The sequence below is a fragment of the Acinetobacter sp. WC-743 genome, assembly GCF_000335555.1.
Lineage (GTDB): Bacteria > Pseudomonadota > Gammaproteobacteria > Pseudomonadales > Moraxellaceae > Acinetobacter > Acinetobacter bereziniae.
This window is the reverse complement of the sequence record NZ_AMFQ01000090.1, coordinates 115,344-173,014: the sequence shown is the minus strand read 5'-3', so window position 1 is coordinate 173,014 and position 57,671 is coordinate 115,344. Positions and strand designations below refer to the sequence as shown.

Genomic DNA, 57,671 nt, shown 5'->3' with positions numbered 1-57,671 from the left:
TGAAGTATTTCAACGCATGTTTTAATATCGATGCAGTCCATGCTGATCATCAACAATAGGATTCTACAGACTATTTGTTGAGATTGAATATTCTTTAAGAGGAACGATACGTCGAGATTGTATGCTGCATTGATGATGGGGTTTGAACATTCAATCAGCAGGCTGATCATGATAATAACGCTTCAATTTTGATACAAATTTTGATTGAGGATTGAGACAGAGAAGAATAGGCTATCTTCTATAGAGATAGAAAAATCTTGGCTTGGATCGTTGGATAGGTTTGTGAAATGTTGAATCAAAAAAATACCTTAGCACTTTCAATTTTGTTAATCACCTTGGGATTAACAGCGTGTCAAAAACCAGACTCTAAAAAAGTAGAGTCAGCTGTCGATCAAACTGCTGCGTCTCAAGTTCTAGATACGTCACTGTTATTGCAAGGCGATCGAGCCAAATTAAAATTAAACTTACCTGAGTGTGATGGAAATACATGCCCTGAATTTTCAATTGAACGATTGCAAAGTAACCAGCCCTTTGTAGATAAAGTGATTGATCAAGCGATTTTGGATAATCTCGATAAAATGTTGGATATTGCACAGTTGAGTAAAAAAGTTGCGGATCAACAGCAAGCCAGTTCACAAGCTTCAGCCAGTGAAGTCAACACAGACAAGACTCCAACGCAACAATTACAGGATCGTGTTCAACCTTATACAAATTCATTCTTGGCATTGGATAAAGAACTTAAGACATTGGGTGCAAGTGGTCAGATCACAATTAGTTTAAGCCCTAAAATATTAAATTCTGACAAGCCTTTAGCCACTGTTGTATTAAATAGCAGTAGCTACTTAGGTGGTGCGCATGGATCATCTGCACAAACTTATTTTAATTTTGATTTGGTCAGTAAAAAGCAAGTCAACTTGAATCAAATCATAGAAGCAAATCAAAAAGCAAAATTTGAAAAACTCGCTCATGATGCTTTTAAAGTTTGGGTTATCGATTCAAAACTTGCTGATAATGTGAATGAGTATGAACAAGCGTGGAAATTTCAATTATCTGATAATTTCTATCTAGGTAAACAAGGTCTAATTTTGCAATATGGTGAATATGACATTGGACCATATGTGGTGGGCTTGCCACGCTTAACCATTCCTTATGATCAATTAAAAGGAATTTTAAAACCGCAATATTTTCCTGCAGAAATGCAAGTCGATCAACCGAATAGTTCTGCGCCAGTGGCAGACAACAAAATGAAATCATAATGTCTTTGAGACTGTTTGATACCCATACCCATTTCGATGTTCCTGATTTTGATCAGGATCGAGAGGCGTTGGCGTACCAAGCAAAACTGGCTGGGGTTGAACATCTGGTTTTAATTGGTTTTTTACAGTCTCGTTTTCAAGATTTGATCCAAACTCAACATGCGCTAAACCATTTAAAGAATGCACCCCGTAGCCATCTAGCGCCCGGGTTGCATCCTTTTTATATTGAGCAACATGATTTAACTCATCTCAATGCACTCGAACAGATTCTTCAAACAGAACAGTGTATTGCTGTTGGAGAGATTGGTTTAGACACCTTTCTCAAACAGCATAAACAGCCTGAAATTATGGACAAGCAAAAAGCATTCTTTTCAGCACAGATTGAACTGGCTCAACAATTTGATTTACCGATTCTTTTACATATTCGTAAATCACATGCGGATGTACTTACGATGTTGAAGCAACACCAGTTTCAAAATGGCGGAATTGCTCATGCTTTCAGTGGCGGGGTAGAAGAAGCCAAGGCATTGATCAAATTAGGATTTAAAATTGGGGTTACAGGGCAAATTACTCAGCCAAATGCCAAAAAGCTCCATGCTGTGGTACAGGCAGTAGGAGCTGAGCACCTCGTTTTAGAAACAGACTGTCCAGATATGACGCCTTTGTGTTGTCAGACATCTACAGAGCATCGAACCCGCAATACACCCGTCAATTTACCCTATGTTTTGGCAGGCTTAGCTGAGTCTTTAGCGATAGAGCCTGGACCATTGGCAGATATTTTGTGGAACAACACTTTGACATGCTTGAGGATGGAAAAGGTTTGATCATAAGTTAAATTTGCCAAGGCTCGGTCTATATCCACTCAAAATATCTTGAGTATATGGGGAGAGATCACTGGTCAATCGTTGTTGCATTTGATCGCATAAATTGAATAAAAATAACCAATTCACAACACCTAAAATAAATATTTGTCTTAGATTGAAAGAAGTACTCCAAGTAGCTCAATAAGAAATTAACGCCAAGCTGGAGGTTCACTCAATGGCAAAGTATGGTCGTATAAATAGTTTGAATTCGCTACAGAACTTAAATGTCGGGAATTCAACATATAAAATTTTTAGTTTGAAACAAGCCCAATCTGAATTAGGTGATCTTTCAAAACTACCGAAATCACTCAAAGTACTGTTGGAAAATTTACTGAGATTTGAAGATGATCTCACCGTAAAGCGAAGTGATATTCAGGCAATTGTAGATTGGCAGAAAGCGAAAACATCAGATCAAGAAATTCAGTATCGACCAGCACGGGTATTAATGCAGGATTTCACTGGTGTTCCTGCTGTTGTCGATTTAGCTGCAATGCGTGCTGCTGTTCAGGCGGCGCATAAAGATCCAAATATAATTAATCCTTTATCTCCTGTAGATTTGGTGATTGACCATTCGGTAATGGTGGATCATTTTGGAACAGACCAAGCCTTTGATGAGAATGTTGAAATTGAAATGCAACGTAATGGTGAGCGTTATCAATTTTTACGTTGGGGGCAGTCATCCTTTGATAATTTTAGTGTTGTTCCACCGGGCACTGGGATCTGCCATCAAGTTAATCTAGAGTATTTGGCGCAGGCTGTTTGGTTAGGTGACAGTGATGGTGAAAGCTATGCTTTTCCAGACACTTTGGTCGGGACTGACTCACATACCACCATGATCAATGGTTTAGGTGTATTGGGCTGGGGTGTTGGAGGCATCGAAGCTGAAGCAGCAATGTTGGGGCAACCGATTTCGATGCTGATTCCTGAAGTGATTGGTTTTAAATTAACAGGCAAGTTAAGAGAGGGAATCACAGCAACCGATTTGGTATTAACCATTACTCAAATGCTACGCAAAAAAGGCGTGGTTGGTAAATTTGTCGAATTTTACGGTGACGGTCTTGCAGATCTACCGCTTGCTGATCGAGCAACCATTGCCAATATGGCACCTGAATATGGAGCAACTTGTGGCTTTTTCCCCATTGATGAAATCACACTTGGCTATTTAAGATTAACAGGCCGACAAGATGATCGGATTGCACTGGTAGAAGCTTACTGTAAAGAACAAGGATTGTGGCGTAATACTGGAGATGAACCTGTATTTACCGATACTTTGGCATTGGACATGAATACAGTTGAAGCCAGTGTTGCAGGACCAAAACGTCCGCAGGATCGTGTCGTATTACCTGATATTCCAAAAACCTTTAGTGCATTGATGGAATTAGACCTTAAACCTGCCAAAATTGAGAAAGAACGCTTGGTGAATGAGGGTGGTGCTGGCACAGCCATTGATTCAAAACAATCTGCATTACAAAATGAAGAGCCGCATTGTGTCATTGATGGTAAACGTTATCCATTGACCGATGGTGATGTGGTGATTTCTGCAATTACGTCATGTACCAATACATCTAACCCAAGTGTAATGTTAGCAGCAGGCTTATTAGCCAAAAAGGCTATAGAGAAAGGCTTGCAACGTAAGCCGTGGGTTAAAAGTTCTTTAGCACCAGGCTCTAAAGTCGTGACGGATTATTTAGAGGCGGCAGGATTGCTGTCATATTTAGACCAGTTGGGCTATAACCTTGTGGGTTATGGTTGTACCACCTGTATTGGTAACTCAGGACCATTGCCTCAGCCGATCGAAGATGCAATTCAGTGTTATGACCTCAATGTGGCATCCGTGCTTTCAGGCAACCGAAACTTTGAAGGACGTGTGCATCCATTGGTGAAAACCAACTGGTTGGCTTCTCCACCATTGGTTGTAGCGTTTGGGCTATTGGGCACGATACGCAGTGATATTACCAGCACAGCATTAGGGCACGATCAACAAGGTCAACCAGTATATCTCAAAGATATTTGGCCGAGTCAAATCGAGATTGATGAGGTGCTGCAAAAAGTGAATACGCAGATGTTCCATAAAGAATATGCGGCAGTTTTTGATGGTGATGAAAAATGGCAAGCAATTCAAATCCCTGATTCTGAAACCTATGAATGGGATGAACAATCGACCTATATCCGTCATCCTCCATTCTTTGAAGGCATTGATCAACCCGCGAAACCAATTCAAGATATTCTCAATGCCAATATCTTGGCCGTTCTTGGTGACTCAGTCACTACAGACCATATTTCTCCTGCGGGGAATATCAAGAAAGAAAGCCCAGCGGGGCGTTACCTAGAAGCGCAAGGTGTGGATCAAAAAGACTTCAATTCATATGGCTCACGTCGTGGTAATCATGAAGTTATGATGCGGGGAACATTCGCCAATATTCGTATTAAAAATGAAATGTTGAATGGTGAGGAAGGCGGCAACACACTGTATATCCCAACAGGTGAAAAATTGGCGATCTATGATGCTGCAATGAAATACCAACAGGATTCGACACCTTTGGTGATTATTGCAGGTAAGGAATATGGTACAGGTTCTTCACGAGACTGGGCAGCCAAAGGAACCAACCTTTTGGGGGTGAAAGCGGTAATTACCGAGAGTTTTGAACGGATTCATCGTTCAAATTTAGTCGGTATGGGGGTACTTCCTTTACAGTTTGTGGATGGGCAAACCCGTCAGTCGTTAAATTTAACAGGTCATGAGCAACTGTCGATTTATGGCTTATCGGATGATATACAACCGCATCAAAGCTTAGATGTGGAAGTTAAACGTGCAGATGGTTCACAAGATCGTTTCAAAGTGTTATGCCGTATTGATACCTTGAATGAAGTGGAATACTTTAAAGCAGGTGGTATCTTGCATTATGTATTACGAAACTTAATTGCTTCCTAGTTGAACGCTTCCACATAATTTTTCAGTTCTCCAAGCCCTGTATACGGTACAGGGCTTTTTTTATTGCATCTAGGCAAGACACATTGTCGAGAAATGAGTAAAATAATGCGGTATTTTTGAGTTGATGCTGAACATGACTGACCATTCTACTGATGATGAATATGAACGCCGTTTTGCTGGTGTTGCCAAGATTTATGGAGACGATGCGTTTAGTCATTATGAAAAAAGTCATGTGATGGTGATTGGCATAGGTGGGGTTGGTTCATGGGCTGTGGAAGCCTTAGCCAGAACGGGTGTTGGAGAGCTAACACTGGTCGATATGGATTCAGTCGCTGCTTCAAATATCAACCGCCAATTGCCCGCGATGAGTTCAACTTTAGGGATGGAAAAGATTGAAGTCATGGCTGAACGTTGCCGTTCGATCAATCCACGAATCAAGATTAATTTGATAGATGATTATCTCAGCCCTGAAAATGTCAAAGATATTTTAGAAAAGACTCCTGATATTATTTTAGACTGCATCGATGATGTAAAAGCAAAATTTGCGCTGATGTTGCATTGTCGTTTTAATAAAATTCCCCTGATTGTTTCAGGTGGGGCAGGTGGTAAGTTAGACCCTTTAAAAATCCGTGTTGCTGACTTATCTAAAACAGAACAAGATCCTATGCTTGCAAAATTACGTAGTCAGTTACGTGCCAAAGGTATTTGTAAAAAGCCAAAAGAAAAGTTCGGTATTACATGTGTTTATTCGATTGATAATCCATTTTCCAGTGCAGATGTATGTGCAAGTGCAGGTTTGCGCTGTGGTGGTTATGGCTCGGCTGTAGTGGTAACTTCTAGTTTTGCGATGGTTGCTGTTGCAGAAGTATTAAAAAAATTGGATCGTATTCGACCCACAAAGTAATTACGTGAGTTTGATAAAAATTCTTGATGAAAGATTATATTGTTAAACTGGCTGATTATTCATACGAGTGATTTCGATGATTCATTTATTTCGCCCTTTTGAATCATAGATGGTCTTGCTATCGAGAGGCGACATGGATGTCGCCGTTGGGTGGAGGTTCAGGACGTACCTCTCACCCAACGAAAGATTTTTGTCACTTTTCATCTCTGAAAAGTGAGGCATTGCCTACGCAAAAGAATTTAAACTTTAGAAGTAAAGCATGGAAGTGCAAGCTTTAGATCATCAAACAATCTATTGATTGCTTTCATTTTATTGATCAAGAGAAATGAAATGCTCTTGATAGTTGCGCTTGCGGAGCTCTGCTCCTCATCCTAAAATTGCATGAAAACTCAGCAAAACTCCGCAGATATTTATGATTTTTCAATTGTTTGAAGATTTGATTGCATCGAACTCAGGTTAATTGTTAATTTTGCTTGATTATTACTTGAGCACATTTAAAAACGAGATGAATTGAGTTAAATTAACCTGATTCATAAGCAATAATAGAGAATAATCAAAATGAGCTTTTTTAAGAAACTATTTGGCAATAAACAACAAGCGATACAAAATAATCAAAACCGTTATGCTGAATTTTGGCAATGGTTTCAGCAACATCAACAGCATTTTCATCGAATTGTCGATGAGATGAATCGAGACACGATTGAACAAGATTTTTTTGATCGATTATCGCCTGAATTAGCCAAAGTACATGCTGGGATTTTTTTTCTTACCGGAATGTCTGATCCAGAAACTGCTGAATTGATACTGACGCCAGATGGAGTGATTGCTAATATTATATTTGTTGAGGAACTGGTGGCTGCTGCACCAGAAATTGCGGGCTGGAAATTTACTGCATTGAAACCCGCAAGTGACATTCATCAAACCAGTATCGCGATGCATGGACATGAATTTAGTCAAGACACCTTATCTTTTTATTTAAGAGATCATGCAGAATATCCAGATGAAATTGATTTAGTCGTTGTGCATGATCAATATAATGAAGCGCAAAAAGGTGAATTTTTACAAGCAGTTTATATTTTCTTAGATAATTATTTGGGTGAATACGATGCAATCACCAAACTGGATCAGGTGTCTGTCCAGTCGAAACAAGATGCTGAAAAAGAATTAATGCCTATTGGCAATTTAAAAAATATTTTAATTTTAAAAAATAGTGAAATCTCGCGTTTAGATAAAGTCACACGTTCCAATACAGATGAGGATGAATACATCAGTTTGGAGGGGGAAAATAACCAAGGTCTACCACTTATTGCGATTTTAAACCGTACTTTATTAACATGGGAACAAAAAGCTTCTCATCCGTGGATGATGATCGTAGAGATACCTTATGATGGTCAAAATTCGAATGGTATGCCACTAGCCCAAGTCTATGAGCAACTTGAAAATATAGAACAAGCACTATTGGCTGAGCTAAAAGATGTCGATGGTTATTTAAATATTGGTCGTGAAACAGGTGATCATTTAAGAAGCATGTATTTCGCTTGTAAGGATTTTAGAAAACCGTCCAAAGTGATTGATCAAATTATTGAAAAGTATCACAAAGACTTCGACATCGATGTGAGTATTTTTAAAGATAAGTATTGGCGTAGTCTGAATAAATTTGGTCGATAAATTAAATATTTATGCCCTGAAATACTGATGACAGCGGTTTTAGGGTTAATCTATAAAATATGGATGTTGAATAACCATGTTTAGATGGGTAAATCATTTACAATTTAATCTTGGTCAGATCATACTGTTCATCTTGGTGATCGTGGGTATAGGGTACGGTTGTTATACAACTGTTCTCCACTTTCAAGCAGCCAGCCAGTTGAATGAAGCGCGAAAAGCATTGGATGATATAAGACTGGTGCTGATTTGGTCAGTCAAGCAGCAGCCGAATGCTGTGGTAAAAACATGTAATTTTAACAATATACAACATGTGATCAAGCAAGTTGAATTGAAGAGAATGAATCAACTACTCAATTGGAATCTAAATATTGTGCAGCAAACACAATATGTTGAGCATATAAAAGTGTATGCAATGAATGATTTACACACATGTATGATCAAAGCCTATTTTAAAAATAATCATTTTGTGAGTGAACACCTTGCTGGCAAGTATATAGCCTATCAATATGATCTAAAAAATAATAAAACAGAATGTTTGACTGATATAGAAAAGTATTCTTTAGTGAAATCCTGTACACGTTTATAGGATAACATGCCCAGTACTATTGATATGAATACATATCGAAGTTGTTTGTAAATCTAAATCAAATCATGTCTGTTCTGATGGATGGTCTACTCATCGATGGTTGAATTTGAACAAGGATTTATCAGTATTCACAAACGATAAGCACTTGAGTTGCTACTTTAATAACGAGGGTCAGTTTAGTCTTGTAAATAAATAAAGGCTGATGGTTCGACTGCTTGCTCTGTTTGTGCAGAAATAAAACGATCAAAGCAACTCAATAAAAGAAAAATGCCAACGATACTGATAAAAATCAGAATTTGCTTAGAAATACTCATCGTTTTCTACCTAAATACTTTACTTAAATTCAGTCTAGTGATGTTTTAAAATCTAATCTAATATAGAAAAAAGCATGATTGATCTAATTTTGAGATGAATATGACCACACTCAAGCAATTTAATTATTTGATTAGAATCGTTGAAGAAGGCGGGTTTATTGCGGCAGCTGAAAAATTATTTATTGCTCAGTCAGCATTAAGTCGGCAGATCAAACTATTAGAAGAGGAAATTGGATTTGAAATTTTTGATCGCAGTGACAAGAAAATAAAATTGACCAAAGCTGGGCAGTTTTTCTATCTGCAAGTGAAAAACAATTTGTTAAACCTCAATCATATTATTGAAAATGCAAGAGAAATCTCAAGTGGTCTACACCGTTTAATTAAAGTCGCACACTCAAGCACCATCAGCATGAGTTTAGAAAAAGTTCAGTTGTTTGATCAAGTCGCTAAACAACAAAGTATTAATTTTGAAATCAATAATTTATCTTCTGAGGATCAGGTCCTTGAATTATTGAAAGGCAATATTGATATTGGGTTTTTTCGCCCACCGATTCTAAATAGTATGGATGGATTAAGCGCTGTTCAATTATATGATGAACCTCTATATGTTGCTGTTCATCAAGATCATCATTTAGCAAAAGCAACTACGGTCAAAATTCAACAATTAGAAGATGAAGACTTTGTGTCAACACCTCATGCAGAACGTGGTGGGCTGAGTTATTTGGTGTCTAATATTTGTTTAAGTGCTGGTTTTGCACCTAAAAAAGCCCGAGTTCAATCTCGAAAAGTTTCGCAATTGCAATTGGTTGCTGCAAATATAGGGATTTGTATCGTTCCTGCTGAATTCAAAAATATAGTGCCTGAGCAAGTCAGGTTGATTGCTTTGGATATTGAACAGGCTTCCTCTGATGTTTTTATGGCATGGAACAGTCATGCTGATGATGCAGTGGTGAAATGCGCCAAAGAATTAGTCAAATGCTTTCAACAGTGAGCATTGATAAACGATGTACTTGAACAGCACATCGTTTAATATGGACTTAATTTTTGATGATTGTGATCAGTTGAATTATACGGATTGCTCTCGAATATAGTCTTCAGTCCGTTTCATTGCTTCTTTAATATTGACAATGGCATGTTCAACATCAGCAAATGTTTTGGCATTTCCACCACTTAGGGCTTGACGCCATTTACGAGCACCTGGCAGGTTTTGAAATAACCCGAGAATGTGACGGGTAATAATTGACAGCGGTGCACCTTCTTGCATCCGTTTGGCAATATAAGGCAACATTTGATCCATAATTTCAAAGCGATCAGGTAAATCTAAATTCCAAAGCTGTCCCAACTCTGCCAATAGATATGGATTATGATAAGCCTCACGACCAATCATGACCCCATCGACATGTTTTAAATGTTCTTGAGTTTCAGCAAAGGTTTTAACCCCACCATTGATTTCGATCAGCAACTCAGGACGATCTTGTTTTAAGCGATATACATCTTCATAACGGAGTGGGGGAATGTCTCGATTTTCTTTTGGTGACAAGCCTTGAAGTAATGCAATACGTGCATGCACAATAAAGTTATTGCATCCAGTTTTTGCTACAGTATCGACAAAATTTAGCATTTCCTCATAAGATTGCATGTCATCAATCCCGATTCGATGTTTTACCGTGACGGGTATATCAACTGCATTACGCATTTCAGCGATACACTCAGCGACTAAATCTGGTTCAGCCATCAGGCAGGCGCCAATTTTGTTATTTTGCACGCGGTCGCTTGGACAGCCCACATTTAAATTGATTTCATTATAGCCCCAGTCTTGCGCCATTTTGCTACAGGTGGCAAGTTCTTTTGGGTTTGAGCCACCGAGTTGTAGAACAATTGGATGTTCTTCATGGTTATAGTCCAAATGACGATTTGCCCCACCATATATAATGGCACCTGTGGTGACCATTTCTGTATACAGAATGATGTTTGGATTAAACAAACGTGCAAAAAAACGATAGTCACGAGTTGTCCAATCCATCATGGGTGCAACACTGATGCGAGGTTCTTTAGTGTTATCAATGGTTTTTTCAGTAATCATATTAAAAAACATACCTTTACAGTGTTGCTGATTTTGATCTATTTCGATTTTTTACGCCTCATTTAGCACTATTATTTTTGATATTTACGCCAAATTACGCCATTATAGCCTTAAGAAAACAATAAGGCGTAAATCATGGGGACAATTTCACAGCGTAAATTAGCCGATGGAACCATACGCTTTCGGGCCGAAATTAGAATAAGCCGTAAAGGGTTTGCAAATTTCAAGGAAAGTAAGACGTTTAGTTCTATGCGACTCGCTCAAAAATGGCTTGCAATGCGTGAAGAGGAAGTCGAAGAAAATCCAGATATTTTATTAGGTAGATCGGATGTGACGAATATCACTTTAGCCAATGCCATAGACAAATATCTTGATGAAGTTGGCAGTGAATATGGTCGTACTAAAACCTATTGTCTTCGCCTAATTCAGAAATTTCCAATAGCGCAATATATTATCACAAAAATTAAGCCAGCCGATATTTCAGAACATGTCGCTTTGCGTAAGGCTGGATATGCTAAATTAGATTTAAAGCCGATAGCGACAAGTACGTTGCAACATGAGTTATTGCATATTCGTGGCGTATTGTCTCATGCTTCAGTCATGTGGGATGTAAATGTTGATTTGGCAGGATTTGATAAAGCAACAGCACAATTGCGAAAGACTCGACAAATATCTTCTAGTGGTAAACGTGATCGCTTGCCGACAACGGCAGAGTTAAAAAAACTGACAGAATACTTTTATCGAAAATGGCAAAAGCCTGTTTACAGCTATCCCATGCATTTGATTATGTGGTTTGCAATATTTTCATGTCGTCGTGAGTCAGAAATTACTGAAATGTTATTGGCTGATTATGACGAGGATAATGAAGTGTGGAAAGTACGGGATTTAAAAAATCCGAATGGCTCAAAGGGTAATCATAAAGAATTTAATGTATTAGAACCTTGCCGAAAAATGATTGAACTTTTACAGGTGAAGAGTACGCGAAAACGTATGTTGAATCGAGGATATGACAAGGATTTGCTCATTCCTCTAAGTCCTAAAACGATTGGAGGTGAATTTAGAAATGCTTGTAAAATCTTGGGAATTGATGATTTACGTTTTCATGATTTAAGGCATGAGGGTTGTACTCGTCTTGCTGAGCAAGGTTTTACAATTCCTCAAATTCAGCAAGTGAGTCTACATGATTCATGGGGGAGTCTGGAAAGATATGTGTCAGTGAAAAAAAGGAAAAAGACAATAGAGTTGGATGAAGTGTTACCCTTCATTGGTGAAGAGTAACATGGTCTTGATTAGCATATTTATATTGTAGATCTAGGACGCGAGCTAGATCTTTGACATGGACAAAGTACGGAGCTTTTTGGCTATTATCTAGTCGGAAGCAAGAAAATGGAAAATCTTGATTTCTTGCTTTTTCTAACATTTTTACTTTACTGAGATGAGGGTAGTAATCCTTGACTACATCCTCTAGTTTAACTGTTGTGCTGCGGTAGCGCATAAATAAGTAATCAGATGTGGAGAGTTGTAGAGCAGCGCCATTCATGATTTTATTCCTATCATTTTGGTTGATGTGCTCACTGTAAATTTAATGGAATTTAAAAAGTAGAGTGATGCTTAATTAGTAAATAATTAGCGTATCATGCTATTTAATACATTGTTATTTAAGGGGATTTGAAGTAGTGAATTTAGACATCATTTCTGATTTGAATGATTTAGAGCAAGAAATACTTTTCACATTTAAGTATTGGTATGACTGTGATTTTGAGGCTGATATTACGCATCCCTCATATCTATTAGCTAGAGATAAAATCATACTGAGAATGCAACAAAATGATTTCTTAAAGAACCCACTTAGAGTGACAGTACTTCCACAGTTTTCAAATGATCCTAGTTTTAAACCAAATCAAATATATGATTTTTTTATAAAAATAGATTTACTAAGAAGTGAAAGAAGTAATTTATCTTCAAGAACTTGTAAACAACGGTTCTCCGAAATTTTAATGGGATATGTAGATACAATGGGGGCTTACTATTATTGTTATAACATTGGATTAGCTAGAAAAGTAAGTGCGATTCGTGCAGTTAAGGCGCGCTATGATAAAAAATTATTACCTAGGCGTGAAATTTTATACAGTGTTTTACGTGAGCAATGTGCTTTAAATGGGTGTAAGTGGAAGAGCTTGAATCAGGCTGTAACTTCAATAATTCCGACATTGATAAAAGAATTCGAAAAATTTGATGTTGATTGGGTGAAAGCCTTAATTAAGGAAAAAGAAGAAGAGTTAGGAGAGGTAATGAGTGATGGGTATAAGCATCGTAAAGTATTATCCGACAAAAAGGCTAGGCAAGTAAAAGAATTACAAAAAGAAATTGAAAATCTAACAAGCATTCTAAATTCGAAAAACCCCTCCGCTGCATTAAAGAGTTTTGGCTACAATATGCCATACAACAATACTGACTACATGGAGGAAACAATTATCCACGAGTTAAGAAAAAATCACGATTTACTGAAAGAAATTTTAATCCCAAAAAATGAAAGTTAAATAAGAGAAAATCACATTTTTACTTTTACACCCAATTATTCCCTCATATGAATCAGGGTAGAGCGACACTTATTACAGGACTCTCTTTATTGGATCGCTATTAGATTCTACAGTTCTAACTCCTCCGCATAAAGTTCACTGAGCTCACCTTGTGTTTTTAAAAGTATTGCCAGCAAAAGTAGCCTATTTTGACCTAACAGGGCTAAGAGGATTTTTGCCCTAAAAAAACTTCAATCGACATTTAAAAATTGAACAGTTGTGTTTGATTTCTGGGGTAATGGCCTCTTTGATTATTTGAATAATTGCTATAAATATTATGATTTTTGATTTATAAAATATGATTATTATGATAAAAAGTACTGAATAACATTTCAATGAAATTTTATAAGTACTGCATCTAGAAGGTTTTAATGAATATAACTCCAACTTTATCTAAAATTTCAAAAGAAGAAATGTATATTTTATTTAGGGCTCGATATAGAAAGACTTATGATGGAGCCAAGCAAAAGGGGGTGGATCAGAATATTCTCATTTTTAGGGAATCAATAGATGTCATTCAGTTCTATGATCGTTGGCTGCTAAATATCAAGAATGATGAGGTGATGAGTAAAAGAAGATTCGAAAAAATGGATTTTAAGAGCAGAGAAAATTTCTTAAAAAATGTTGGTTCTTTGCAATATGCATCTGGATTATTGCCTGAGTGGCATGGATTGGAGATACCCGCATTTAGAAAATTTGTACAATATTTGATGGAACCAGAAGTGCAAGGCGGGTGGGGAAATCAGACAAATATTGTTATGTGGTTTAATCAGTTTTTTCAACAAAATAAATTTTGTATGAACAGCCCTCAGGATTTTAGTTCTATTCCTCGTGAGCAATTGGCACAGGTTTATTTTGAAATATCTGAATATTTAAACCCAAAAATGAAAACTGATGAAACAGTTAAACAAACATTTGCCTTGTCGGATGAAGAAGAGAGCTATTTTCAGTATTTCAAAGACACATTAGATCGAAATGGGCAAGTGTACGTCATGTGTTTGGACATTAATCTGTATGCACCTTCCGATGATTGTTCAAACAGTTACACCAGCTTATTCAAAGTACTAAAAGGTAAAATTGATGCTATACGCCAGTTGATAGCTCAAACTGAGAATTTACAAAGTTATTTATTAAAATTAGAACCGATGCAGGAAGCTGGTCTAAATTTGCATTGTATATTGATGTTTAATTGTAAACATTTGAACTTCTCAGAAGATGGGATTATTGCTCAATTAGATAAGAAAATGAAACAGGAGGCTGGTCTGTCTGCCGAAAGTTACGACCTAAAGAATTGGAATAAGCATCTTCGAGATTATCATCATAGCAATGCCGTGGGTTTAATAAAGAAGGGTAAGGGCAATGAGCTTTCACTTTATTATTGTTGGTACTGGGTTTACAGCTATTTTTTTTCTGTAGACCAAGTCATAAGCCTGAACATAGACGGCTATAATAGTAACGATGATATTTTTAAGGCTCACTCAAATAAGTCTTTAATGCCTCAAGGGGCATTACTGCAAAAGGATATAACAAAACAGATCACATTTGATGAGCTTTTAACACTTTCTAAGTGCAATAAAAGCTACGATTGCCAGCACCTCCCTCAAATAGCTCAAAATTATCTCGATAAAGTTGCATTGATGGATTTACGTTCTGTTTTACCTCCTCCTATCAGTCACAAGGATAAGATTCCACGCAGTAGCTTACTTTATTTGATGGAGCTGTTCTGTGAGACGTTGAAAACGGTTCCAGCAAAACTATTCAATGTGGTAATAACGCCAGCCACGTCTAATAAGAATCGTTCTCCTAAATTTTATAGCGATAGCATGACGCGTTTAGGGCGTATTTGGTTTGGTCTTTTCAAACACTTAAACGGTGTGGATTATCCTTTTATTCAAATAGAAATGCTTGGTTTCGAATCACAAAATGTAATCGATTTTAGGAGCTTCTTTTCTTCCAAGGCGAGTGAGTTATTGGATTTATGTAATCACACAATAGGCCCTGAAACAATTCAAAAGTATGAAGAGATATTAAGAGGTTTTAAAGCAAGTCTGAATGTGAATACTTATAACAAGCAACTTAAAGAATTAGATAAGTCATTTGAAAAGTTGTCAAAATATGGTGATTACCTTTTAGAAAAGGACATACTGGTTCATCGATTGCATCTTAAATTTGGTCGTCTGCATGGTGGTAATTTTAGCAAAAAAGAGCAATCGGCAATTTTAACAGAGTTCCTTCGGGTAGGGCGCTCAACTCAACCTTTACGTTGGTTAAGAGGGTATATACTGCGTTGGGATGAAAAAGGATTTGTAGTTGGGCAAGACAAAACGTTGTATGCAGACCTAACCTTGATTTTTAATTATGACTCAGAGTTACAGTCTATTGATATATATCAAAGTTTAGATTCATTTTTGAAAAGGTTTATTGACCAGCGCAATGAAAAATATCGAAATTCAGAGGATTTATCTCATAGTGGTTCTCTTGCTTTTATAAAAGCAGAGTTTACTTACCTTCTAGATCCCCAAGTTATTTGGGATGGAGTGATCGAACTTTCGTCAAAACCCTTAAAAATTGAGACTATAGACAAAGTGACTAGGGGAGCTTTTAAAGAAAAGTATTTGCCATATATTTGTTACAAGAGTTTATTTAGCCCAATTCAAGGTTGGGTGCCTAAAGAAAAAAGGCTAACACCAGGGCAAAAACCTAAATCAAAGCATGTGCTTGTCAAGAAAAATGACGATGAACAATCATGATTGTTTGCGTGTTTTTTCATTGAAAGCGTTGAATAACTTTAGCTCTGCTGAAAATGATCAATTTTCTATCATTCCCTAGGGTAAATTGATTGAAATGTTTCTATATTTCAATGAATCTTAGGGCATTTTTTTCTCTGAAAAGCTGTAGTAGATATTATATATATGAATTATATAACTAAAGATTAAGAATTAAAAAATACTCAAACACCTGATCTGATGAGCATATTACGGAATTACTCATCATGAATATTCATCAACACACTCTCCATGAACCAAGACTGCTGATTGAAATTGAATCCTTTACCAAGAGGATTATCAACGATGGTTTGAAGAGAGAAGACCTACCTGAACTGGTTATATTGCTAAATGCCTTTGAACAGATCTATTCCTGTAATCATGTGTATGCAGACTACGTTAGTTTATTTGAGTTCTTAGCTAGCTATGAGTTTTATGGCTTTAAGCAAATGCAAGATGGTCAATACACCTATGCATCTCTTTTAGAGATAAGGGATGAATCGATACAACATTTCAGTATGCAGTTTCAGGTACATAAACCCAAAGTGCTTAGTGATCTTCGTCAGTATAAGTTTGGTGTTAAGAGGAGATTAGGAAAACTTCGAACAGCGGTAGAGAGATTATTCCATCGTTATAGCCGTAATCTTATTGTCAGGGTGGATTTGAAGTATCACGTGGATAAACAGCATATGGTTGATATTGAAATGTTTAATCTACATGTTCAAATGCTTCGTAACCGTATGGCAAATAAGCATACGTGTTTTAAAAACCTGAAACTGAATGCTTGGTGTTTAGAGCAGGCTCCGCTAGGAAGTTATCATGTTCATTTGTTTTTGATCTATGATGGTTCTGCATCTACGTATGACTGCAAATTAGCTCGATGGGTGGGTAGGGTATGGATGGATGAAATCACGGAAGGGCTTGGTTATTATTGGAATTGTCATACGTGTAAACATGCGGATGATGACTTGGAAGACAGTCACACGATACTAGCTAATACAGACAGCATTCAGCAAAAGGAAAGTTATAAGTATCTAAATGGTTTGGGTATGATTAAACGTGAAGACTCAAGAGGATTAGAAAGACTTAAGTCTGTGTATGGCTATTTAGCTCGTATGACTGTTGAAAAGATTGAGCAACGGCTTAGAGTCCGTGTGAAAGGTATGAGGGCTTTTGGCTGTTCTTCGTGTTGATTGAGCAAAAGGTTATATCTCTCAATACACTAGGATAGGGTTATATATTATTAGCTAAAAAAGCTATTTGGGACTTTTAAGGAATTGAGTCATACTCGGCTTAATTCCTATAGGTAAAATTTGGGTATTATACTTGAGCATATATTTACATTTCGTATAAAAGTTTTATGTTAAATAAAAAGACATCTTAGAATGCATCTGTTCAATAAACAGCTAAGGTCTTCGATAAATAAAGCGAAGACCTTAATGATGAATTGAGTATATTTTCTAATAGAATCAATGTTTATAAAGAGGAAAATAAAGATCCAGGTTGTACTACATTCAAAGATTGATCGAGAAGAGCTTCTAAGAATTGCTGAGGAGCAAGCCTTTCATAAATAGATAGAAATTCTTCTGTTAATGTTAAATAATTTTCATGCTTTCCAGATACTACTTCTAACCAAATACTAGGTCGGTATCTTACTAAGATTGATAAAGCATATAAAATTACTACGGTTATACATCGATATTCATTAACAGATCCAAAAATTGGAAGTATATAACTAGTCGCAGTAAAAGGACTTCTATGTTGCTTAATTACGCTATGCCAATTTTGATTTTCTGAATGTCTTATAAGTGCTTTGAAATGTAGACCGGGACTGTCTGATTCAATATATTCTATTTGTTCTAAGGGTAAATCTAATCTTTCTAAATCCTCAATAGTTTTACTACCTGACCTATCTCGTATATGTATATATGTTGAATCTTTGGTTTTACCAAAGCTATTATTTATAGCAATATCATAGTTAAAATTAAGCCAATTTGTGGGAGTGCTAGAAACCATTCCTAATAAGTCTTCTAATTCAGGGATATGTGAAAACAACTCTATGAGAGTTATTAGATATGGACTAGATAAGTCTATGTCTGATGGTTTCTTGGGCTTTGCTTGCGGAAATTTAGAGATATCATGCCCCAAAATAGCTAACCAGTTTTTAAAAAACCCACTATATAAAATTCCTACAATGAATCCTTCAAAAGCATTATCTTCTATACTATCCTGTGTATGTAATCCATGACCAAATTTAGTCATATTTTCTACTTCTTGTAGCGATTTTGAGCCATTAGGAGATGCTAACATTTCTGCTGATGCAAAGGCTATGGCGCCATAATAAAGGCTGATAATCCTTTGATTTGATTTCTGATTTTTTGCATTCTCAAAATAATCACAACCATTCTTAACACAAAAGGCAAGGCCTATTGCTTTAGCTTTAATACATTCCATTTCCAAAGGAAGATTTTCTTTTTCATAGCGTTGAATAATCAGTTTCTCAGCTAGTCCTTTAGTTTTAAATTGGCGTATGCGGCTCCAAATTTGGTTTATTGGTTCCTCTGATTGAATAGTATTATTAAACTCTTTAGTAGTAATGATAGGCTTTTGTTGTCCACCTAATGATTTTTTACCATCAGATGCTTTTGTATTCCATGCGACTATGTGTGTTTGAATATTTTTTACTTCAATAACTTCTTTCGAGATCCCAAAAGCATAAGATTCTAGGTGGTAGAAACTACCATTTAAAACGATAAGATCAACTTCTTTATCCAACTTTTTATAGATTAAATTATCAGTAGCACAAGTATATAAAAAGCCTAATTTAAATTGAATATCTCCTTTGGTCATTTGAAGAACCAAATATTCACCGACAGGTTCTATTTGAAGAATTTCACAATTCCAAAGGTGCAGTTCAAATGGAGTAATAATTTTTGAGTGAGCATCTTTACCCAAAAGATCTAATCTTAGTTTTTTACCGTTATCCACAATGTTCCTTCACTCATAACTATTTGATTAATTATAACTCTTATCTAACCATCTTTTATTTAAATTTAGATTAATGCTTATCTTGTAAAAATTATAATTTTAAGTTTCGCTAAAATTAACATAATTGCAACTTTTGCTAAACATTATAAATTTTATAATAAATATCAATATTTTATATTAATTTTGTCTAGAGTTTAGTGAACTAGAACGACTTTTTCATGATTATTCACGTTTCACGTCTGATATTTAATTAATGTTCCACCATTTTTGTAAGCAGAACAAAATTTAGGAATTGAGTCATGCTACCTTGTAAGTGATCAATAAATATATAGAAATATAAAACAAGCTCTATTCCTAACCATCTGAATTGACTTAATTTGCCCTCACCATTATTCTTAGCATGCTGACCTACATTGTCAGTCGGTTTTGACAGACCGAAGATCCATGGCGGCTTATATATTTCTATAAGTCGTTAGAACCCTCGTGTCCCCCTTCTTTGCGGTAGGACGGGAGGGGGACGCTTTACGCGTGCTGGTTCCTTGGATCCCAGTCTGTCAACCCCTTCTCGTTCTGCCACCATAATCAATTGACAGTGATTCGGTAGAACTTCTTAATTCCAAGGAGTCCATCATGGTCATTCAAAACATTCCCTTACTGTACTGAATTCAATTTCAAACAACTGACTTTTCACCAAGCAGTTGATGGGATTTATTCGTCTCATTTTATTCATATTCGCACATCTTCCTGACTCGGGAGTATGCGTTGTCGTGTCTTAAATTTTGATTTCAATACAGAACAATACCAGAGGGGAGCTTTATGAGAATTCAAACATTCAGCATGCTTGCTGTATTCCTTTTACCTATTTTATCTGCCTGTTCATCTACGGATAGCAAAGACCGTAAAGCCTATATCGAACAATGCATGTACCCAAACGCTGCCATTAAAACCGCAGTGGAAAGTGAAGAAGCCTGTAGCTGTCGCTATGACAGTATTCGTGAACAATACGGCAAGCCGTTCTTTACTGTACCGATTAGCAGTGAAGAAGATCAACGTCGTCTGGACTTTGCCAGAGGTTATACCGTGGGTAAATGCAGAGGGTAGGAACATGCTAAATAAAAAATTACTTTTCATCATTGCTGTTGCTTTGCTTACAGGCTGTAGCTCCAAACAAGAAAAGGCCTGTCAGGAAGAAGCCAATGTGGCTGAAAGTGTGATGCAGGCTCGCTTGAGCTATGGCGGCTTTGCCGAAGCGACTTATATGCTTGCAGGCGATAACGATGAGCTGAGAGAACAACTCAGACCGATGATTCATGATGCCTTTGAATATAGTCGAGGTGGTACAGCGACCTTTGAAAAAACCAAACAAGTCTTTAAAGATAAATATTACCAACAATGCATGGACAGGCCAGCACCTTGATGTGAATGCCTAGCATATGGGGAATAGGGGGAAGAGATAAAATGAAAAAGATCATGATGTTGGCAACCATAGCCATGTTCACAGTCGGTTGTGAAAAACAACCAGAAGCAGCGCAAGCGCAGAATAACGCAGTGAAAACCGAAGCAGTCAAAGCAAAGGCTCAAACAGATCAACTGACTGAGAAAGAACTACAGGACTTGGAATCTTTAGAGAAATCACCGAGTGAAGAAACGGCAGCTACAGCAGGCTATTATCTCAGTAACCTAGAGGTGACGCCCATTGCGGAAATACGAGAATTTATTGCTAAAGGCTGGGAGGAGTGGGAAACCCTGAATAGACAAGAAGCCGAGAAGGACGCACAACAAACATCATCCGACCAAGGCGATGCATCCATGCAATATCGCATTGAAATCAAGAATCAGGTCTTTGGTGGGAAACATGAGGTTGAAACAGCCTATCTACATTTAATCTCATTGTCTGACAGCATTACACTGGATCGAGTGGTGGTGAACCGTGGTAACTGTAGAGCAGATTACCGTGATGGTGCCAATCCAATTCTGTACGGTAAATCCATGCGCTTCTTCTTAAATTGTGATCCACGGAATGTCAGAGAAGTGGTTGCAGTACTCAAGGATGGACGTGAAATTGTGATGACAGCTCAATAAGATCAGACAGTTTATAAATGCTATGAATTTGAGGGTTTTAAAGCGCATTGGAATAAATTTCACTTATATAACATAAAGATGAATCAATACACTGAATGCGTTTGTTGAGCCAATTACATAAGGCTTAATAAGCACATTCACAAGACAAATCTGAATCAGGCTGCTGGACTTCATTCCAATCAAGGGATGGGGTTCAGCAGCCTTTTTTGTTTATAAGGAAACAATCACATGGCACATCAACTTGAACAAATGGCGTATGTAGGCGAAACCCCTTGGCATGGCTTAGGGAATCAACTGACCCAAAATCAACCGATTGAAGTCTGGGCACAACAAGCAGGCATGGATTGGCGCATTGAATCTTCCAATGTTAGCTATATGGCACAAAATGAACGAGGGCAAAGCATCATCATGCCCTATGAAGAACAGCGAGTGCTTTATCGTTCAGATACCCATGCACCCTTGTCTGTGGTTAGCCAACGCTATCAGGAAGTGCAACCCAAAGAAATTCTACACTTCTACAAAGACCTGACTGAACAATCAGGTTTTGAATTAGAAACCGCTGGGGTACTCAAAGGTGGAAAGAAATTCTGGGCATTGGCACGAACAGGACAGACTTCAGCACTCAAAGGTAAAGATGTCAGCAATGGTTATATTCTCTTAGCCACCGCTTGTGACGGAACCCTAGCCACCACCGCACAATTCACCAGTATTCGCGTGGTGTGTAATAACACCTTAGCCATTGCTTTAAAAGGACAAAACTCCAGTGCAGGTGTGGTTAAAGTCCCCCACAGCACCAAATTCGATGCTGAGAAGATTAAACAACAACTGGGTATTTCAGTCCGTGCATGGGATGAACATATGTATGAAATGAAACAACTGAGTCAGCGTAAAGTCACGCAGACTGAAGCTGCTGCTTATTTCGATGCGGTGTTTAATAACACCAGCCTCACACCTACAGAACAGGATGACGGCATTATTCAGTTCTATCGTAATGTTGCCAATCAGGCTGAGACCACAAAAACCGAACCCAATGGACGTGCGATGTCTAAAGTCATGACCATGTTTAATGGACATGGACGAGGGGCTGAACTCAGTTCAGCTAAAGACACCGCCTATGGCTTATTGTGCTCGATTACAGAGTTCTGCGATCACGAGCGTCGTGCCATGAGCCAAGATCATCGACTTGATTCTGCTTGGTTTGGTGCAGGGGCAGGCTTAAAACAACGTGGATTGGAACAGGCTCTAAGGATGATTGCTTAAGTTTGCTTTAAGCTTTTGAGATTAAATTAAAAATTGTCAATCAAGCAAAGTTTATGTTGCACCACCTCCAGAGCATAAACCCTTTATAGCCACATCACACGATGTGGCTTTTTTTATGCCTGCTATTTTTAATCCATCCAATTGTTCAACTCCAGCTTATTCACAACAGCAAGCCACATCTTTGAATGTGGCTTTTTTATGCCCGAAATTTACAAAATAGGAAATGATCATGAATACAGCACTAAACACACCTCTGAAAGTAACACCGAATCCAATGGTCAATATTCATACCCATCGTCCCAAGCTGTTTACCGCTAAACGCTTTGTGGATACCAAGAAACTCAGCCAAGCCGAATGGTTAGCAGTACGTCGACAAGGCATCGGTAGCAGTGATTGCGCCGCAGCCTGTGGACTCAATCCCTATATGTCGATGCTGGAACTGTGGATGATTAAAACAGGTCGAATCAAACAATCCATCGAAGATGAAAGCGAAGGGCATGCACCTTTGTATTGGGGCAAACGGCTTGAACCCTTGGTCGCTGAATACTACAGCATGCACACCAACTACAAAGTCCGTAGAGTCAACGCAGTGCTACAACATCCCGAAGCTGATAAACATTTCATGCTCGCCAACTTGGATTACTCGGTGACAGGTGATGCAGATGTGCAAATATTGGAATGTAAAACTGCAGGGGAATATGGGGCCAAGCTGTGGCGAGACGGTGTGCCTTTATACGTGCTGTGTCAGGTACAACATCAATTGGCAGTGACAGGTAAGAAAGCAGCCCATATTTGCGTACTGATTTGTGGACATGAAACCCGAATCTTTAAAGTGACCCGTTCTGAATCGGTGATTCAACACATCATCGATGCGGAGCGTTACTTCTGGGAATGTGTGGAAAAGGATACCCCACCTGAAGCCGATGCCAGTGAATCGGCAGCCAAAGCCTTACAGCTTTTATATCCTGAACACGTCCCACTTAGCACCACAGACTTATCCGAAGATACACAAGCCAATCAACAGTTTGAGCAATTGATTCAAGCACGCAATCAAATTGAAAAGCATCAGGAGCAATTCGATCTGCTGAAACATCAACTGCAAGCCAAGATGCAGCAGGCTGAACGCGCAACATTCTTAACAGGCTCAGTGACGTGGAAAAAGTCCAAAGACTCAATCAGCTTAGACAGTAAGGCATTACTGAAACAGTACCCTGAATATTTGAGTCAATTTCCACAAAGCAAACTAGGTTCACGGCGTTTCAACATTTATGCCAATGATGATTGAAGCCGATTTAGCCTAAGCAAAATACAAGACACCACCTAAAAATCCCATGCCTCAGCGCATGGGATTTTTTATGTCCATTTCATTTTTAACCAAACAACACATTTAAACGACAGAGGAAATTACTATGATTAAAGGTTTAGCAATCACACCACCCATACTTGGCAGAATCAGTATCGGCAAGGTCGTGGAAAAGAATGGCAAACGACTGCCCGAAAAGGATGACCAATTTACCATTACTAGCCAAATTCAAGGCAAAGAAGGTTGGGTCAAGCATCCACTCGATGAACAACTTCGTGCGAAAGCACCGAACCAAAAGCTCAGAACCATACCAGTCCGTATGATCTTTAATGATCCTGAACTCAATCTACGTGCAGAGTACAGTTTATTTGATCGTCAAACAGGGCGTCCTGTTTGTGTGGGTAATGGTGAAACATGCCAACGACTCACTAATCAAGGGATTGAACAACATCCATGTCCATCACCTGACTTATGTCCTTTGGCACAAGGTGGCAACTGTAAACCTTATGGAAGGTTACATGTCAATTTAGATGAATCGGATGAACTGGGTACATTTATCTTTAGAACCACAGGTTTTAACAGCATTCGCACTTTGGCAGCACGACTCAGTTACTACCATGCAGCCTCCAATGGCTTATTGTCCTGCTTACCGTTGCAATTGACTTTAAGAGGTAAATCCACCACACAAAGTTATCGTACACCTGTGTATTACGTGGATTTAACACTACGTGATGGCGTGAATCTGCAACAAGCCATTCAAATGGCAAAGGATATAGATCAGCAAAGCAAAGCTTCTGGATTTAATCAAAGTGCATTGGATGCAATAGCACGGCAGGGTTATGGCAATGCACGGTTTGAGGTGAATTCGGAAGAGGGATTGGATTTGGTGGAGGAGTTCTATACGGATGAGGGTATTGAAGCTGAACAAATGAAACCTGAGTCGAAACCCAAGGTTAAAGCAAAGTTCAATCATGGGGATGGTTTTGTGCAGGATATTCAGCAAGGGTTGCAGGGGAGTGTGAGGGCAGTGAATTGAAGCTAATCGTAAAGAATCATTAGATTCTTTACGAGTTATACACTCGATTTATTTTTTATCATATTTAGTATCAATAGCTTATAGAGCTATCGTATTAAGTCTAAACTTTGTCTTTATTCAAGCTAAATTTTTCAATACACCACATCTATCAACTGTGCATGAACCATCGCATGTCTTTCTTATATCTAATAATTGTTCAATTAGTTTTTGCTGATTTTTGATACTTTCTTGTACATCTACAATATGTGCGTCAATTAATTCATTTACTTCTGAACAGTTTTGGGTGGGTAAATCTTTATAAGAAAGCAATCTTTTGATTTCATTAAGATTCATATTTAGAGAGCGGCAATTAACTATAAATTTTAATCGGTCGATATAAGCTTCGGAGTACATTCTATAGTTCCCCTCAGTTCTTTCAGGCTGAGGAATAAGACCCTCCTTCTCATAGAATCTAATAGTTAGTACTGAACAAGAAGTTTTCTCAGATAACTCACCTATTTTTAAAAACATTGAAATCAACCAAATCTAGCTTGACTCTATAGTAGCTATATGGATTCTAATATGCAATAAGTGAAAATATGACTATAGGCACATCTATGAGTGGTTGCGGTTGTAATGACGGTTCTTGTGAAGACACTAAACCCAAACAAAATATATCTGAAACCGATTCTTGTAGTGGTACAGATTTAAATACTGAAACAAATAAAAAGTCTTGTTGTGATAAAGGTATTGCTAGCGAGTCTAAAGAGCAGATCACTGTAGATGCTTGTGGTGGTAGTCAGCCTTGTTCAGCAAAGGCTAAATCATGCTGTGGAACTGATACAAGTAATCAGCAACAAAATATAAATAAAGAAACAGGCAGAGCAGCCCTCATTAGCGACTATACCATTCCTAAAATGGATTGTTCCGCAGAGGAGCAGATGGTCAGAATGTCTTTGTCCTCTTTAGAAAGCGTTAATAGTTTAATTTTTGACTTACCAAATCGAAATCTAAAAGTTTTGTATGAAGGCAATACTGATTTAATTACGTCAAAACTTGAAGCACTCGGATTTGGAGCAAAGTTAAATTCAACTGAAATCTATAATGATAATAAAAACTCGAAACAGACCAGTACCTATATTATCCCTAAAATGGATTGTTCCGCAGAAGAGCAAATGGTGCGAATGGCTTTAGCACCATTGAGTGAGGTAAAAGCCTTAGTTTTTGATCTTCCGAATAGAAAATTACAGGTTTTCCATACCGATGGAATTTCAGAAATCACAACGAAACTTGAGGGACTCGGTTTTGGAGCTAAGCTTGAAAGTACTGTTGAATCAATAAGAACTTTACCAGATAGTCCTGATCCAACTCGGCAAGCTAAAGTGCTCAAAATACTACTCGCAATTAATGCAGTGCTTTTTGTCATTGAATTTATTAGTGGCATTATTGCCGCTTCCACAGGGTTAATTGCAGACTCTCTTGATATGTTTGCTGATGCTGCCGTTTATGGCATTGCACTTTATGCAGTAGGTAAAGCAGCAAAATATCAAGTGCGGGCAGCTCATTTCGCTGGTTGGATTCAGCTCATACTCGCTGTAATTGTAATTGTTGATGTCGTTAGACGATTTATGTTTGGAAGTGAACCTGAATCTAATCTTATGATTATTATCGGATTCTTTGCACTTATAGCGAATGTCAGTTGTTTGTATCTCATATCAGGGCATAAAGATGGTGGAGCTCATATGAAGGCAAGTTGGATTTTCTCAGCGAATGATGTGATCGTTAACATGGGCGTAATCCTCGCAGGCGCACTCGTTGCTTGGACAGGTTCAGCTTACCCTGACTTGATTATTGGAATTATTGTTTCTTTATTCGTGCTGAATGGTGCTCGAAAAATTTTGGCTTTGAAATAGGACGATTAATCATGAACTTATTTCAAGTGAAACCTAATCAGTTTGCAAAAATTATTGATCTCAAAAAAGGGGAACAATACAGCAACAACGATCCTGTACTTGAAAGGCTTGAGTTACTGGGTTTTAGAGTTGGTGAATCGCTGCAAGTCCTCGAAAAAGGTCTATTCGGTGGTGATCCGATCTTAGTCCAAATTGAAACATCGCGCTTTGCCCTAAGAAAAAATGAAGCTGAACGAATTTTTGTAGAGATTGTCAATGAACACTAAAAATATTGCACTCATTGGTAATCCCAATTGTGGTAAAACCTCACTGTTTAACACCCTTACTGGTACTCGGCAAAAAGTTGCAAACTATGCAGGTGTGACTGTTGAACGTAAGGAAGGTTTCTTTAAGTTACCTTCAGGAGACACTGTTCGAGTATTGGATTTGCCCGGGACTTATAGTTTAAAACCAAGTAGCTTAGATGAAGAAGTAACAAGAGCTGTCTGCTTCGGTGAGCTAAAAGGTGAAGTATTACCTGACATTTTTGTTTGTGTTGTTGATGCTACAAATCTTCACCTTCATTTAAGCCTAGTACTAGAGGTCAGAGCGTTAAATAGACCGATGTTACTCGTCTTGAATATGATGGATGAAGTAAAAAAACGTGGAATTTCAATTGACACCTCAAAACTATCACAACTTTTAGGAGTGCCTGTTGTTGAATCCATCGCTGTGAAAACAAAAGGGATTCAGGAGCTATTAACGCAGTTAGATCAAAAAAATCTATTTGTTGCACCTTATCATTCTGAGCTAAATCATTTTGATCAGATTAAATACATTACTAAGCAAGTTATTTTAAAAAATGACAGTGGTGATAAACGAACTGCATTTTTAGACAAAATATTTTTACATCCTGTCTTTGGCCTACTAATTTTAACGCTGACCATGTTTGTCATGTTTCAGGCCGTTTTTATTTGGGCACAGCCTTTCATTGCTTTTATTGAAGACTCAATTACTTGGCTAAGTGGTGCAATTGGCCCCTTGATTTCGCATCCACTATTAAGAAGTTTGATTGTTGATGGTGTGATTGCGGGTGCAGGCAGCGTTCTAGCCTATATGCCTCAAATTCTTATCCTTTTCTTCTTTATTTTGATCTTAGAGGAATCGGGTTATTTGCCAAGAGCAGCCTTCTTATTAGACAAACTTATGTCTAAAGCAGGGTTAAGCGGTCGTTCATTCATTCCATTACTTTCCAGTTTCGCTTGTGCTATTCCCGGAGTCATGGCAACAAGAAGTATTAGCTCTGAACGAGATCGTTTAGCAACGATTATGATTGCGCCATTAATGACATGTTCTGCTCGACTACCTGTATATGCTTTATTAATAGCCGCGTTCATTCCTAATAAGTTGGTTTATGGGTGGCTCAGCTTACAAGGTTTAGTCCTGTTTGGACTTTACATGTCAGGAATCATATCTGCGCTATTGGTTTCTTTATTTTTAAAGTTAGTTCGAAAAGATAAAACTGAAAGCATTTTTATTTTTGAATTACCAACTTACCGTTTACCAGATATTAGAAATGTTGCATTAGGCCTATATGACAGAGCAACAATTTTCTTAAAGCGAGTTGGTGGAATTATTGTCGCTTTATCAATTTTGTTATGGGTACTCGTGACATTCCCTCAGCCACCAGATAACGCCACAATGCCTGCAATTAATTACAGCCTAGCAGGGCAATTGGGGCACATCATTCACCCTATTTTTGCCCCAATCGGCTTTACATGGGAAATTTGTATTGCGCTCATTCCTGCAATGGCAGCCCGTGAAGTAATTATTGCTGCATTAGGTGTGATTTACGCTATGTCTGGGGATGAAGATACAGTCACACAAACTCTGCTCAGTCAAATTTCTGGGCCTGATGGATGGGGACTTGCAACAGGCTTATCACTCTTGGTTTGGTTTATTTTTGCACCTCATTGTCTTGCAACATTAGCAACAATCAAGCGTGAAACAGGTAGTTGGAAACAACCAATTACTATGGCTACCTATCTGTTTTCACTAGCATATTTCTTCTCTTTTGTTACGTATCAGATTGCTAGCCGCATATAGTTAAGTTGAAAATCGAACAGCGGTGAAATTATCGCTGTTTGTATCTTCTTAATTAAAGTTAGAATTTTGAAGTAGAAGTTTTATTATGAAAATGGGTATATTGGGAATTGCATATATATGTTTATTCGTATATAAATATATTTAAAGATCCTGTTGAGTTTGAGCAAATGTCTGCTACTCCAAACGTTAAAATTTATCACAACCCTGAATGTGGTACATCACGTAATACATTGGCATTAATTCGTAATGCCAATATTGAACCTGAAGTTATTGAATATCTTGTCAATCCGCCATCTAAAAGTGAGCTTATTCAGCTGATTGCGGATGCGGGTTTAACAGTGAGAGAAGCGATTCGTAAAAATGTTGCTCCATATACAGATTTAGGAATTGATCAAGAGGATTGGACTGAAGATCAATTGCTTAACTTTATGCTTCAGTATCCAATTTTGATTAACCGTCCATTCGTGGTGACTGAACTAGGCACTCGCTTAAGCCGCCCGTCAGAAGTGGTTTTGGATATTTTGCCATTACCGCAAAAGGGTGCTTTCACTAAAGAAGATGGTGAACAAGTGATTGATGAAAATGGTCAGAGAGTAAATTAAAAAATTTAATTTTTGTATATGATTATCTGTATATCCAAATGAATAAATAGGTAGCAAAGATGGATCAAGTTAATTTTTTTAAATGTTTATCAGATGAAACCCGTCTCAATATCGTGACTTTAATTGCTGAGAATAAAGAACTCTGTGTCTGTGATCTGACAGAAAAGCTACAACTGAGCCAACCCAAGATTTCGAGGCATTTGGCGTTATTACGTTCTTCAGGATTGTTGCAGGACAGACGACAAAGCCAATGGGTGTACTACAGCATTAATCCACAACTACCAGCTTGGTGTTTTGAAATTCTAGGCACTTTACAAAAAACATCACCCAATCAAGTTGTGGTCGATACCAATATGTTTCCTATAAATAGTTATTGTGAGTAATAGATTATGAAATTCCTTTTTTTGTGTACTGGAAATAGTTGCCGTAGCATTTTGTCTGAAGTGCTGTTTAACAGTCGTGCGCCTGCAAGTTGGAAAGCGTACAGTGCAGGCAGTAAGCCATCTGGACAGGTACATCCATTGACCATTGAAACGTTAGAAAACTTAGGGCTTTCGACCGATGGTTTGTGGAGCAAAACCATTGATGATTGTGAACAATATCAGCCTGATGTGGTGATTACCGTGTGTGATTCAGCAGCGCAAGAAGCGTGTCCGCTTTATTTGGGTGGAGCGATCAAGGCACATTGGGGCTTGGCTGATCCATCACACTTAGACTTACCTAAAGAAGAAAAACTAAAAGCATTCCAAGTGACTGTAGACCATATCAATCGTCGTTTAGATGCATTGTTGGCACTGGATACAGCGCATATGTCTCGTTCTGAATTGATTGCTGCAATCAATCACATCTCAGATATTGAATGAGAACATCATGGCTCAACAAAGACTGTCATTTTTAGATCGTAACCTCACGCTATGGATTTTCATTGCGATGGGGTTGGGAATTGCGATCGGTGTGTTCTTTCCACAAGCCTCAGTGGCATTGGATAAAATGAGTGTGGATTCCGTCAATATTCCAATTGCGATTGGTTTGATTTTGATGATGTATCCACCTTTGGCAAAAGTGGATTATGCAGCGCTACCACAAGTGTTTAAAGACAAAAAAACCTTAACTTTGTCTTTGGTACAGAACTGGGTGATAGCACCAGTATTGATGTTTGCATTAGCCATTATTTTTCTACATAGCTATCCAGAGTATATGACAGGCTTAATCCTGATAGGACTGGCTCGTTGTATTGCGATGGTCTTGGTGTGGAACGGTTTGGCCTGTGGGGATAACCAATATGTTGCTGCATTGGTGGCCTTTAACAGTATCTTCCAAATTTTATTTTTCAGTACCTATGCTTGGTTGTTCTTGACCTTCTTACCACCGTATTTTGGTGTTGCAGGGCAAGTGATCAATGTGGATTTCTGGACGATTACCCATGCGGTACTGGTGTATTTAGGGATTCCATTTTTTCTTGGCTTTATGACCCGATTCATTTTAGTTCGTGCTAAAGGTTTGGCTTGGTATCAAAATGTCTTCTTACCTAAGATTAGTCCACTGAGTCTACTGGCTTTATTGTTCACGATTGTGGCGATGTTTAGCCTGAAAGGGAACGATGTGGTGAGCTTACCGATGGATGTCTTGCGTATTGCGATTCCATTGACCATTTACTTTATTGTCATGTTCTTCATCAGCTTCTTCATGAGCAAATGGATGGGGAACGATTATCCTAAAACCACAGCAATTTCTTTTACTGCTACGGGAAATAACTTTGAATTGGCACTTGCTGTAGCGATTGCAACTTTTGGTTTAGCCTCACCTGTGGCGTTTACCACTGTAATTGGCCCACTGGTTGAAGTGCCTGTGTTGATTGCTTTAGTTAGCGTGTCTTTATGGCTCAGAAAAAAGTTTTTTAAAGCAGAGGTGTAATTTCTATGACTCTCCCAAATGTAGATATGAATCTTTTGGATCAACCTACTTTAGAAAAAGTACAAGCTAAAGAGTTGGATCATCCACCGCGTATTTTACTGCTGTATGGTTCTAACCGTGAGCGTTCATACAGCCGATTGGCCGTAATGGAAGCAGGACGTATCTTGGAGCAGTTTGGTGCCGAAGTAAAAATCTTTCATCCTAAAGGGCTGCCTTTACCTGAAGATGCGGACACTGAACATCCAAAGGTTAAAGAGTTGCATGATTTACTCGCTTGGGCAGAAGGAATGGTGTGGTGCTCACCTGAACGTCACGGCTCAATGAGTTCAATTTTCAAATCGCAAATTGATTGGATTCCATTGGCAGGTGGTGCGATTCGCGCAACGCAAGGAAAAACTTTGGCATTGATGCAGGTCAGTGGCGGTTCACAGTCTTTTAACAGCCTAAACCAGATGCGTATTTTAGGCCGTTGGATGCGTATGATCACTATTCCGAACCAATCCTCTATTCCAAAAGCTTTTTTAGAGTTTGAAGAAGATGGACGGATGAAACCTTCATCCTTCTATGATCGAATTGTCGATGTCATGGAAGAACTATATAAGTTCACCTTGCTCACTCGTGGGCAAAGTCAGTACCTCACAGACCGTTATTCAGAGCGAAAAGAGTCGGCAGAAGAATTATCTAAGCGTGTCAATCAACGTAGCTTATAAACTTTAGGTGATCAGAAATGCAAAAGAGACATTCTAAATTAGTGATCTTAGGTTCAGGACCTGCGGGTTATAGTGCCGCTGTATATGCAGCACGCGCAAACTTAAAACCCACATTGATTGCAGGTATACAACTTGGTGGTCAATTAACAACGACCACTGAGGTAGATAACTGGCCAGGCGACCCAGAAGGTTTAACTGGTCCTGCACTTATGGAACGAATGCAAGCCCATGCTGAACGCTTTGGCACAGAGATTGTGTATGACCACATTAATGAAGTTGATTTAAGCGTCCGTCCATTTGTGCTTAAAGGTGACATGGAAGAATTTACTTGTGATGCACTGATTATTGCAACAGGTGCGACAGCACAATACTTGGGTCTTGAATCTGAAGCTAAATTCATGGGTCAAGGTGTCAGCGCATGTGCAACTTGTGATGGTTTCTTTTATAAGAATCAAAAAGTCATGGTCGTGGGTGGTGGTAACACAGCAGTTGAAGAAGCACTTTATCTTTCTAATATTGCTGAACATGTCACCTTAGTTCACCGTAGAGACAGTTTACGTTCAGAGAAAATTCTACAAGATCATCTTTTTGCCAAAGAAAAAGAAGGCAAAATTAGTATTCTTTGGAATAAGCAAGTTGATGAAGTCTTAGGTGATAATACTGGTGTTACTTCAGTTCGCTTGAAGTCAACTTTGGACGAAAGCATACAAGATGTTGAAGTTCAGGGCTTATTTGTTGCTATTGGTCACAAACCGAATACAGGTATGTTTGACAGTCAACTCACTCTACGTGATGGTTACATTCAAGTACAAAGTGGTACTTCAGGCAATGCAACAGCAACTTCTGTGGCTGGGGTATTTGCTGCGGGTGACGTTGCTGACAGCATTTATCGCCAAGCAATTACTTCGGCAGGCTCAGGTTGTATGGCAGCTTTGGATGCCGAAAAGTATCTTGATCAATTGAGCAATTGAAAGGCTCATTTAAACGCTTGAAAACTGTATGAAATACGCCCAGTCTATTGCAGACTGGGCGTTAAATTTTGATTATGACAATAAATAATAGGAGATATACTTTGACTCAATTACAAGCTGAAGTCGATGTAGTCATTATTGGTGGTGGTCAGGCAGCACTTGCTACAGCTTATTTCCTCAAACGTAAGAAAATTCCATTTATTATTTTAGATGATCAATCTCAGGCGGGCGGTGCATGGTCACATGCTTGGGAATCGCTTCGTCTTTTTTCTCCAAATACTTGGAGCTCTTTGTCAGGTTGGATGATGCCAACAACTGAACAAACCTACCCAACGCGAAATGAAGTGATTGACTACTTGTCGGCATATGAGCAACGCTATCAATTTCCGATTATTCGACCAGTTCATGTCGATCATATCGAACAAAAAGATGGCTACTTAGACGTGTATGCTGGCGATCAATATTGGCGAGCTAAAGCGGTGGTCAGTGCTACAGGGACATGGAGTCAGCCTTATATTCCGCATTATAAAGGACGTGAACGATTTGAAGGATTACAAACGCATTCAGCACATTATGTGAATCCAGATCCTTTTATTAATAAAAAAGTGATCGTAGTTGGTGGTGGTAACTCAGGGGCACAAATTCTTGCCGAAGTCTCAAAGGTTGCAGATACCACTTGGGTCACAGCAACACCACCTCAATTTTTATCAGATGACGTTGATGGGCGGGTCTTGTTTCTTCGGGCAACTGAACGTTTAAAAGCTCAACAGGAAGGTCGTGTGATTGATCAACCCGTTGGTGGTCTGGGTGATATTGTCATGATAGACAGTGTCAAAGAGGCACGTGAACGTGGCGTACTACATAGTCGAGAACCCTTTACCTCATTTGAGGAGCATTCCGTTGTTTGGGCTGATGGTACAAGACAAGCGGTAGATGCTGTAATTTGGTGTACAGGATTCAAGGCTTCACTGGATCACTTAAGAAGTCTGGATGTTGTCAAACCTGATCAGACGGTTGATGTGAATGATGGACGCTCAATAAAAGTAAATAACCTTTGGTTGGTTGGCTATGGGGAGTGGACAGGCATGGCATCCGCTACACTCATTGGGGTTTCTAGAACAGCAAGAGCAGCGGTAGATCAAATATATGCTTATTTGGCTAATGTTTAAGAGCTATGCATTTAAGGCAGTGTATAGAAAGGTTTGCATTACCCCTCAATACTTTATGGGTACTTCTTTATTGTGATGTTACTTCATTCAAGAAAATATAAACTCATTGCTGTTATGGGCTTCACACAGATTCTTGCGTGGAGCTCTACATTTTATCTACCCGCAGTACTGGCTAATCTTATTGCCAAAGACACAGGATGGTCTCTAACTTTAGTGATTGCAGGATTGTCTTGGGGATTTATTGTTACAGGTATTTGCTCTCCAAAAGTTGGACGGTTTATCGAGCAATTTGGTGGAAGAAAAGCACTCTCTATTAGTTCAATATTCTTCGCTATCGGACTGTTATGTTTAGGGCTTTCCTCTCATCTATTGGTTTATTATTTTGCATGGACAATGCTCGGTATTGGTATGGCTTTTGGCTTATATGATGCTGCATTTTCAACCTTGGGGCGATTACTTGGTCAAGATGCAAAAACAGCGATAGTAGGAGTAACACTATTAGGTGGCTTAGCCAGTACTATCGGATGGGCGCTCATCGTATTTTTAGAAGGCTTATACGGTTGGAGAATTACTTGCTTCATTCTTGCATTATTTCATCTGCTGCTTGGTTTACCGTTGCATTACTTTTTACTTCCTAGAGAAGAACAAAGCACGGAAGCTCATGCTAAAGAACTCAATAGCCAAACCAATCTACACAAAGAAGGTAATCGACTCTTTATGTTGGTAGCCGTTATTTTGACGGTACAATCTTTTGTTGTGGCGACAATTTCAGTTCATTTATTATCGATGCTAAAAACCATTGGTTTTAGTGTATCAACAGCCCTTGCGATCGGGATGATGATTGGTCCAGCGCAGATCATTGCGAGACTGCTTGAGTTCTCTTTGTTTAAAAACTTACATCCAAGTTGGTCGAGTCGTGTTGGAGTATTGATTAGTTTCTTTGGCATCATTTTTTTGTTTACGGATGGATATGCCTTAGCCTTGCTTGGCGCGGCTTTATATGGCGCAGGCAATGGTATTCTCACTATTATTCGAGGCACATTACCTCTTGCCTTATTTGGGCGAGAAGGCTATGCAACCAGAATGGGCTTATTAGGTCGGCCTATCATGATTGCATTGGCTTTTGGCCCTCTCATCTCTGCATTTATTCTTGAAAAGTGGGGAGTCAATATCTTATTGATAATTTTAACTACGTTAGTTTTTATCGCATTGCTTGGCACGTTGAAATTACCCATTCAGCAGGTCTAAGAAGTAGCAGGCTATACTTTGGCTGAGTTGATCCAATTGGTCGGATTAACCCATCGAGTAACATTCCAAAGAATTATTTGAATCCTGCAATAGAAGTTGGTTTGGTCAAATGCACTATTCCAGATAAGCCGAAAAGTCCGAAGCAACGCTATAGGTTGAAATGATCAAATTTAGGTGTAGAGTTGAGATAAAATGAGCTAAATGCTACTATATTGATTAATAAACGAGCGCTTAAAATTAAAATAATAGTATAGTGAAATTGGACGAAATATGGACTTTATTTGCGCCTATTTTACGCCTAAAAATTTTAAAATTTCTAATAAGTTTTTGATTTAAATTAAAAATAAAATTTTACTGGTCCAATCCATCATCGGAGCGACCGAAATACGGGGAGTTAGAGATTGGAGCTCAGACATAAAGTAAACCTGAAAAGATGAAAAAAGCAGAGTGCGGATTATACGTGCTTTATTTTAAAATCTATAGTCATACTCAAAAGATAGAATTTGTAAACCTAATTAAAATTTTGATTCTGATAGTGATTTTTAGGCGTGACAAAGTAGGTTCTATGGGGATTTATTAAAGGGTACGAATTGAAGTTCTCTAGTGATAGATGGTTATTTGATTATTATCTATCTAGAGTAGATTCTCTGCTTATTACTTATCTTTAATGATTTCGTCACCAATCCAGTTTAAAAAATGGTTCACTTTGAGAATGTTCTCATGGGTACGTGGATAAACTAAATGGTGGGCAGATATTGGTACGGAGAAGTCATCAGGAAAGACTTTGACAAGTTTTCCTGAATCTAGATAATTTTGGGTAAGTAAATTGCTTTCTAGGACGAATCCAAGCCCATGAGTTGCAGCTTCAAGTGACATGTATGAGCGATCAAAACTAAAAGTATAAGGAAATTCAGGAATGCTTAACCCTTGATGTGCAAACCATTGGGGCCATGTAACGAGAGTGGACTTCGATAAAATTAATTCTTTTTTTAGTAACTCTTTAGGCTTAGAAACTGGGCTGCGCTCAAGTAATTTGGGGGAGGCAAGAACTTCTAATTTTTCACTTCGAACTGTTCTAATTTCGACTCCTGTCCAATTCGGAATACCATGACGAATATCAATATCAATTTTATCTCGTGTGAAATGAAGGTTTTCATAAGAGCAAGATAAATTCACCTGAATGAGAGGATATAGTTCTTTAAATGATTCCAATCTTGGCAGTAACCACAGAAGTCCAAAGCTTGGTGAAGAATGGATGTATAAACTATCTTTTGGACTGTTATCCGATGCTTGTTCAGTCGCTAACATCAGATTATGCAAGATAGCGGTTACATCTTGATAATAACGCTCACCAGAAGGCGTTAAAGTCACTCCTCGTGCACCTCTTATAAATAAGCTTTGACCAATCATTTCTTCTAGTTTTGCGATTTGATGACTGATAGCAGAGGGCGTAAGGTTCAGGATCTCTGCTGCCTTTGCCACATTCCCTAAGCGAGCAGTTTGCTCAAATGCTTGTAAAGTTTTTATTGCAGGCATTTGATTGTAATTTTTTTCAGTATTATTCATTTAAAATTCCATTTTTCTTTCATATCTCAACTAAAAATATCATAGGCATGAATAAAATTCATGCCTAGTTGAGTTTAACCTTATTGCTGCTCACTGTGAAAAAAGAGAATCTAGCGATGAATGAATATGTTGAAGAAAAGAGGAATATACATGTTACTACAAGGAAAAGTAGCGTTAATCACAGGTGCAGCATCTGAACGTGGTATTGGTCGTGCAACAGCAGAAATCTTTGCACAGCAAGGAGCCAAAGTCATTATTGTTGATCTAGATCTTGCGCAAAGCCAGCATGCAGCTAAAGCATTGGGCGAAGGTCATTTAGGTCTAGCAGCAAATGTTGCAAATGAAGAACAAGCACACGCTGCTGTGGAACAAGCCCTTCAATACTACGGAAAAATTGATATTTTGGTCAATAATGCAGGCATTACCCAACCTGTAAAAACATTAGATATCAAACGTAATGATTATGACCGTATTTTGGATGTCAGTCTGCGTGGAACGCTTATTATGTCTCAGGCTGTAATTCCCGCAATGAAAGAAAACGGTGGAGGAAGTATCGTGTGCTTATCATCCGTTTCGGCACAACGAGGTGGTGGTATTTTTGGTGGTCCACACTACAGCGCTGCCAAAGCAGGGGTTTTAGGTTTAGCTAAAGCGATGGCTCGCGAGTTTGGTGCAGATAATATTCGTGTCAACTCACTTACACCAGGTCTTATTCAAACAGACATTACGGGTGGTTTAATGAATGATGATCGTCTTCATGACATTCTTACAGGCATTCCACTGGGTCGCTTAGGTAAAGCACAAGATGTTGCTAATGCAGCGTTATTTTTAGCTAGTGATCTATCAGCCTATTTAACAGGTGTAACTCTAGACGTAAATGGCGGAATGCTGATTCACTAAAACTCAGTATTAGTATTAGAAAATTTAAAATAGAGACATGGTCACGAGAGGATATTGTGGTCAAATGTAAAGGGACTCGCATGATGGATACCGTATTTTCATCTGATACAGATGCTATTCGTAAATCTGCATATCGAAAAATTGCATTTCGGCTGATGCCATTTTTAATGCTTTGTTATTTTTGTGCTTACTTAGATCGTGTAAATGTTGGTTTTGCCAAACTTCAAATGATGAGTGATTTACAGTTTAGTGAAGCTGTTTATGGACTTGGCGCAGGTATTTTCTTTATAGGATATTTCTTATGTGAAGTACCTAGCAATATTGTGCTGCATAAAGTTGGTGCTCGACGTTGGATTGCCCGAATCATGATTACATGGGGTATTTTGTCAGGCTGTTTTGCATTTGTTGAAACAGAGTGGCAATTCTATACCTTACGCTTCTTACTTGGTGTTGCTGAAGCTGGATTAGCACCAGGTTTATTACTTTATCTTACATATTGGTTCCCATCTTATCGTCGGGCCCGTATGACTGTGCTGTGGTTTATTGCAATTCCCATTTCTGGAATGATTGGCGGCCCTTTGTCTGGCTTAATCATGGATCAAATGAACAATGTGCAAGGATGGCATGGCTGGCAATGGATGTTTGTGCTTGAAGCTATACCTACAGTGGTTGTTGGTTTGTTAGTCCTCGCAGTTCTAAAAGATTCTGTTCAAGATGCACATTGGTTAACGAGTGCTGAAAAGAATTTAGTCCAACAAGAAATTGCTCAAGATAATCAACAGAAAGAAGGGCATAGCAGTATTAAAGACTTCATTAGTGATAAACGCTTGTGGTTACTAGCTGGAATCTACTTTTGTGTCGTAATGGGACAATATGCAATTACTTTCTGGTTGCCGACATTAATTCGTAACTCGGGTATTAGTGACAACTGGCATATTGGCTTGTTGACCAGTCTACCTTATATGTGTGCCATAGTTGTAATGCTGTTAGCAGGTCGTAGCGGAGATCACTTTAGAGAGCGTCGCTGGCATTTAATTATTCCAATGTGTACGGGTGCCGTTGCACTGACATTTGCAACATTGTTTGCTTCAAATCTAATTTTATCGTTGATTTGTTTATGTATTGCGGCATCAGGAGTACTCACCGCATCTTCTTTATTTTGGATGTTGCCAACAAACTTTTTAGGTGGTGTTTCAGCTGCTGCTGGTATTGCTGGAATCAATAGTTTTGCCAATCTCGCTGGATTTTGTTCTCCGTTTCTCATCGGATGGATTACCACCAATACAGGTTCGAATGCCATAGGTATGTTCTTAATTACAGCAGTCTTAGTTGTCGGAGCTAGCCTAGTACTGCGCGTTCCAGCAAAACTGGTTAATTGTTAATAAGAGAAGTTAATTATGTCAAATATTAATAAAAAAGCTCGTATTGCTGAACTACAGCAACGAGCATATAACATTCGTCAACATGCATTACGTATGGGACAAGTACAGGGCCAAGGTTATGTTGGACAGGCCTTAGGTGCAGCTGATCTACTTGCAGTTTCTTATTTTCATGCAATGAAATATCAGCCTGAGAATCCTGAGTGGGAAGGACGAGACCGCTTTTATCTTTCAATAGGTCATTATGCCATTGCTTTATATGCTGCTTTGATCGAAGCAAAAGTTATTCCATTAGAAGAACTAGAAACGTATGGTTCTGATGACAGTCGTTTACCTATGTCAGGCATGGCAACGTATACCCCTGGTATGGAAATCACAGGTGGTTCATTGGGTCATGGTTTAGGCATTGCGGTAGGCGCTTGCCTCGGATTAAAGCAAAAGAAATCAGAATCTTTTGTTTATAACTTCCTCTCAGACGGTGAGCTCAATGAGGGCTCTACATGGGAAGCTGTCATGTCGGCTTCACATTGGAAATTAGATAATCTAATTGCAATTATTGATGTGAATAGTCAGCAAGCCGATGGGCATTCAAGTGAAATTCTAGCTTTTGAACCGATTGTAGATCGTTGGCAGTCTTTTGGTTGGTATACACAGCGCGTAGATGGTAATGACATGAAAGCTTTACTCGAAGCTTTTGATAATGCAAGAAATTATAAAGGTATAAGTCCGAGAGTCATCATTTGCGATACCAAAATGGGTAAAGGTGTTTCCTTTTTGGAAAGCCGAGAAAAAACACATTTTATTCGGGTAGATGAACGCGAATGGGATGAAGCTTTAAATATATTAACTCATTACGGCAAATAAGGAGTTTAGATCCATGAGCCAATTAGCGAACTCTCCTAAGAAAAAATTAAAAACGTCTGCCATGATTGCTTCGATTGCTGCAGAAGGGCAACCAACCAAGCCTGCACCATTTGGACATGCTTTAAATGCGCTAGCGAAAGAGCGTGATGATATTGTTGGATTATCAGCAGACCTATCTAAATATACAGATCTACATATTTTCGCGAATCAAAATCCACACAAGTTCTTTCAAATGGGAATGGCAGAACAACTTCTGATGAGTGCTGCTGCTGGATTAGCTCGAGAAGGCTTTGTTCCTTTTGCCACGACTTATGCTGTATTTGCTTCACGTCGAGCTTACGATTTTATCTGTATGGCGATTGCCGAAGATAATCTGAATGTGAAAATTGTAGCAGCCCTTCCTGGTTTAACTACAGGATATGGACCAAGTCACCAAGCAACAGAAGATATTGCCATTTTCCGTGGAATGCCAAACCTAATGATCATTGATCCATGTGATGCCTTGGAAATTGAGCAGGCTATTCCACAGATTGCTGCTCATCAAGGTCCTGTTTATATGCGCTTGTTGCGTGGTCAAGTTCCATTGGTATTGGATAAATATAACTACCAATTTAAATTATGTAAGGCCCAAGTCATTAAGCCAGGTAAAGATCTCTTGATTATCTCTACTGGATTACTGACTATGCGTGCGCTTGAGGCCGCTGAAGAGCTTGAAAAAGAGGGAATTGAGGTTTCAGTTCTACATGTTCCAACCATCAAGCCTCTTGATGAAGAAACGATTTTAGCAGAAGTTGCAAAAGGAGGACGGTCTGTACTTACTGCTGAAAATCATTCTGTAGTTGGGGGGTTAGGTGAAGCAGTTGGAACCTTACTATTAAGAAATGGGCAACATCCACGTTTTGATATGATTGGTTTACCTGATGCATTTTTAGAGGCAGGCGCATTACCCACACTACATGATCGTTATGGTATTTCTACAGAAGCAGTTAAAGCAAAAATCAAAAATCACTTAACCTAAGAGAGTCCAACTGTTAGTGAATTGAGCATGGTGTACGACAGGAGTCTAGCCATGCCCTAATTTTATCCTACCACTTTTAAGCCATTTAACTGTTCAAAATAGCTTATTTAATTGGCTGTTTAGGGAAACTTATATTCAAAATTTGCAGGGATTGTGCAATGAACAAAAGTAATTTTTTATGTCTCCTTGGTGTATTTATTGGAACAAATACAGCTTGTTTTGCATCGAACTTATTCGATGTGAATCGAACAAATTTGACTGGGGATTGGAATGGTTCAAGAACCCAGCTAGAGAATGAAGGGATTAAATTTGATAGTGGCTTAAATCTCGACATTGCTTATTTAGCTGATGGTGGATATAAACCAAGACAAGCCCCGACTTATGTTAGTCAATTTTCACTCGGTTCAACTTTGGATTTAGAAAAATTGATAAATTTGGAGGGGGTAAGTGTTCGAGCATTAATGATGGCAAGACAAGGGCAGAGCGTATCAGTAGAACAGATTTCTGATCCGCAAGCACCACAATTGGCCAATGTACAGGCAAATTATGGTCGAGGTAATTCGGGTACAAGGCTTGCAGAACTCTCGATCGAAAAAAAATTCAGTAACGCAGCTACTAGTATTCGAGTTGGGCGTTTTGCCATGGGAACCTATTTCAATGTGATGTCTTGCGACTTTCAAAATAATTCCTTTTGCGGTGCACAAATGGGGAAATGGCAAGGCAGTAAATGGATTAATGCACCTGTAAGCCAATGGGCTGTAATGTCTAAATATAGTTTTAACCCTGAGGTCTTTATACAATTTGGTGTATTCGAATATAACCCAAAAAACTTGGAAGAAAGTGAAGGGTGGAATTTGGATACAAAAGATGTCGATGGTGTCAATATGCCTATTGAGCTTGTCTGGCAGCCTAAACAGATGATTAATAACTTAGCTGGAATTTATCGTATAGGTGCATTTTATAATACAGCTGACGATCTCAAAAACCAAAAAGACATCGTAACAGGAGAGCCTGAATCTCACACATATGGGATGTGGGGGGGGGTAGAACAACAATTAACCTCAAAAAACTCAATTCAGCAAGGGCTGTATACTTTTATGAACTTCAGTTTTCATGATCAAGCCACTAACAAAGTTGAAAATATGCAACAAATTGGTTTGAAATATGTTGGACTTTTAAATAATTATCCTAATGATATTGTTGGTTTTGCTGTAAATAGAGTTGATGTTAGTGATCGTTACAGTCAAACACGCCAAGGCATTAATAAAGATGCTGAATATAATATTGAGTTGAACTATTCATATTTCCCAATGAAGTGGTTGATGCTTAGACCTAATATTCAATATGTAATCAATCCTGGAGCAACGAATTATGTTGATAATGCTTTAGTGCTGGGCTTAAGCTCGAAAATTATTTTTTAAAAATACCTTCACCCATTTAAAAAGCTGTTTTTAGGTTTTGCTAAGAACAGCAGCGTATTAAATCGTTTGGAGAATTAAATTAATGAGGTCTTTAGTGATTTTAAATTTAATTAACTTAGGAAAAACTTTATCTTTAAAGGCTTTATGTAACATAGCCTTACGCAAGTATCAGTATATTTAACCTAAACCTTCCTTGAAAAGATATTGATGACATTCTGCAAATGTTTTTGCATGGCTTTGTATGCCGCTGCTCCATCTTGGCTCTGGATTGCTGCCATGATTTCTTGATGTTCATGCTGAGATCTTAATGGCATATCTTCAGGAGTATATAAACTACGCATACGACTGAACAGCTCGGTATATTGTTTCCCGAGCAAATATTTCAGAAAAAAAGAAAAAGCGCTATTTTGACTCGCTTCAGCAATACGAATATGAAATAAACGATCACCAATATGCTCGCTAGAATGCTCTAAATTATCTCGAACATTCATAAAAAATGCTTCTTTAATCTCTTCTAATTGTTCATCCGTACGATGCTTTGCTGCCAGTTCTGCAAGATAGGGCTCAATCTGCAAACGGGCTTCTAAGACTTCAAATGGCGTAACCGCGGAATCTTCTTTTAAATGAGGAATCAGCAAAGGATGTATATTGGTATTAAAACCCGTTTGTTCTAAAGCCTGATCTTGTTGATCTTTAATGACATATACGCCACTCCCCAGTTTTACTTCAACAATTCCATTCACTTCAAGTGCAATGATTGCTTCACGTACTGAGGTACGACTTACACCTAACTGCTGCGCAAGATCGCGTTCAGGCGGTAACTTTGAACCTAACTGATAAATTCCATTCTTTATATCATCTTGAATCTTATTAAAGATATTTTGATAGAGACGAGTTTGAGTCATAAATTTCAACTTTTACAAAAATTGGTCTTGCCAAAACACTTTTGATCAATTAAATTGACTAGACCAATTAATTGGTCTAGTCAATTTAGCATTTACCATAGTATAAAGTAAAAAGCAGGGACGAAGGAATGAGATTGATAAATAAAACGTGTGTGATTACAGCAGCTGCTCAGGGAATTGGTAGAGCCACTGCATTAAGCTTTGCAAAAGAAGGCGCAAAGGTCATTGCTACGGACATTAATTTAGAACTGCTTGAAGAACTCAAAAGCCATTCTGACAATATCCAAGTGGAATATTTAGATATTACTAATCGTCAGCAAATTATTGAATTTTCAAAAAAATATCAGCAAGTTGATGTGTTGTTCAATTGTGCTGGTTGGGTTCCTGCAGGTTCAATCTTAGAATGTGATGAAACACAATGGCAGCGTGCTTTTACGATGAATGTCGATTCGATGTACCACATGATTCAGGCTTTTTTACCCACAATGTTAAAAAGTGCCAATGCTTCAATCATCAATATGTCATCTGCGGCATCAAGTATTAAAGGTGTACCGAATCGCTTTTCTTATAGTGTCACTAAAGCTGCAGTTATTGGTATGACCAAATCGATCGCAGCAGATTTTATCGGTCAAGGAATTCGTTGCAATGCGATCTGTCCGGGAACTGTAGACTCTCCATCACTACATGATCGTATTGAAACCCAAGCCAAAGAGCAAAATAAAACCATTGATGAAGTCTATGCTCAGTTTGTTGCTCGCCAACCGATGGGTAGAGTTGGTAAAGCGGAAGAAATAGCCGCATTAGCGCTTTATCTGGCAAGTGATGAATCCTCATTCACAACTGGAACCATCAATATGATTGATGGTGGTTGGTCAAATTAATTTTCAAACAGATCTAGGATAGAACAATGAAATTATTAAGATATGGTGTAAAAGGACAAGAAAAGCCAGGAATCTTAGACCCACAGGGACAAATTCGGGATTTGTCTTCAGTGGTTCAAGACATCAATGGTCAGGTGCTCGCCACCGAGTTAGATAAGATTCGAAATTTGGATCTATCGAGCCTGCCTTTGGTTGCCGAGAATGTGCGCCTTGGTGCATGTGTGGGTAATATTGGTAAATTTATCTGTATTGGTTTGAATTATTCTGATCATGCTGCGGAAACAGGTGCAGAAGTTCCTGCTGAACCAGTGGTTTTCAATAAATGGACCAGTGCAGTGGTTGGACCAAATGATGATGTGGAAATTCCAAAGCATTCATTCAAAACCGATTGGGAAGTTGAGTTGGGTGTCGTTATTGCTAAAGACGGTCGTTATATCAGTAAAGAACAGGCAATGGACTATGTTGCAGGTTATTGTGTGATTAATGACGTTTCAGAGCGCGCATTTCAGCTTGAAGGTACAGGGACTTGGGACAAAGGCAAAGGTTGCGACACTTTTGGTCCAACAGGTCCATGGCTCGTGACCAAGGATGAGATCGAAAATCCACATCAGTTAAAAATTTGGTTAGAGGTGGATGGTCAGCGTTATCAAGATGGCAATACCAATACCATGATTTTTGATATACCCACCATTGTGAGTTATTTAAGCCAGTTTATGAGTTTACAGGCCGGTGATGTGATCTCTACGGGTACGCCACCTGGTGTAGGGCTTGGGCAAAAGCCACCTGTGTATTTAAAAGCAGGGCAAGTGATGCGATTGGGTATTGAGGGATTAGGCGAACAACGACAGAAAGTTGTGAATGCTGAATAAGCCAGATTTATCTGAATAGATTTAATTTTTAAGTAACACAAACAAGGCATTTAAATTCGATGCCTTAGGAAGACTTGTCTTTAAAAAAGCTCAGCATTTAAAAAGGAATAGGAATGTTAAAGATAACGGATTTAGAAGTATTGGATATTCGTTTCCCCACTTCACAGCAATTGGATGGTTCAGATGCGATGAATCCAGATCCAGATTATTCAGCTGCCTATGTCATCTTAAAAACGGATCGTCCAGCGCTGACAGGACATGGTCTCACATTTACCATTGGTCGTGGTAATGAAATCTGCTGTGCAGCAATTGAAGCGATGCGCCATCTGGTGGTTGGTCTAGATATTGATGAGATTAAGAAAAATCCTGCCTTGATGTGGCGACATTTAACTTCAGATAGTCAACTCCGTTGGATTGGACCAGACAAGGGTGCGATGCATTTAGCGACTGGCGCAGTGGTGAATGCGATTTGGGATTTATGGGCAAAGAGTGAAGCTAAACCGGTTTGGAAGCTGGTTGCGGATATGACCCCTGAACAGTTAGTAAACTGTATTGATTTTCGTTATTTAACTGACTGTATTACGCCTGATGAAGCTTTGAACTTATTAAAGTCGAATGAAATTGGTAAAGCGCAACGTGAGAAAACTTTACTTGAAGAAGGTTATCCTTGTTATACGACTTCAGCAGGATGGTTGGGGTATAGCGATGAAAAACTTGCGCGACTTTGCCAAGAGGCTGTGGATGAAGGCTTTAACTATATCAAATTAAAAGTAGGTCGCGATGTTGAGGAAGATAAACGTCGGGTCAAAATTGCACGTGAGATCATTGGTCCTGATCGTCACTTAATGATTGATGCCAATCAGATTTGGGAACGTGAGCAAGCTATTGAGTGGGTGAAGCAACTGGCATTTTCCAATCCATGGTTTATTGAGGAACCGACTTCACCCGATGATGTCGAAGCGCATCGTGCAATCCGATTTGCGATTCAGCCGATTCAAGTGGCGACAGGTGAAATGTGCCAGAATCGCATCATGTTTAAACAATTTATTATGCGTGAAGCGATTGATATTGTTCAAATTGATGCTTGTCGCATGGGTGGAATCAATGAAGTGCTAGCAGTATTACTCATGGCAGCAAAGTACAAACTCAAAGTTTGTCCGCATGCAGGTGGTGTAGGGCTGTGTGAATATGTTCAGCATCTTTCTATGATTGATTATTTATGGTTCTCAACCTCCAAAGAAGGTCGTGTCACAGAATACGTGGACCATTTGCATGAGCACTTTATCGATCCTTGTGTGATTCAAAATGCAGCTTATATGCCTCCAACTCTCGCAGGCTTCTCAATTGAAATGAAACCAGCATCTATTGAGAAATATAGATTTAAGGGCTGATAGGCTGAATTTTTCAGTGACAAAAGTGATTCATGCTAAAGAAATGTAGCATGCAAATACGGTGAGATCAGCCAGCCTGATACACGAGAGTTAGACTCTAGTATCACAGGGCATGATTCACAAAGTAAAACGCGCTGATTTGTGGTTTTATCGTGGATGAGTTTTTAAGGATGATTTTACAGTTCATCCATTGAGAAAAGAATGAAACTGCATAAAGCCACAAGGAGTATATAAGTGATTGATAGCCATATTCATTTTTGGAAATACAATCCAGTTGAATTCCCTTGGATGACGGATGACTTAAGCGCCATTGCAAAAGACATGTCTCCTGAAGATTTGTTCGTGCAATTGCCTGCCAGAATAGAAGGTTTGATCGCTGTTCAGGCAAGACCGTCTTGGGAGGAAAATGAATATCTGAATGGACTGGCAGAGCAACATTCGATTATCAAAGGCATTGTGGCATGGTTTGATTTTAAAAAAGACGCTGAAATGCAGTTGGAAAAATTCAAACAAAATAAGCGGATAAAAGGCTTTCGTCACATGCTTCAAGATGAGCCTGATCCTACAGCCTATATGTTGAACAACCACCAATTTAATCTGGGCGTAGAAAAAATTCAGCAAGCTGAGTTGCTTTATGGTGTTTTGATTCATCAGAAAGATTTGGATGCAGCCGTAAAATTTTCCCAACGACATGATCAATATGCGTTGGTGATTGATCATTTAGCCAAGCCACAGATCTATTCCAGTGATGGTTTTACTGTGTGGAAAAAGAACATGAAAGAATTAGCCGCATTAAAACATGTGAACTGCAAAATTTCAGGTTTGGTGACAGAGGCGGGTGCACACTGCAAAGCACAAGATTTTCAAGCCCACCTTGATATTGCCTTAGAACTCTTTGGTCCTGAACGCTTGCTTTGGGGATCAGATTGGCCTGTGTCTTTTGCGACCCATCGCTATGACACATTGTTGGCATTTTGGGATGAATGGACACGCAACTGGAGTGACTCAGAACGTAAACAGGTCGAAACAGATACACCTAAACGCTTATATAAGCTATGAAATTTAAAAGATTTTAAATATAGGAGATAGGAAAGATGGATTTACACCTCAAAAATAAAGTCTTTATCGTTACAGGTGGTGGTGCCGGAATTGGTGGGGCAATTTCATTATTACTGGCACAAGAGGGTGCAACGGTTGCCATTTTTGGTCGTTCAGCTCTGAGTTCAGAATTCGAAGCATCTTTACAGGAAACGCAGGCAAATTACTCCTTTCATCAACTGGACTTGACCGACGAAAAAGCCTGCCAAGAAAACGTTCAGAAGGTTATTGATTTATATGGACGTCTAGATGGCTTAGTCAACAATGCTGGAATAAATGACAATGTCGGACTTGAAGACAGTATTGATGCGTTTAGACAGTCCTTAGATAAAAACCTGATTCATTATTTTACAATGGCGCACTTTTGCATACCGCATCTCAAACAAAGCAAAGGCAGCATCGTCAATATAGGCTCTAAAGTTGCAGTCACAGGGCAGGGACATACCAGTGGTTATGCAGCAGCAAATGGTGGTCGATTGGCTTTGACACGAGAGTGGGCTGCGCAATTTAAAGATGATGGGGTGAGGGTCAATGCGGTTTTACCTGCTGAAGTCATGACACCACTGTATCAACGTTGGGTGGATAGCTTTGATAACCCGACCCAGAAATTAGCACAAATTACCCAAAATATTCCGTTTGGTCATCGTATGACGACGACCCATGAAATTGCAAATACCACGGTATTTTTACTGTCTGATCGTTCATCGCATACAACTGGACAACTTTTATATGTTGATGGCGGTTATACCCATTTAGATCGTGCCTTAGATCAAGATTAAGACAGATATGCCGAAAACTGGAGCGAAAGATGAAACGCTATTGTTTGGCTTTAGACCTTGTGAACGATGCTGAAAAGATCCAGCAATATCAACAGTATCATCAAAAAGTATGGCCAGAAATCACCACCAATATTCGCAATCGTGGTGTGCTGGATATGCAGATTTGGCAAGTCGAAAATCGCCTTTTTATGATTATGGACACCACTGACGATTATGACGCTGACCTAGCACAAAGTGTTGCGGATTCAGAACCGAAAAATCTTGAGTGGGAAACTTTGATGTCGCAGTACCAACAAGTACTGCCAAGTGCAAAACCTGGTGAAAAATGGATCGAAATGGAAAAAATATTTGATCTAAAACAATAATCCGAATGATATAAGGAATTCAGCCATGAAGGCAAAAATTACAGAACCCCAATTTAGGATGGGGTTGATATTGGTCACGACACTCTTCTTTATGTGGGGATTGTCGTATGGTTTGGTCGATGTTTTAAATAAACATTTTCAGGAAGCTTTGCATATTTCTAAAGCACAATCGGGGCTGATTCAGGCTGCTTATTTTGGTGCCTATTTTGTGATTGCTCTACCTGCAGGTTTATTTATTGAAAAAAGAGGTTATAAAGCAGGGATTATTCTCGGTCTTTCCCTTTATGCAATCGGGGCACTGCTCTTTGTTCCTGCGGCTAATATGATGACATTTAGCTTTTTCTTATTTGCATTATTTGTACTGGCTTTAGGGCTAGGATGTTTGGAAACAGCTGCAAACCCTTACTCATCTGCATTGGGAGATCCGTCGACTGCTGAACAGCGGCTTAATTTATCTCAGTCTTTTAATGGCTTGGGACAATTTTTTGGTCCGTTGATTGGAGGTTTGTTCTTCTTTAATTCGGTTGAAGGTGACAGTGCTGCAAGTTTTGATGCTGTGACCTATACCTATGTCGGTATTGCTGCAATTGTTATTGTTTTGATTGTATTTTTTGCTAAAGCAAAACTTCCTGATCTACGTGAAAACGAAGCGAAATTGGATGCAGCCAATCTTCAAAATAATAGTGCATCGATGTGGTCACATTCAGAATTTAAATTTGGTGTTATTACGCTGTTTTTCTATGTCGCCGCACAGGTTGGCGTGGGTGCATTTTTTATTAACTTGGTGGTCGAAACTTGGCCACAGAGCTCAAGCCAACAAGGCGCATATTTCTTATCTATTGCCATGCTGGCTTTTTTGATAGGGCGATTTGTCAGCACTGGCATCATGTCCAAAATCTCCGCGAATCATTTGTTGTTGATTTATGCCGTAATTAACAGTGTGCTGTGTGTCGTGATTTTATCTGGCGCTGAATATATTTCAGTAATCGCAGCGATTGGTATCTTTTTCTTTATGTCGATTATGTTCCCGACCATTTTTGCGATGGGTGTTAAGAATCTCGGTTCTAAAACAAAAATCGGCAGCTCATTTATGATCATGGCGATTGTGGGCGGTGCCATTATGCCTTTTTTCATGGGGAAATTGGCTGATCACTATGGAACACACATTGCCTATGTATTGCCATTGATCTGCTTCCTAATCGTAATTTTTTATGCGAAAAGCTACCAAAAAATCACACTGGCACAAGTCAATTAATAACCGAATTTTATCGCATTGAACGCGATAAATAAGAGAAAACCGCCATTTAATCATAAGGGCGAAGATAAGATCATTAAGGACAATATCATGAAAATTCAAAATGGAAATCGTAGAAAAGTACAACTCACAATCATTGCATTATCAAGTGGGTTAACGATGAACGCTGCAATCGCAGCAGATGCTTTTCGTGTAGATAGCCCGTGGATGTTTGGAGATTGGAACGGTAAAAGAACCCAGTTAAAAGATCAAGGCTATGACTTTAATGTGGGGTATACAGGTGAGTTTGCAGGTGTCATGAGTGCTGATCGTGATGGCAAGGGCAATGCTTATGCAGATCAATGGGCTTTTGGTGCAAACTTTGATTTAAATAAGATATTGGGGTGGCGTGATACAGAAGCAAAAATTGTCATCACCCATCGTGGTGGAAAAGCACTCAATACCGAAGCCGATGTCATGGCGCCACAATTTAACCAGACGCAAGAAGTATATGGTCGAGGTCAAACTTGGCGTTTAACAGACCTATGGATTAAAAAGAAATTTGTTGATCAGCGTTTGGATATCAAGTTGGGACGCTTTGGTATTGGTGAAGACTTTGCTGGATTTGATTGTGAATTTCAAAACCTTGCTTTATGTGGTGGTCAGGTTGCAAACTGGGCTGGAGATCAATGGTACAACGGTCCTGTGAGCCAATGGGCAGGGCGAGTTAAATACAATATTCATCCAGAATTAGCCGTTCAAATGGGAATATATGAACGCAATACCGTTAACGCCAATGCGACTACGGCAAGTGATGGTTTTAATTTAAGTACTGATGGTTCAGATGGCGCTGTGATTCCTTTGGAAATTGTCTGGCAACCGAAAAAAACCAGTGCAAATTTAAGTTTGCCGGGAGAGTACCGACTTGGTTACTTTACCAGTACTGTGGATACACAGAATGTACAGGTGGATTATTCAGTTCCGGGAATTTCCCAAAAGTTTGATGCTGATAATCATAAATGGGCGGCTTGGCTTTCAGCAAAGCAGCAATTGACTCGTCACCATGGCGATGAATCTCGTGGTTTGACCTTGATGGGACAAGCGACATTTTATGATGATAAAACTAGTGCCTATAGTGATGCGCAAAATATTGCAGTGGTCTACAAGGGATTATTTGATGCTCGCCCAAGCGATGAAATTGGAATTGGTTTAGCGAGGATTGGTGTAAATACAGATGCAATAAAGTTTAAAGGCAAAGTCAACAATGAAAAGTTTGATGATGAGTTGGATGCAGAAATTTATTATGGCTTAAAAGCAGCTTCTTGGTTAACAGTGCGTCCAAATATTCAATATGTCAAAAATATTGGTGCCAATAAAGCCTATGGTGATGCATGGGTAGGTGGCGTAAAATTTAATATTAATTTCTAATGCTGCAATACTTTAAATTTTGTTGTTATTGAAAATAGAAAAGTTACCTTTAATCATAGCGTTGTGATTAAAATAGGTAACTTTTTCTTTTGTTACCCCATATCAATTTTTATATTTGGCTATATTGACCTTTTAAGATATAACATGAAAGCCAATGGAATCTGAGTCATTGTTTTCTAAAATTGTTTTGATCACATTGCCCAGCTTGATCATTATTGGTGTAAATTATGATTTACTAGATTCCAGTCCACTTTAAATTGTATATCCTGTTATGACGGCTCAAACATTTTCTCAAGCAAATTCACGCTATCAAAGTATTTTTGAGACTTTGCAAAATGTGATTCGCAGTCATACGCTTTCTACTGGTGTTGTTCTGTTAGAAGGACCGCTCTCGAATATTTTTAATACCAGCCGTGTTCCTGTTCGTAAGGCATTACAACTTTTATTTGATCAACAATTAATTTCACGTTTTGAAGGTCGAGGTTATTTGGTCAATCCAGAACAATCAAATGATATTGAACCGATTAGACTGGAGATCACACGAGAATTATTGGGGCTAGCATCTGATGAGGACATTATTGATACCCGTTTATTAAGCGATAAAGTCTATGATGAGCTGTATCAATGCATATCTTATATTATTTTACATGGACACTATCGACTTGATGAACAGCGCATTGCTGAGCATTTTAATGTGGGACGCAATGTTGTACGTGAGGCATTAAAAAGTCTACATTTACAAGGCTTAGTCGAAAAAGAGGCATACGGAGATTGGCTTGCTGGTCCATTAACTGCACAAAGCGTAATCGAAAACTATGAACTGCGCTTAATTCTTGAACCATTGGCGTTAAAAGCCAATATTCATCATATTTCTTATGACGATATTCAGCAGATGTTAAATCGTATTCGCTACGCACAAACCCATAAACAGGACGTGAATGCCTCATTGATCCAACAGATTGAAGCTGATCTGCATCAAACCTTGTGCAATATCAAATGGCATAATCAGAAAATGGCAAATATTTTATACAATGCGCAGAGCTCTATTTTGATTAGCCGAGTGATCCATGATGCGATTCATCTGAGCAATTATGAGTTGATGTTAGAAGAACATAAAGCAATTCTAGAAGCCTTGTTGTGTGGCTCGATAGATCAAGGCTTGGAATATTTAGAAAAGCATTTGATTAATGCAAAAAAGCGTTCGGTTGAATATTTAAAAGTCTTTTCAATTATTCCTGAACCGAATATTCCTCCATATCTAGAAAGAATTTCCTAATCATTTAAATGGAATAGCGATCGTAGCCTAGTGTTGCATCAAGTTTTTCCATTTTCTGACTAAGTAGTTGTGTTCATCCATTACAGAATTCCAGACTCCGATATGCCCCATTCTTTCTATATAGGAACCGCCTTGGCGCAGCATACCTTTTTTAATTAAAGGTTGTTGATCAATTCCCATTAACGCTTCCGCAGCAGGTTTACCCATATACCAAAAATCCCATTCAGCCGAGCTTAAATATTCTCGTGCTCGTAGTGGATTTGAAATATACATGCCTTGTCTTGCCATCATGGCACCTGCCCAACCATTAAGCCACCAGTTGAGATACGCATAAGCATGATCTTTCATTTGTCCCTGCAAATTTCGAGATAATGCCAATCCGCCAAACCAAGCACGGTATCCTTCTACAGGTTTTGCAATTTTAAAATCTCGTTTTGCTTTTAGTAATTTGATCAGTGCGGGGTACCATAAACTGCCGATATGAATATTTTGATCGACAATTAAATTATAAGCATGTGCATCATCAGCCCAAAAATCTTTGAAATGTTGTTGCTGTTTAAGCTCAAGCAAGATTGAAGTCAATTGATCAATTTCAGATAAAGATAAATTACCGATATCTTTAAACTGCAATTGCCCCGAACCCTGTACTGCCATTGCTAAATCGAGTGCACCAATCGCAGCATCGTTTTGTACCGTGACACAACCATTCCAATTTTGCTCTAATAGCCATGCCCAACTTTCGGGTTGATCATGTAAGTTTTTAGGTAAAAATTTTGGAAAATAAATAAAACTGTCTACATTGTGGGTAAGGGGAAGCATGCTGATATATTCAGATTCCTGACTACCCAACGTACCATCTTTTTGTACATATAATCGTTGACTTGGAACGCCACCTTTTGCCAACGGTTGATCAGCAAGTAAAGTTCCTTTCTTTGCTAAATCATTGACTTCATCCCAGCGGTGAATTTTCTTAATTTCTATGGGCTGAATGGACCTGACTGGCCAAACAAAATCAATATTATGGAACCATTGATCATAAAGGTCATATTGATCTGGATTTAATACTGCAATACGTTGTGCGGTTTGAGGGTCGTGAATTTGATATTCAATATCAAAACCAAGATCTATTTCAGCTTGTTTTCTTATTGCTTCAATTAGGGTGACTGAAGTACCTAAGACCCTTAAAGTCGGTTTAGATGATGTTTTCAAAGTATGCATTATCCTGCTTTTTTAGGGACAAACGACCATTACAAACGTTGTCTTTAAACCAAAATTATGATTTAAAACCCTTAGAACTGATCATCATGATCAAGCTTAAGTATTGTATATGCTGATTTTACTTTTTTGTAAATGACAGGCTTTTGCTGACTATAACTTAGCTTTAAGTTAAAACGTAGTGTATACGAGTCACTACGTTTTAACTTGGTGGAGTGCTGTTGAAGCCATGTTAAAAGTTTAGATTAAACTTTAACCCAGCTACCCAGGCATCACCCTGATTTTTATTTGCGCCAATACGGTCAATATATTGCAGGTTGGGGCGCACTTTAAGCCACGGTGTTGCGAGCAGACTATAATACAATTCAGCATTGATCTCGTTATTCAAATGGGGATTTTGCCGACTGTCGACAGCAATTCGTGATATACCTAGCCCAATTTCATCTTGTTTACGCTGATCAAATAGACCTTTATAAGTCACAGCAAGTGTTTCTGCATCATTAAAAATACTGGTTTTATTGTCATAAACAGCAACTTGCCCCATCAATGTTAAACCTCGATTTACATCGCCAGCATGGCTTGTTAACTGTTGCTTGGCTGAAATCCAAGTCCCGTTCTTATGTTCTTTACGATCGTTTTGGATTTGCACGTTTGTTACATCAGCTGTGCTGTAGTAATAACCTAAACGATATTCACCAGCCAAGTTTTGAATTAAATTTTCAGGCTTCCAAATCAGCTCTATTGGAAGCAGTGCGCCCTTGGAACCATCTGTACTCAGGTTAAAGCCTTTACTTCTTTTTAGATTTTCAGGATTGTATTCATAGACACCAACTTGCGCTGATAAATTTGGAGAGATATTCCATTTAACACGAGTTGCCCATTGGCTTACAGGACCGTTATACCATTGATCTCCTGACCAATGTCCAATTTGACCTGCACATAGAGCAAGATTTTGAAAATCACAATCAAAACTGGCAAAGTCTTCTCCTTCACCAAATCGTCCGATTTTTACATCTAACTTCTGGTCGAAGAATTTCTTTTTAATCCATAAGTCCGTTAAACGCCATGTTTGTCCTCGACCATACACTTCTTGAACTTGACTGATATGTGGAGACAACACCTGTGACTTATTTTCAACTTGCTGACCTGAGCGATAAGTAATATTGATCAACGCTTCAGTATCGTTCCAATCCAAAATTTTATTTAAGTCAAAATTTCCCAAAAAGCTCCATTGATCTGCATAAGCCGAGTCTTTTTCACTACTGATTTGGGTATCAAGTACAGTTGCACCTTGACCCGTATAACTTATGCCAAAATCATAGCCTTTTTCAATTAAAGCTGTACGTTGACCCTGTCCATCGCCCAACATCCATGGGCTGTCACTTGTAAAAGCATTTTTTGCATAAATTGATGATGTTGATGATAATCCTGCGAATGCCATCATCCATACGATTTTTTTCATTTTTTACTCCATATTTTTGAGTAACTCATGTTTTTTCGGCAAAAAAAACAGAAGCTTTAAAAGCTCAGTATCCCTACTTTTTGAATTGTTCTAGCTCATGATGACTCCTTGATCATTGCTGTATTTATCTTTGCAAGTTGTGATAAATCCTCATAAAAAATTTAAAAATTGAAGTCTGAGAAAATATTTTTAGTTAAATCTAGGCATAGAAATCCTGTTCCATGTTTTAAAAACACAGAAGTTTGAAGGTTTTCGTAATTAACTTAGTTCAGCTTTTCCATAAAAATTTGAAATGACTTTTTTATCTGTTCAAGATCAACATGTCTCACGATCATGACAATACGCGAATAGCGATCTTCCCACGGCCATTGGGCTAAATGCTCTGGTGGGTATAAACAGTGTTGTACGCCGTGAATCAAAACAGGTTGGTCAAATTCAGTTAAGTTTAAAATCCCTTTTATCCGTAGAATATTTTCACCATATTGTTTAAGTAATAGATTTATCCATAGTCCGAATACCATCCAATCCAGTTTTGTTGTCCATTCCAGCACGCAACTTTGAGTCATTGCATGCTGGTCTTGTTGAGTTTTTAGAAAAAATTGCGGTCGTGAAAGATGTTGTTGCTGCGCTAAATCTTGAGAAAAAATGTCATCAACGCAATCAATTTGATTGATGGATTGAATATTCACTTCAGGGTGAAGCTGTTGGATTTTCTCAGATAAAAGCTGTTGTGTTGAAAGATCAACCCGATCAGTCTTACTCAAAATAATCTGATGTGCAGCAACGACTTGGGTTAACCATTCTGGATGCAACCTAGCCTGTAAATGACCTAACTCGGCATCAACAACCGTACTTAAGCCATGTACATAAAACTGATTTTTAATATGTGTATCATGATGAATTGTATTTAAAATCGCTGCTGGATTAGCTAAACCTGTGGTTTCAATAATGACACGCTTAAAATCTGGAATCTCTCCCTGTTTACGTTGTTGTAAGAGTTTTAACAAGCTATCTTTTAAATCGGTTAAAACACTGCAACACATACAACCATTGGCGAGCAAATAGGTATTCTCCGCGACTGTTTGTACCAACAGATGATCAATACCGACTTCACCCAATTCATTAATTAAAACGATCGTGCTGTCATTTTGTGTTTGTGTCAGTAATTTTTTTATCAACGTGGTTTTTCCACTGCCTAAAAAACCAGTCACAATATGCACAGGTATCGTCATATTTATAAAGCCTCTAAATGTGATAACAGTCGAGGATCAAGAACATCTATTTTTTGCCCCGTTAATTGCTGGATTTCGTTCCATAATTGATCAAGCCCATTGGCAATACTTTGTTTGCCGGTAGGTGTCTGAATTAGATAATTCACGCCCTGAAAGTCAGTGATAGAAAGGCGATAAGATGCAGTAATGTGATTAAGCATTTTAATTTTACGTAAACGCTCTCGCCGTCTAGGCAGATCAGATCTTAGGCTGTCTGTCCAATCCTGTTGTTCACCTATCAATCCACATAATCCACACATTGCACCATTACTCCATTGATTAAGGCATCACATCGCCACTGTTTGGTCCGAGTGTCTGACCCACGTACAAATTACCGCCAGGATCCGACGCCAATAAAATTACGGTTGGCGCAATTTCTTCAGCTGTTCCAAAACGCCCCAAAGGTAATTGTTTGGCTTTTTCATCTTTCCAGCTTTGGCTAATACCATCGACCAGTGGTGTGGCGATTGGACCCGGTGCTATTGCATTGACCAATACATTATCTTTAGCGACTTCTTGAGCTAAAGATTTGGTAAAACCGATTACACCGGCTTTGGCTGCGCAATAATGTGCCAGTTCAATCCCGCCTTTAATCCCAAGTTGGGAGGAAATATTAATAATCCGCCCCCATTTTTGCTTGATCATATGAGGTAATGCCCGTTGACTGGTTAAAAACACACTGGTTAAGTCAATACGAAGCATGTCGTCCCACATTTTCTTGCTGAGTTCTGTACAAGGGGCTTGGGTTAAAATGCCTGCGTTATTGACTAAAACATCTATTCCACCATAGGTTTTCACACAGCAATCCACAGTTTGATGCGCACCTTGTTCAGTGCCCAGATCTGCGATAATGGTGGTCACTTGCGTATCAAATTGGCGGCAGCGTTGGGCAATTTGTTCTAGACCTTCAGCATTTAAATCGCATAACACCAAACGGCTATTTTGCTTAGCAAATGCTTGTGCAATCGCAGCACCAATACCACTGGCGGCTCCCGTCACCACAACACGACATTCATTTAATGGTTTCATGTATTCTTCCAATAAAAAGAACAGCTTGACCTCATCAATAAATTTCAAAATCAAGCTTGTTCAACATATGAGTAGGGGGATTGTTGATTAATCAGGCCAACGAATGGTTA

General features: G+C 38.6%; 56 protein-coding genes and 1 pseudogene (2 of these 57 cut by a window edge). 44 read left to right on the top strand and 13 right to left on the bottom strand.

The window, feature by feature from the left end; translation table 11 throughout:
* From ACINWC743_RS13010 to ACINWC743_RS12980, 7 genes are all read left to right on the top strand, one after another.
* A protein-coding gene (locus tag ACINWC743_RS13010) for a hypothetical protein (protein WP_004827643.1) crosses the window boundary here: on the top strand, nucleotides 1–25 show its 3' portion. 734 nt of this gene lie to the left of the window's left edge; 25 of the gene's 759 nt are visible here — the last part of the coding sequence; its start codon lies off the left edge, out of view; the stop codon is at nucleotides 23–25.
* 262 nt (nucleotides 26–287) lie between these two features.
* Entirely contained in the window at nucleotides 288–1,256 is a 969-nt protein-coding gene (locus tag ACINWC743_RS13005) for an RsiV family protein (RefSeq protein WP_009585669.1), read from the top strand.
* On the top strand, nucleotides 1,256–2,080 hold the full coding sequence (locus tag ACINWC743_RS13000; protein WP_009585681.1) for a TatD family hydrolase: 825 nt from the start codon (nucleotides 1,256–1,258) through the stop codon (nucleotides 2,078–2,080). Before ACINWC743_RS13005 ends, ACINWC743_RS13000 begins: the two co-directional genes overlap by 1 nt.
* 214 nt (nucleotides 2,081–2,294) lie before the next feature.
* Nucleotides 2,295–5,051, top strand: coding sequence for an aconitate hydratase AcnA (acnA, locus tag ACINWC743_RS12995; RefSeq protein ID WP_009585738.1), 2,757 nt, complete (start codon nucleotides 2,295–2,297; stop codon nucleotides 5,049–5,051).
* Between the two features lie 133 nt (nucleotides 5,052–5,184).
* Nucleotides 5,185–5,955, top strand: a complete 771-nt coding sequence (locus ACINWC743_RS12990; protein WP_035301139.1) for a ThiF family adenylyltransferase — start codon at nucleotides 5,185–5,187, stop codon at nucleotides 5,953–5,955.
* A gap of 558 nt (nucleotides 5,956–6,513) precedes the next feature.
* Complete coding sequence (locus ACINWC743_RS12985; RefSeq protein WP_009585757.1) at nucleotides 6,514–7,623, top strand: DUF695 domain-containing protein; 1,110 nt, start codon at nucleotides 6,514–6,516, stop codon at nucleotides 7,621–7,623.
* A gap of 76 nt (nucleotides 7,624–7,699) precedes the next feature.
* Nucleotides 7,700–8,209: a hypothetical protein gene (locus ACINWC743_RS12980; protein WP_009585682.1), complete on the top strand. Its 510-nt coding sequence runs from the start codon at nucleotides 7,700–7,702 to the stop codon at nucleotides 8,207–8,209.
* 176 nt (nucleotides 8,210–8,385) lie between these two features.
* Here the strand turns inward: ACINWC743_RS12980 and ACINWC743_RS24490 are convergent, their stop codons facing one another.
* Complete coding sequence (locus ACINWC743_RS24490; RefSeq protein WP_009585765.1) at nucleotides 8,386–8,523, bottom strand: hypothetical protein; 138 nt, start codon at nucleotides 8,521–8,523, stop codon at nucleotides 8,386–8,388.
* Between the two features lie 100 nt (nucleotides 8,524–8,623).
* Between ACINWC743_RS24490 and ACINWC743_RS12975 the strand changes: the two genes are divergently transcribed.
* Nucleotides 8,624–9,514 (top strand): LysR family transcriptional regulator, encoded by an 891-nt coding sequence (locus ACINWC743_RS12975; protein WP_005031057.1) that lies wholly within the window; start codon nucleotides 8,624–8,626, stop codon nucleotides 9,512–9,514.
* 75 nt (nucleotides 9,515–9,589) lie between these two features.
* Here the strand turns inward: ACINWC743_RS12975 and dusA are convergent, their stop codons facing one another.
* Complete coding sequence (gene dusA, locus ACINWC743_RS12970; RefSeq protein ID WP_009585761.1) at nucleotides 9,590–10,606, bottom strand: tRNA dihydrouridine(20/20a) synthase DusA; 1,017 nt, start codon at nucleotides 10,604–10,606, stop codon at nucleotides 9,590–9,592.
* Nucleotides 10,607–10,741: 135 nt separating this feature from the next.
* Here dusA and ACINWC743_RS12965 point away from each other — a divergent pair, with 135 nt between their 5' ends.
* Entirely contained in the window at nucleotides 10,742–11,884 is a 1,143-nt protein-coding gene (locus ACINWC743_RS12965; protein ID WP_005312143.1) for a tyrosine-type recombinase/integrase, read from the top strand.
* Here ACINWC743_RS12965 and ACINWC743_RS12960 read toward each other — a convergent pair.
* Nucleotides 11,868–12,146, bottom strand: a complete 279-nt coding sequence (locus ACINWC743_RS12960; protein ID WP_005312148.1) for a pyocin activator PrtN family protein — start codon at nucleotides 12,144–12,146, stop codon at nucleotides 11,868–11,870. The genes ACINWC743_RS12965 and ACINWC743_RS12960 overlap by 17 nt on opposite strands.
* 136 nt (nucleotides 12,147–12,282) lie before the next feature.
* Here ACINWC743_RS12960 and ACINWC743_RS12955 point away from each other — a divergent pair, with 136 nt between their 5' ends.
* The 3 genes from ACINWC743_RS12955 (at nucleotide 12,283) to ACINWC743_RS12945 (ending at nucleotide 17,143) form a co-directional block, all read left to right on the top strand.
* Nucleotides 12,283–13,146 (top strand): hypothetical protein, encoded by an 864-nt coding sequence (locus ACINWC743_RS12955; protein ID WP_009585781.1) that lies wholly within the window; start codon nucleotides 12,283–12,285, stop codon nucleotides 13,144–13,146.
* 410 nt (nucleotides 13,147–13,556) lie between these two features.
* Nucleotides 13,557–15,935 carry a hypothetical protein gene (locus ACINWC743_RS12950; protein WP_009585731.1) on the top strand — a complete coding sequence of 793 codons (2,379 nt, stop codon included), beginning with the start codon at nucleotides 13,557–13,559 and terminating at the stop codon, nucleotides 15,933–15,935.
* A 242-nt stretch (nucleotides 15,936–16,177) separates the two neighbouring features.
* Nucleotides 16,178–17,143 (top strand): YagK/YfjJ domain-containing protein, encoded by a 966-nt coding sequence (locus ACINWC743_RS12945; protein WP_009585655.1) that lies wholly within the window; start codon nucleotides 16,178–16,180, stop codon nucleotides 17,141–17,143.
* 283 nt (nucleotides 17,144–17,426) lie between these two features.
* Here the strand turns inward: ACINWC743_RS12945 and ACINWC743_RS12940 are convergent, their stop codons facing one another.
* The gene (locus tag ACINWC743_RS12940) at nucleotides 17,427–18,938 is read right to left on the bottom strand and encodes a YaaC family protein (protein WP_009585778.1); all 1,512 of its coding nucleotides are present in this window, start codon (nucleotides 18,936–18,938) and stop codon (nucleotides 17,427–17,429) included.
* Between the two features lie 816 nt (nucleotides 18,939–19,754).
* Between ACINWC743_RS12940 and ACINWC743_RS12935 the strand changes: the two genes are divergently transcribed.
* The 6 genes from ACINWC743_RS12935 to ACINWC743_RS12910 all read left to right on the top strand — a co-directional run bounded on the left by ACINWC743_RS12935 (nucleotide 19,755) and on the right by ACINWC743_RS12910 (nucleotide 24,619).
* Nucleotides 19,755–20,039 (top strand): hypothetical protein, encoded by a 285-nt coding sequence (locus ACINWC743_RS12935; protein WP_009585676.1) that lies wholly within the window; start codon nucleotides 19,755–19,757, stop codon nucleotides 20,037–20,039.
* Between the two features lie 4 nt (nucleotides 20,040–20,043).
* The gene (locus tag ACINWC743_RS12930; protein WP_009585749.1) at nucleotides 20,044–20,355 is read left to right on the top strand and encodes a hypothetical protein; all 312 of its coding nucleotides are present in this window, start codon (nucleotides 20,044–20,046) and stop codon (nucleotides 20,353–20,355) included.
* A 41-nt stretch (nucleotides 20,356–20,396) separates the two neighbouring features.
* The gene (locus ACINWC743_RS12925; protein ID WP_009585713.1) at nucleotides 20,397–21,020 is read left to right on the top strand and encodes a hypothetical protein; all 624 of its coding nucleotides are present in this window, start codon (nucleotides 20,397–20,399) and stop codon (nucleotides 21,018–21,020) included.
* Nucleotides 21,021–21,248: 228 nt separating this feature from the next.
* The gene (locus ACINWC743_RS12920) at nucleotides 21,249–22,280 is read left to right on the top strand and encodes a DUF932 domain-containing protein (protein WP_009585679.1); all 1,032 of its coding nucleotides are present in this window, start codon (nucleotides 21,249–21,251) and stop codon (nucleotides 22,278–22,280) included.
* A gap of 229 nt (nucleotides 22,281–22,509) precedes the next feature.
* Nucleotides 22,510–23,565 (top strand): YqaJ viral recombinase family protein, encoded by a 1,056-nt coding sequence (locus tag ACINWC743_RS12915; protein ID WP_009585773.1) that lies wholly within the window; start codon nucleotides 22,510–22,512, stop codon nucleotides 23,563–23,565.
* Between the two features lie 124 nt (nucleotides 23,566–23,689).
* The gene (locus ACINWC743_RS12910; RefSeq protein WP_009585702.1) at nucleotides 23,690–24,619 is read left to right on the top strand and encodes a hypothetical protein; all 930 of its coding nucleotides are present in this window, start codon (nucleotides 23,690–23,692) and stop codon (nucleotides 24,617–24,619) included.
* A gap of 117 nt (nucleotides 24,620–24,736) precedes the next feature.
* Here ACINWC743_RS12910 and cadR read toward each other — a convergent pair whose 3' ends face one another.
* Nucleotides 24,737–25,129, bottom strand: coding sequence for a Cd(II)/Pb(II)-responsive transcriptional regulator (gene cadR / locus ACINWC743_RS12905; protein ID WP_005312186.1), 393 nt, complete (start codon nucleotides 25,127–25,129; stop codon nucleotides 24,737–24,739).
* Between the two features lie 86 nt (nucleotides 25,130–25,215).
* On the opposite strand from cadR, the gene ACINWC743_RS12900 reads away from it, so the two are divergent.
* The 12 genes and pseudogenes from ACINWC743_RS12900 to ACINWC743_RS23915 form a co-directional block, all read left to right on the top strand.
* Nucleotides 25,216–26,511: a cation transporter gene (locus ACINWC743_RS12900; RefSeq protein WP_009585719.1), complete on the top strand. Its 1,296-nt coding sequence runs from the start codon at nucleotides 25,216–25,218 to the stop codon at nucleotides 26,509–26,511.
* Nucleotides 26,512–26,522: 11 nt separating this feature from the next.
* The gene (locus ACINWC743_RS12895) at nucleotides 26,523–26,777 is read left to right on the top strand and encodes a FeoA family protein (protein ID WP_009585673.1); all 255 of its coding nucleotides are present in this window, start codon (nucleotides 26,523–26,525) and stop codon (nucleotides 26,775–26,777) included.
* Nucleotides 26,767–28,596 carry a ferrous iron transporter B gene (feoB, locus tag ACINWC743_RS12890; RefSeq protein ID WP_009585756.1) on the top strand — a complete coding sequence of 610 codons (1,830 nt, stop codon included), beginning with the start codon at nucleotides 26,767–26,769 and terminating at the stop codon, nucleotides 28,594–28,596. Before ACINWC743_RS12895 ends, feoB begins: the two co-directional genes overlap by 11 nt.
* 167 nt (nucleotides 28,597–28,763) lie before the next feature.
* Entirely contained in the window at nucleotides 28,764–29,198 is a 435-nt protein-coding gene (gene arsC, locus ACINWC743_RS12885; protein WP_005312198.1) for an arsenate reductase (glutaredoxin), read from the top strand.
* Between the two features lie 59 nt (nucleotides 29,199–29,257).
* The gene (locus tag ACINWC743_RS12880; protein WP_009585764.1) at nucleotides 29,258–29,581 is read left to right on the top strand and encodes a metalloregulator ArsR/SmtB family transcription factor; all 324 of its coding nucleotides are present in this window, start codon (nucleotides 29,258–29,260) and stop codon (nucleotides 29,579–29,581) included.
* Between the two features lie 6 nt (nucleotides 29,582–29,587).
* The gene (locus tag ACINWC743_RS12875) at nucleotides 29,588–30,061 is read left to right on the top strand and encodes an arsenate reductase ArsC (protein WP_009585692.1); all 474 of its coding nucleotides are present in this window, start codon (nucleotides 29,588–29,590) and stop codon (nucleotides 30,059–30,061) included.
* A gap of 7 nt (nucleotides 30,062–30,068) precedes the next feature.
* Nucleotides 30,069–31,112 carry an ACR3 family arsenite efflux transporter gene (gene arsB / locus ACINWC743_RS12870; RefSeq protein ID WP_005312206.1) on the top strand — a complete coding sequence of 348 codons (1,044 nt, stop codon included), beginning with the start codon at nucleotides 30,069–30,071 and terminating at the stop codon, nucleotides 31,110–31,112.
* Between the two features lie 5 nt (nucleotides 31,113–31,117).
* Nucleotides 31,118–31,822, top strand: a complete 705-nt coding sequence (arsH, locus tag ACINWC743_RS12865; RefSeq protein WP_000174605.1) for an arsenical resistance protein ArsH — start codon at nucleotides 31,118–31,120, stop codon at nucleotides 31,820–31,822.
* A gap of 17 nt (nucleotides 31,823–31,839) precedes the next feature.
* Nucleotides 31,840–32,793 (top strand): thioredoxin-disulfide reductase, encoded by a 954-nt coding sequence (gene trxB, locus ACINWC743_RS12860; RefSeq protein ID WP_009585686.1) that lies wholly within the window; start codon nucleotides 31,840–31,842, stop codon nucleotides 32,791–32,793.
* 101 nt (nucleotides 32,794–32,894) lie between these two features.
* Entirely contained in the window at nucleotides 32,895–33,962 is a 1,068-nt protein-coding gene (locus ACINWC743_RS12855) for an ArsO family NAD(P)H-dependent flavin-containing monooxygenase (protein ID WP_005312214.1), read from the top strand.
* A gap of 75 nt (nucleotides 33,963–34,037) precedes the next feature.
* Nucleotides 34,038–35,210, top strand: coding sequence for an MFS transporter (locus tag ACINWC743_RS12850; protein WP_009585684.1), 1,173 nt, complete (start codon nucleotides 34,038–34,040; stop codon nucleotides 35,208–35,210).
* 12 nt (nucleotides 35,211–35,222) lie between these two features.
* A pseudogene (locus tag ACINWC743_RS23915) lies at nucleotides 35,223–35,374 on the top strand (Fic family protein); the annotation flags it as partial.
* Between the two features lie 490 nt (nucleotides 35,375–35,864).
* On the opposite strand, the gene ACINWC743_RS12845 reads toward ACINWC743_RS23915, so the two are convergent.
* Nucleotides 35,865–36,746 (bottom strand): LysR substrate-binding domain-containing protein, encoded by an 882-nt coding sequence (locus tag ACINWC743_RS12845; RefSeq protein ID WP_085947562.1) that lies wholly within the window; start codon nucleotides 36,744–36,746, stop codon nucleotides 35,865–35,867.
* 180 nt (nucleotides 36,747–36,926) lie between these two features.
* Between ACINWC743_RS12845 and ACINWC743_RS12840 the strand changes: the two genes are divergently transcribed.
* From ACINWC743_RS12840 to ACINWC743_RS12820, 5 genes are all read left to right on the top strand, one after another.
* Nucleotides 36,927–37,676 (top strand): SDR family NAD(P)-dependent oxidoreductase, encoded by a 750-nt coding sequence (locus ACINWC743_RS12840; RefSeq protein WP_005031016.1) that lies wholly within the window; start codon nucleotides 36,927–36,929, stop codon nucleotides 37,674–37,676.
* An 83-nt stretch (nucleotides 37,677–37,759) separates the two neighbouring features.
* Complete coding sequence (locus ACINWC743_RS12835; RefSeq protein WP_009585745.1) at nucleotides 37,760–39,058, top strand: MFS transporter; 1,299 nt, start codon at nucleotides 37,760–37,762, stop codon at nucleotides 39,056–39,058.
* A gap of 15 nt (nucleotides 39,059–39,073) precedes the next feature.
* On the top strand, nucleotides 39,074–39,919 hold the full coding sequence (locus tag ACINWC743_RS12830) for a transketolase (RefSeq protein ID WP_009585723.1): 846 nt from the start codon (nucleotides 39,074–39,076) through the stop codon (nucleotides 39,917–39,919).
* Nucleotides 39,920–39,932: 13 nt separating this feature from the next.
* Entirely contained in the window at nucleotides 39,933–40,937 is a 1,005-nt protein-coding gene (locus tag ACINWC743_RS12825; protein ID WP_009585774.1) for a transketolase family protein, read from the top strand.
* A 158-nt stretch (nucleotides 40,938–41,095) separates the two neighbouring features.
* The gene (locus ACINWC743_RS12820) at nucleotides 41,096–42,358 is read left to right on the top strand and encodes a carbohydrate porin (RefSeq protein WP_009585709.1); all 1,263 of its coding nucleotides are present in this window, start codon (nucleotides 41,096–41,098) and stop codon (nucleotides 42,356–42,358) included.
* Between the two features lie 182 nt (nucleotides 42,359–42,540).
* Here ACINWC743_RS12820 and ACINWC743_RS12815 read toward each other — a convergent pair whose 3' ends face one another.
* Nucleotides 42,541–43,263, bottom strand: a complete 723-nt coding sequence (locus ACINWC743_RS12815; protein WP_009585687.1) for a FadR/GntR family transcriptional regulator — start codon at nucleotides 43,261–43,263, stop codon at nucleotides 42,541–42,543.
* Nucleotides 43,264–43,391: 128 nt separating this feature from the next.
* On the opposite strand from ACINWC743_RS12815, the gene ACINWC743_RS12810 reads away from it, so the two are divergent.
* The 9 genes from ACINWC743_RS12810 (at nucleotide 43,392) to ACINWC743_RS12770 (ending at nucleotide 52,584) form a co-directional block, all read left to right on the top strand.
* Nucleotides 43,392–44,144 (top strand): SDR family oxidoreductase, encoded by a 753-nt coding sequence (locus ACINWC743_RS12810; protein ID WP_009585768.1) that lies wholly within the window; start codon nucleotides 43,392–43,394, stop codon nucleotides 44,142–44,144.
* A 26-nt stretch (nucleotides 44,145–44,170) separates the two neighbouring features.
* The gene (locus ACINWC743_RS12805; protein WP_009585674.1) at nucleotides 44,171–45,013 is read left to right on the top strand and encodes a fumarylacetoacetate hydrolase family protein; all 843 of its coding nucleotides are present in this window, start codon (nucleotides 44,171–44,173) and stop codon (nucleotides 45,011–45,013) included.
* Between the two features lie 113 nt (nucleotides 45,014–45,126).
* Nucleotides 45,127–46,404: an L-fuconate dehydratase gene (locus ACINWC743_RS12800; protein ID WP_009585760.1), complete on the top strand. Its 1,278-nt coding sequence runs from the start codon at nucleotides 45,127–45,129 to the stop codon at nucleotides 46,402–46,404.
* A 234-nt stretch (nucleotides 46,405–46,638) separates the two neighbouring features.
* The gene (locus ACINWC743_RS12795) at nucleotides 46,639–47,463 is read left to right on the top strand and encodes an amidohydrolase family protein (protein WP_009585657.1); all 825 of its coding nucleotides are present in this window, start codon (nucleotides 46,639–46,641) and stop codon (nucleotides 47,461–47,463) included.
* Nucleotides 47,464–47,498: 35 nt separating this feature from the next.
* A complete protein-coding gene (locus ACINWC743_RS12790) occupies nucleotides 47,499–48,281 on the top strand; it encodes an SDR family oxidoreductase (protein WP_009585736.1) in 783 nt (260 codons plus the stop codon).
* Between the two features lie 29 nt (nucleotides 48,282–48,310).
* Nucleotides 48,311–48,646 carry an L-rhamnose mutarotase gene (locus ACINWC743_RS12785; protein WP_009585672.1) on the top strand — a complete coding sequence of 112 codons (336 nt, stop codon included), beginning with the start codon at nucleotides 48,311–48,313 and terminating at the stop codon, nucleotides 48,644–48,646.
* A 25-nt stretch (nucleotides 48,647–48,671) separates the two neighbouring features.
* Nucleotides 48,672–49,901, top strand: coding sequence for an L-fucose:H+ symporter permease (gene fucP / locus ACINWC743_RS12780; RefSeq protein ID WP_009585742.1), 1,230 nt, complete (start codon nucleotides 48,672–48,674; stop codon nucleotides 49,899–49,901).
* Nucleotides 49,902–49,991: 90 nt separating this feature from the next.
* Complete coding sequence (locus ACINWC743_RS12775) at nucleotides 49,992–51,308, top strand: carbohydrate porin (protein ID WP_009585770.1); 1,317 nt, start codon at nucleotides 49,992–49,994, stop codon at nucleotides 51,306–51,308.
* Between the two features lie 271 nt (nucleotides 51,309–51,579).
* Nucleotides 51,580–52,584 (top strand): GntR family transcriptional regulator, encoded by a 1,005-nt coding sequence (locus ACINWC743_RS12770; protein WP_009585767.1) that lies wholly within the window; start codon nucleotides 51,580–51,582, stop codon nucleotides 52,582–52,584.
* Nucleotides 52,585–52,611: 27 nt separating this feature from the next.
* On the opposite strand, the gene ACINWC743_RS12765 is transcribed toward ACINWC743_RS12770, so the two are convergent.
* The 6 genes from ACINWC743_RS12765 to ACINWC743_RS12740 all read right to left on the bottom strand — a co-directional run.
* Nucleotides 52,612–53,802, bottom strand: coding sequence for an ABC transporter substrate-binding protein (locus tag ACINWC743_RS12765; RefSeq protein ID WP_035301128.1), 1,191 nt, complete (start codon nucleotides 53,800–53,802; stop codon nucleotides 52,612–52,614).
* 229 nt (nucleotides 53,803–54,031) lie between these two features.
* Nucleotides 54,032–55,261 carry a carbohydrate porin gene (locus tag ACINWC743_RS12760; protein ID WP_009585748.1) on the bottom strand — a complete coding sequence of 410 codons (1,230 nt, stop codon included), beginning with the start codon at nucleotides 55,259–55,261 and terminating at the stop codon, nucleotides 54,032–54,034.
* A 263-nt stretch (nucleotides 55,262–55,524) separates the two neighbouring features.
* Nucleotides 55,525–56,493, bottom strand: a complete 969-nt coding sequence (locus ACINWC743_RS12755; protein ID WP_009585660.1) for a CobW family GTP-binding protein — start codon at nucleotides 56,491–56,493, stop codon at nucleotides 55,525–55,527.
* A gap of 2 nt (nucleotides 56,494–56,495) precedes the next feature.
* Nucleotides 56,496–56,792, bottom strand: a complete 297-nt coding sequence (locus ACINWC743_RS12750; RefSeq protein WP_009585758.1) for a hypothetical protein — start codon at nucleotides 56,790–56,792, stop codon at nucleotides 56,496–56,498.
* 19 nt (nucleotides 56,793–56,811) lie between these two features.
* On the bottom strand, nucleotides 56,812–57,561 hold the full coding sequence (locus tag ACINWC743_RS12745; RefSeq protein WP_009585730.1) for an SDR family NAD(P)-dependent oxidoreductase: 750 nt from the start codon (nucleotides 57,559–57,561) through the stop codon (nucleotides 56,812–56,814).
* 87 nt (nucleotides 57,562–57,648) lie between these two features.
* Nucleotides 57,649–57,671: the final stretch of an SDR family NAD(P)-dependent oxidoreductase gene (locus ACINWC743_RS12740; protein ID WP_009585661.1), read on the bottom strand. The gene runs 748 nt beyond the window's last position; only the last 23 of its 771 coding nucleotides appear in the window; its start codon lies beyond the right edge, outside the window; the stop codon is at nucleotides 57,649–57,651.

Bases quoted from the DNA above. Each gene is read 5' to 3' on its own strand.
- ACINWC743_RS13005 (WP_009585669.1), top strand. From the start codon at position 288: ATGTTGAATCAAAAAAATACCTTAGCACTTTCAATTTTGTTAATCACC.
- ACINWC743_RS13000 (WP_009585681.1), top strand. From the start codon at position 1,256: ATGTCTTTGAGACTGTTTGATACCCATACCCATTTCGATGTTCCTGAT.
- acnA (WP_009585738.1), top strand. From the start codon at position 2,295: ATGGCAAAGTATGGTCGTATAAATAGTTTGAATTCGCTACAGAACTTA.
- ACINWC743_RS12990 (WP_035301139.1), top strand. From the start codon at position 5,185: ATGACTGACCATTCTACTGATGATGAATATGAACGCCGTTTTGCTGGT.
- ACINWC743_RS12985 (WP_009585757.1), top strand. From the start codon at position 6,514: ATGAGCTTTTTTAAGAAACTATTTGGCAATAAACAACAAGCGATACAA.
- ACINWC743_RS12980 (WP_009585682.1), top strand. From the start codon at position 7,700: ATGTTTAGATGGGTAAATCATTTACAATTTAATCTTGGTCAGATCATA.
- ACINWC743_RS24490 (WP_009585765.1), bottom strand. From the start codon at position 8,523: ATGAGTATTTCTAAGCAAATTCTGATTTTTATCAGTATCGTTGGCATT.
- ACINWC743_RS12975 (WP_005031057.1), top strand. From the start codon at position 8,624: ATGACCACACTCAAGCAATTTAATTATTTGATTAGAATCGTTGAAGAA.
- dusA (WP_009585761.1), bottom strand. From the start codon at position 10,606: ATGATTACTGAAAAAACCATTGATAACACTAAAGAACCTCGCATCAGT.
- ACINWC743_RS12965 (WP_005312143.1), top strand. From the start codon at position 10,742: ATGGGGACAATTTCACAGCGTAAATTAGCCGATGGAACCATACGCTTT.
- ACINWC743_RS12960 (WP_005312148.1), bottom strand. From the start codon at position 12,146: ATGAATGGCGCTGCTCTACAACTCTCCACATCTGATTACTTATTTATG.
- ACINWC743_RS12950 (WP_009585731.1), top strand. From the start codon at position 13,557: ATGAATATAACTCCAACTTTATCTAAAATTTCAAAAGAAGAAATGTAT.
- ACINWC743_RS12945 (WP_009585655.1), top strand. From the start codon at position 16,178: ATGAATATTCATCAACACACTCTCCATGAACCAAGACTGCTGATTGAA.
- ACINWC743_RS12935 (WP_009585676.1), top strand. From the start codon at position 19,755: ATGAGAATTCAAACATTCAGCATGCTTGCTGTATTCCTTTTACCTATT.
- ACINWC743_RS12930 (WP_009585749.1), top strand. From the start codon at position 20,044: ATGCTAAATAAAAAATTACTTTTCATCATTGCTGTTGCTTTGCTTACA.
- ACINWC743_RS12925 (WP_009585713.1), top strand. From the start codon at position 20,397: ATGAAAAAGATCATGATGTTGGCAACCATAGCCATGTTCACAGTCGGT.
- ACINWC743_RS12920 (WP_009585679.1), top strand. From the start codon at position 21,249: ATGGCACATCAACTTGAACAAATGGCGTATGTAGGCGAAACCCCTTGG.
- ACINWC743_RS12915 (WP_009585773.1), top strand. From the start codon at position 22,510: ATGAATACAGCACTAAACACACCTCTGAAAGTAACACCGAATCCAATG.
- ACINWC743_RS12910 (WP_009585702.1), top strand. From the start codon at position 23,690: ATGATTAAAGGTTTAGCAATCACACCACCCATACTTGGCAGAATCAGT.
- cadR (WP_005312186.1), bottom strand. From the start codon at position 25,129: ATGTTTTTAAAAATAGGTGAGTTATCTGAGAAAACTTCTTGTTCAGTA.
- ACINWC743_RS12900 (WP_009585719.1), top strand. From the start codon at position 25,216: ATGAGTGGTTGCGGTTGTAATGACGGTTCTTGTGAAGACACTAAACCC.
- ACINWC743_RS12895 (WP_009585673.1), top strand. From the start codon at position 26,523: ATGAACTTATTTCAAGTGAAACCTAATCAGTTTGCAAAAATTATTGAT.
- feoB (WP_009585756.1), top strand. From the start codon at position 26,767: ATGAACACTAAAAATATTGCACTCATTGGTAATCCCAATTGTGGTAAA.
- arsC (WP_005312198.1), top strand. From the start codon at position 28,764: ATGTCTGCTACTCCAAACGTTAAAATTTATCACAACCCTGAATGTGGT.
- ACINWC743_RS12880 (WP_009585764.1), top strand. From the start codon at position 29,258: ATGGATCAAGTTAATTTTTTTAAATGTTTATCAGATGAAACCCGTCTC.
- ACINWC743_RS12875 (WP_009585692.1), top strand. From the start codon at position 29,588: ATGAAATTCCTTTTTTTGTGTACTGGAAATAGTTGCCGTAGCATTTTG.
- arsB (WP_005312206.1), top strand. From the start codon at position 30,069: ATGGCTCAACAAAGACTGTCATTTTTAGATCGTAACCTCACGCTATGG.
- arsH (WP_000174605.1), top strand. From the start codon at position 31,118: ATGACTCTCCCAAATGTAGATATGAATCTTTTGGATCAACCTACTTTA.
- trxB (WP_009585686.1), top strand. From the start codon at position 31,840: ATGCAAAAGAGACATTCTAAATTAGTGATCTTAGGTTCAGGACCTGCG.
- ACINWC743_RS12850 (WP_009585684.1), top strand. From the start codon at position 34,038: ATGTTACTTCATTCAAGAAAATATAAACTCATTGCTGTTATGGGCTTC.
- ACINWC743_RS12845 (WP_085947562.1), bottom strand. From the start codon at position 36,746: ATGCCTGCAATAAAAACTTTACAAGCATTTGAGCAAACTGCTCGCTTA.
- ACINWC743_RS12840 (WP_005031016.1), top strand. From the start codon at position 36,927: ATGTTACTACAAGGAAAAGTAGCGTTAATCACAGGTGCAGCATCTGAA.
- ACINWC743_RS12835 (WP_009585745.1), top strand. From the start codon at position 37,760: ATGGATACCGTATTTTCATCTGATACAGATGCTATTCGTAAATCTGCA.
- ACINWC743_RS12830 (WP_009585723.1), top strand. From the start codon at position 39,074: ATGTCAAATATTAATAAAAAAGCTCGTATTGCTGAACTACAGCAACGA.
- ACINWC743_RS12825 (WP_009585774.1), top strand. From the start codon at position 39,933: ATGAGCCAATTAGCGAACTCTCCTAAGAAAAAATTAAAAACGTCTGCC.
- ACINWC743_RS12820 (WP_009585709.1), top strand. From the start codon at position 41,096: ATGAACAAAAGTAATTTTTTATGTCTCCTTGGTGTATTTATTGGAACA.
- ACINWC743_RS12815 (WP_009585687.1), bottom strand. From the start codon at position 43,263: ATGACTCAAACTCGTCTCTATCAAAATATCTTTAATAAGATTCAAGAT.
- ACINWC743_RS12810 (WP_009585768.1), top strand. From the start codon at position 43,392: ATGAGATTGATAAATAAAACGTGTGTGATTACAGCAGCTGCTCAGGGA.
- ACINWC743_RS12805 (WP_009585674.1), top strand. From the start codon at position 44,171: ATGAAATTATTAAGATATGGTGTAAAAGGACAAGAAAAGCCAGGAATC.
- ACINWC743_RS12800 (WP_009585760.1), top strand. From the start codon at position 45,127: ATGTTAAAGATAACGGATTTAGAAGTATTGGATATTCGTTTCCCCACT.
- ACINWC743_RS12790 (WP_009585736.1), top strand. From the start codon at position 47,499: ATGGATTTACACCTCAAAAATAAAGTCTTTATCGTTACAGGTGGTGGT.
- ACINWC743_RS12785 (WP_009585672.1), top strand. From the start codon at position 48,311: ATGAAACGCTATTGTTTGGCTTTAGACCTTGTGAACGATGCTGAAAAG.
- fucP (WP_009585742.1), top strand. From the start codon at position 48,672: ATGAAGGCAAAAATTACAGAACCCCAATTTAGGATGGGGTTGATATTG.
- ACINWC743_RS12775 (WP_009585770.1), top strand. From the start codon at position 49,992: ATGAAAATTCAAAATGGAAATCGTAGAAAAGTACAACTCACAATCATT.
- ACINWC743_RS12770 (WP_009585767.1), top strand. From the start codon at position 51,580: ATGACGGCTCAAACATTTTCTCAAGCAAATTCACGCTATCAAAGTATT.
- ACINWC743_RS12765 (WP_035301128.1), bottom strand. From the start codon at position 53,802: ATGCATACTTTGAAAACATCATCTAAACCGACTTTAAGGGTCTTAGGT.
- ACINWC743_RS12760 (WP_009585748.1), bottom strand. From the start codon at position 55,261: ATGAAAAAAATCGTATGGATGATGGCATTCGCAGGATTATCATCAACA.
- ACINWC743_RS12755 (WP_009585660.1), bottom strand. From the start codon at position 56,493: ATGACGATACCTGTGCATATTGTGACTGGTTTTTTAGGCAGTGGAAAA.
- ACINWC743_RS12750 (WP_009585758.1), bottom strand. From the start codon at position 56,792: ATGTGTGGATTATGTGGATTGATAGGTGAACAACAGGATTGGACAGAC.
- ACINWC743_RS12745 (WP_009585730.1), bottom strand. From the start codon at position 57,561: ATGAAACCATTAAATGAATGTCGTGTTGTGGTGACGGGAGCCGCCAGT.